The organism is Curvibacter sp. GW821-FHT09D12, assembly GCF_059416245.1.
Window position 1 is genome coordinate 1 of record NZ_JBWKOU010000016.1, and the last position, 56,823, is coordinate 56,823.

Below are 56,823 nucleotides of genomic sequence, written 5' to 3' on the forward strand. Positions count from 1 at the left end.
GCGTTGATCAGACACGCAAGCCAACTGCCCGCAGAATTGTATCGATCACTCACCTGGGACCGCGGAACCGAAATGCACGCTCATAAGCGGTTTACGGTTGCGACCGATATACAGGTTTATTTTTGCGACCCCCAAAGTCCATGGCAGCGCGGCAGTAACGAGAACGCCAATGGTCTTATCCGTCAATATCTACCAAAGGGCCTGAACATCTCCATCTATTCGCAGGCCGAACTCGACGCAATTGCCCGACAATTGAATGAAAGGCCGAGAAAGACACTGGGGTACCGGACACCGGCCGAGATGTTTCAAGAATGTGTTGCATCGACCGGTTGAATCCGCCGCCCGTTGCTGTCGTTCACACATCGGCTGCAGATGTCTGCTTTGCCAGCGGGAGCCGTCTCCTGGCTGCGGTTCACCAACGTCCACTTTCGCGGGCATAGCGGGCCACGGCACCAGGCGCCAACCGCCTGTGGCCCACAGAACGATCAACCCACTCGTCATTTCGTCAAATTTGTCAGTTAAGTTGCAGGTCAATGCATCAAAATGATGAATCTACTTATTGAAGCGGCCTGTGCGACAGGATACGCTTGGAACCAGATGAGGGCAGTGCCAATACCCTCCAGACGAAGAGGCAAGGGGCTTTCAGGCAATGCGAAACACCGTCCAGTTCCTGTTTTGGATTCGGACTTCCAGAGTTCGACTGACCCTATTGTTTGGGGGCATGTCGCTGGTAATCGCACTTATCGTTGCGACCTACTTAGACCATGATCGCACTGAGGAACTCACGCGCCTCAACTCTGATGTCTTGGTCATGGCCGGCAAACCAATTGCGATGGCGTTGGCAGAAGGACTACGGGAGAGAGAGCGCGAGATTGTGTTGTTGAGCCACCACCCCATGCTCACCCAAGGCCCATTAGATTCGGCGGTGATCGAGGGGCACTTTGAAGAGATTCAACAGTCCTTTCCTGCGTACTCGTGGATAGGGATCGCCGACGTCTATGGCGAAGTTCAATCAAGCACAGGCGGGCTCCTAATTCATCAAAGTGTGGCGCAACGACCTTGGTTTGGCGCAGGACTGAAAGGTCCCTACAGTGGCGACGCCCACGAAGCGATACTGCTGGATAAGCATCTGCGCACAGATCCTGAAGCTGAGCCATTGCGTTTTCTAGACTTCGCTTCACCAGTCCGTCGAGAAGATGGCGTCATTCGCGGCGTTCTGGGAGCGCACCTCAATTGGGAGTGGGCAACTGGTGTCATTGCCAATGCATTGAAGGGATTGCCCCACGCGGAAAATTTGGAAATTCTGATAGTTAACAAAAATGGTGACTTTCTTCATCCGAAAAGCATCAGAGATGACCAGAAGCCCAAAACCCCACTTCCTGAGTACGGAACGTTCGCTAGGGTCAGCTGGGGCTCGGACAGAGAATTCTTGACGACAACTTTGGCCCTTCCAACGACGACCATCCAAAGTCTAGGTTGGACGATTGTGGTACGCCAGCCGATTGCCGCTGCACTAGCCCCTATCAAACAGATGCACGTTGAAATCGCAAAGTGGTCAGTTGGATTGACTGTCTTGCTCATGCTGATGACCTATTGGGTGGCTAGGCGCTTCAGTCTCCCAATCGAACAGCTGGCAGCAGAGGCTACGCGCCTGGATGAGACTGGACATGGAACCGATTTCAACATCAAAGCTAGCACCGTCGAGTTTGCCCGCCTTCGCAACGCACTGCGGCGGATGACGCACCATCTATTGCAAAGTAAGCGTGAGTTACTCGAAGCCAACCTGGTCCTCGAGCAAAAGGTTAGAGATCGAACCGCCGAGATCGCGCTCAGAGAACTCCAATACAAAGGCATCCTGGAGGATCAAACCGAACTCATCTGTCGCTTCAATGCAGACAACACACTGAGCTACGTGAATGACGCCTATTGCCGCATGTTCGGCTTGAAACGGGAGGATGTTCTCGGTCAGATCTGGGCTCCTGTGGTCCATCCAGATGACCTGAGCAAGGTCGAAAATGCATTGGCGACCATCACACCAGACCAGCCTACTTTGGAGATTGAAAACAGGGTCATATCGGGCTCGGGTGACGTGCGTTGGTGTCAATTTGTCAATCGTGCATACTTTGATTCGGAAGGTGCGTTGCGCGAATGGCAGACCGTGGGACGTGATGTGACCGCGAACAAGCAGCTTGAGGTCGAAGTGCAAAGGGTCTCTGATGAATTTCAGGATCTGTATAACCAAGCACCCTGTGGCTACTATTCAGTAGACGCTGACGGCGTCATCGTACGGGTCAATGATCTTGCACTGAACTGGATGGGGGCGGCGCGGACGGACGTTCTCGGCAAGGCCCGGCTGGTGGACTATCTCGATGAGGCTGGCCAGGACACTTATTGGGGCAATTTCCCCACTTTCCTTGAGCAAGGGCGAATGGGCCCAATCGAGTTCAACTTGATCGGGCGGGATGGAATTACTCGACGGGTTAGCCTTGCTGCGACGGCCCTTCGAGATGTCGATGGCCGATTCCTGATGAGCCGTTCCATCATGTATGACGTGTCCGAGTTGTACATCATGCGCTACCAGTTGCGGCAGTTGAACGCTGAGCAAGAAGCTATGCTGGATAACGACCTGCTGGGCATTGCAAAGCTGAAGGATCGCAAAATCATTTGGCGAAACAAGGCTCTCGAACGTATCTTTGGATATGAAACGGGAGAGCTTCTGGGCATCGATACTGCGTGCCTGTACGCCTCTGAAGAGGCTTATCAGGATTTCGGACTGGAGGCATACCCAGTTTTGAGCGCAGGCCAACACTTTCGCAAGCAGACAAGCATGCGCAAGAAGAATGGCGATGCCATCTGGCTCGACATCAGCGGTGTTCGTCTATCAGAGGAAACTGGCGAGAGCCTTTGGCTGCTCCAAGATATATCTGAGATGAAGCAGTACCAGGCCCAGGTAGAGCACATCGCGTTTCATGATTCATTGACAGGTCTTCCCAATCGCCTGCTTCTATCTGAGCACCTTCGGTTGTCATTGGCCCTCAATGATCGATTGGGCACATTGACTGCACTGTGCTATTTGGACCTGGATGGGTTCAAGCCAATCAATGACCAGTATGGCCATGAAGCCGGAGATGAAGTACTCAAGGAGATTGGTGGGCGTTTGCGAGCGGCTGTCCGAGCGAACGACACAGCATCCCGCTTGGGTGGAGACGAGTTCGCACTCCTTTTGACGAATTTAGGTCAGAGTGACGAAGCTGAATTGGTGATCAGGCGCGTACTGTTGGCTGTCAAGCAGCCCATCCGACTCAAAGGAGGCCAGTGGGTATCTGTCTCCACCAGCGTCGGGGTCGCTTTTTATCCGACCGATGCAACACAGCCTGCCGCACTTTTTGCCAAGGCGGATCAGGCCATGTACAAAAACAAGAAGAGGCACTCACTGCTTGGCAACGCTTCCCTGTGACAAGTGAGGTTGCGGTGGTCCAAAGCTCTTCGGCTTTTCTTCGTTGCGCGATGGTCTGTTAGGTCTGGATGCGTATTGACGGGCTAGTCCGCCAATTGAAAAACCGACACCGCTTCTACAAGCGCATCCGCTTGGTTCCGCAAGCTGGATGCCGCTGCCGCCATTTCTTCGACCAAGGCAGCATTTTGTTGGGTACTCTGGTCCATCTGAGTCACTGCTTCACCCACTTGAGCCACACCAGAGCTTTGCTCCATGCTCGCGGTGCTGATTTCTGTCACAACGTTGCTGACCCGTTGGATGGCGTCGACCACCTCCCGCATGGTACGGCCGGCCTGGTCCACTAGGCCGCTGCCACGCTCTACGCGTTCAACGCTGTCACTAATCAATGCTTTGATTTCTTTTGCGGCCTCTGCGCTGCGCTGCGCCAGGCTGCGCACCTCGCCTGCCACCACGGCAAAGCCCCGTCCCTGTTCGCCGGCGCGGGCTGCCTCGACAGCGGCATTCAGGGCCAAGATGTTGGTCTGGAAGGCGATTCCGTCAATGACCCCGATGATGTCGGCAATGCGTCGTGAGCTGTCGTTGATGCCGCGCATCGTCTCCACCACTTCGCTCACCACCTCACCGCCGCGGGTCGCCACCTGACTGGCCGTGACCGCCAGATCGCAGGCGGTGTGGGCGTGCTCGGCATTCAGTTTCACGGTGGCACCAAGTTGTTCCATAGATGCCGCTGTTTGCTCCAGGGCACTTGCCTGACTTTCGGTGCGTGAACTGAGATTCTGGTTGCCCATGGCTATTTCGGAGCTAGTGGCCGCCACACTCTCAGAGTTCTGCCGGACCACCTGGACCACGCCGGTGAGGCCCTTGCCAATCCGGTTCATGGCCCGCATCAGATGCCCGATCTCGTCGCGTCGCGACTCATCCAACTGGACCGTGAGGTCGCCGCTGGCCAGGGTTTCTGCGGCTTGGCTGACCTGCGCGATCGGCGCCACGATGTACCTGCGGATCAGCACGTACCACCCCCCCGACAGCAGCAGAACCACCACCATGCCGAGCAACTCGAAGTAGTGCAGCAGTTGCTGAACCTCGCCCAGGTACTCATCCACATAAGTACCGCCGGCCACGATCCAGTTCCAGTCCGCGTAATAGGTGTAGGCGACCAGTTTGTCACGTGGTGTTGTCTCACCCAATGGGGCATTGATCCAGGGGTATTTGATCAGGCCATTCTTGGTCTCCATGATCTCTTTGATGAAGAAGCGGCCGTCCGTATCCTTGGACTCCAGAACACTCTGCCCCTCCAGCGCGGGGTGGACGACCAAGGTGCCATAGTCTGGACCTGGCTGGGCATTGAGTACGTAGTAGTAGCCTGAAGTTCCAAGTGTGAGTTTGCGGATCGCCTCTTTTAGCGAGGCCAGATATTCAGAAAAGTCGATGCCCACGAAGGACAGGCCCACCACTTTGCCGCTGGCATCCCTCAGGGGGTCGTATTGGGTCATGTAACGCCGCCCGAAGAGGTTGGCCAGACCGACATAGGACTTGCCTGAGAGCAAGGTCTGGTACCCGGGGTGTTCATGCGACAACACAGTGCCGATGGCGCGCGCGCCCTTGTCGTTTTTCAGAGAGGTGCTGACCCGGACAAAGTCATCCCCATCGCGCACGAAGACCGTCGCGACGGCACCCGTCAAGCTCGTAAAGTGGTCTGTGATCTGGAAGTTGAGGTTGATCGGTACTCCGTCCAGTTTTAAGACCGGGGTGGCGCGCCCCGCCACATCCATGGGACCTGGATCCACTGTCAAACTGCCATGCAAGATGCTTTGCAAGGCCTTGGCCAATGCAGCAGTGCGGATGCGCAGGTCCTTGTCTGAAGAAGCGATCAAGCCAGTGAGCAGTTTTGTGCTCCCCAGTACCTCACTGCCGGCGCGGGCCTCAATGGCACGGGAGATGGAGATGGTGATGGCAAGCAGGAAGAGCGCCAACAGGGTCGCAACCAGCAAGAAGTTGCCGATGGACAGCCGTGCGCCCAAACCTAAGGATTGAAGCTTGGCAATGATGAATTTCATGTCTTGTCTCCAGCCCGGCGCACCACACTGACGTACCGTCGGCAGCCACCTAGCCTTGTTTGATTTCGAGAGCTTCAGATCGATTCATTCTGAACCGGAATCTGGTGTGCCAGGCTTGAACTTCGTTAGGCTGGGGAAAACGATAGGCGATGAGCCGGTAGAGCTGTTTGAACCGCAGCACCCATTTGATGTCTGGAACTTCAAGAACTGACCTGGTCAGCTGAATCAAGAATTTCCTCGTAGCGAAGCGCACTAACGCAACCCGCGTCATCTAAGGGTCTGTCTGCAATTTTCAGCGGAAGTTGAGAAAAGGCCCAGGCGGGGTTCCTAGCCAGCAGCGATTTCAAGCATGCGATAAGCCTTTCGGAGATTCGTTGCATCCAGTTGAGACACGGTCATTTCACCGTGCTGAAGCCGAAACACGCGTGTGGACAACAGAACCGTCTCCACCTGCCGTGTCAACGACTGGGCCGACGCAGCCAGTTGCTCCACCAGGGCCGCATTCTGCTGCGTCAATGCATCCATTTGAGTGACGGCATCGTTGATTTGGTGGATACCCAGGTGCTGTTCTTTGGCGGCATCACTGATTTCGGCAAGCATTTCGCTGACATGTCCCACCGACTCCAAAGCATCTGCTACGCGGTGTTTGGCGTCACTGACCTGGTCGCTGCCTCGGCTGACACGAGCATTGGAGTCCTGGATCTGCGTTTTAATCTCTTTGGCAGCCTGAGCGGTTCTATGGGCCAATGAGCGCACTTCTGCGGCCACCACGGCAAAGCCTCGTCCGCTCTCGCCGGCACGCGCAGCCTCCACTGCGGCATTGAGCGCCAAGATATTGGTCTGGAACGCAACACCCTCGACCACCTGAATGATTTCGTGAATGCGCTTGGACGATTCGCTGATCGCCTCCATGCTGTCCGCTGCGGCATGAACTGCTTCGTTGCTGCGCTGAGCCACCGCGGCAGTGTTGGACGCAATTTCAGTTCCTTTTTGGGCGGACTCCGCGCTGCGCTTCACGGTCTCTGTCATCTGCTCCATCGAGGCCGCCGTTTCCTGCAGATTGCTCGCTTGAGCCTCTGTGCGAGCCGACAGGTCCTGATTGCCGAGTGCAATTTCCTGTATGACGGACTTCAATGAGCCAATGTCGGTGCGTGCGTCAGCCACCACCGTGCGGATATTGATCTGCAGTTGACGCAAGGCACGTTGCAGATCTCCGGTCACCCCATTTGAATTCAGTGTGACTTGATGGGCAAGATCACCCGCACCGATGCGGCGGGCATCATCCAACAATTGGTTCAATGGACGCAGCACTCGCTTCAATGTCCAATGGCAGGTCAATATCACCACCAACGTGGATATCAGGACGCCCATCCAGGGGGTGAGGAACATACCGCACAGAATCGCCGTGATGGCCCCGCCAACCTGGAAATAGATCAACCGCCATGGCAACAGGCTTCTGTAAAGACGTCCCAACCGCCCCAGGATGGAGTTGGATGTGGGGCGGCCGCGCCGCAAGTGCAAGCTGCCACGCCCTTGCGCAGCTTGGTGATTCAGTTGTGCATAGAGCCGTTCTGCGGCTTCAATTTCCGAGCGGCTTGCGGGCGTACGAACGGACAGATACCCCGTGATGGTGTCGCCATCGCGTACAGGCGTGGCATTGGCAACCACCCAGTAATGATCGCCATTCTTGCGACGGTTCTTGACCAGTCCCACCCACGGCATGCCCCGTTGAATGGTGTCCCACATATCGCGAAACGCTTCTTCCGGCATTTCAGGATGCCGAACGATGTTGTGAGGCTGGCCCAGAAGCTCCGCGCTGCTGAAACCACTGACCTGGATGAAGGCTTCATTGCAAAATGTGATTCGCCCCTTAAGATCGGTGACGCTTATCAGGGTCTCGCAATTCTGAGGAAATTGGAATTCACGGCCTGTGACGGGGGTATTCTGTCTCATGAATGAACTTGGATAATTGGGGCTAAAAGAGCGCTTCGACTCCTGGACTCGCCTGAAAAACTGGTCGGAAGTACCAAGGGTCTTGGGATGGGTCAGTCATCGCTGTCCGATGACAATGTGGTTAGCATTTGGATGCAGGCTTCGGCCTCGGTGTGTTTGTCAAAAAAGTGGCTCCCACCTGCTTGGAAACTCGCTTTGCGCATCTCTGGATGAGTGAAATTGGTCAAGACCAGCACTTGGGCCGTACAACCTGTGGCACGAATACGCCGAATCACAGACAAGCCACTTCCCGGCTTCAGGCTCAAATCCAAAATGACGGCGTCAGGTTGGGTGCTCAAAATGAGTTGGACGGCATCGTCTTCACTGACCGCATGCCCCACAACTCGAACTGTGGGCTCGCGCCCGAGTCGGTCGATCAGTTGAGCTGCGATCAACGCTGAGTCCTCTACCAAAACGACTTTCATGCCCTCCCACTGACGAACGTGGCTCCTTGGTCCCAACTGTGCCCAGGTACAGAACAACGCAGTAGCAGGCATTGCCTCATGGGGATGGAAGGGAACACCGATTTGCCTGAGAGGGAAAACCTACACTGATCGCTCAATGCGTTCCAACTAGACTGTCGAATGACGGGGGGGGAGCACTTCTCAACAGACATAGGCCGGATCACACGCATGAGATACACCCACTCCATCTCCACCTGGCTTTGGGCTCTGGTATTGCTGCCCACGTTGCCCTTGATGGCCCTTTTCGGCTATTCGGCCTACCAGTACGCCGAGGAGCGAGAGCGTCAACTCGCAATCGCTTTGGTAGATGAAACAGAGGAATTGGCACAGACTGCCCAGATCAGTCTGGAGAGGGTGGTCAGTGCGTTGACCACCGTTGCCGTGTCCAATGCCATGCTGGCGAATGACATCGCAGGCGTCTACGCTTTGGCCCAGCGCGTGCAAGAGTTCTCGCAGGGGCTGACGGCGATCAGCTTGATCGACCGCAATGATCAGCTGGTGTTCCTGACGTTACGACCCCTCGGCACGAAATTGCCCGCCACGCAACTGGACTCGGTACACCGGGCTTTCGAGACCGGTCGCCCCAACCTGTCCAAACCCTTCAACTCGCCCATCAGAGAGCGTCAAGTGGTGGCGCTGAACGTTCCTGTCTTTCTCGATGGCCAAGTGGTCTATTGCCTTCGCGGCATCTTCGGGATCGATACATTGGCGCGGTTGATTCGAACTGAGGACATGCCCGCTCAATGGATCGCTGGGATCTTTGATCAGGATGGCATCACGGTCGCCCGTAGTCACTCACCCGAAAGGTTTGTCGGCCAACCGGCTGGATCTGATCTCCTGCGTGCCATCGCCCATCCACAAAAGGCGGCCTGGCCGGCCATGACGAAAGAGGGTATCGAGACGCTGTCGGCCTCACGTCAGATTGGTCAATGGGGCTGGACCGTCGCACTGGCTGTCCCCGTCCAGGTTCTGTCAGCCCCCTTGCGAATGGAAATGATTCAATTTGCACTCATGGCGCTGGGGACCTTAGCCGCATTGACACTGACTGTCCTATTTCTCAGTCGCCAAATCACTCAGCGTTTGGAATCTGTCGTCGATGATGCGCGACGTGCTATCGACGGAGGTCTGGAGCCTGCTCAAACCAGTGGAATCCGCGAACTAGATGACCTCCGATTCAGCTTGGCGCACGCAGATATCTTTCGGCAGGCCATCCTGAATCAGGTTCAGCAACGAACGGCTGAACTAGACTCAGCCAAGAGGCAATTGACTGAGTTTGCACAGCAGCAGGAAGACAATATCGAACAGGAGCGTCTACGCATCGCTCGAGAAGTACACGATCAGATCGGTGCGATCTTCACGGGCGTTTCCATGCTGGTCAGCGGATTGCCTTCCTCAGCCATGTCTTCCTCCCAGCGTCGCCTGCTAGAGGAGGCCCTGCACCAAGGCGTCACCACGTCACGGCGCATCACCGCTGAGCTTCGCCCCCCACTGCTCGATGATCTTGGCCTGCAGACCGCTGTCGAAGATTGGGTCAAGACCGTCCTCGGACCTGCAAAAATTGACACCCAAGTTGTCGTGCACGATGCCGACCACCTGAGCCCTCGTCAGACAATCGCGTGCTTCCGGATTGTGCAGGAAGCGGTCACCAACGTATTGCGCCACTCTAGAGCGACGACCTGTCGCATCACAGGTCAGGTCACACCAGAAGGAAACTACCTACTGATGATTGCCGACAATGGGCAAGGACTGGCGCAGAATCACGACAGTAGCGGACATTTTGGTCTATCAGGCATGCGCGAGCGAGCCCGATTGATGGATGGTGAATTGCAAGTCGAGAGCCTACCCGGACAAGGGTTCCTGGTTCAGGTTTTTCTCCCACTGACGATAGAGAATCACGAGGATGATTGAGCATTGCCTGCTGGTTGAAGATCACCCTATCGTGCAACTGGGCCTGCAACAGCTCTTGCTGGCACGATGGCCCCAAGCGTCGATTGACACGGCCCCGACTTTGGCAAGCGCACGTGATCTGGTGGTCGTAAAAAGCTTTGATATTGCCGTGGTCGACCTCAATCTACCGGACGCTTCGGGCCTTGATTCCGTAAGTACGCTGCGACGATTGGCGCCTGCCCTGCGCTTGCTAGTGCTCAGTCTCAACGACGAGGCAGCTTATGCTCAACGCGTTCTGCAATTGGGCGCCAATGGTTATCTTTCGAAAGATCGAGCGCCCACCGAATTGGTTCAGGCCATTGAGAGGATCGCGTCTGGGGGACGATACATCACGTCCAGTCAGGCCGAACGCATTGCCGAGCTAGCATTGGGGCAAGGGCGACAGGCCCCACATGAAGCGTTGTCGACACAGGAATACCGAGTACTGATTTATCTGGCTGAAGGGAAGCGCCTGACAGAGATTGGTGAACTGATGCACCTATCACCGAAAACCGTGACGACTTACCGATCACGAGTTCTGGAAAAGCTACTGGTGAGTAACAATCGAGAGTTGTTTCAGTATTGTTTGGCTCATGGCATCAGCCTCGGGTGAAATACGAAATTCCGAGTATCTGTGCTCCGAGTCACCGTTGCATGCGGATCTTTCGATAGATGGACTCGGTGACCTGCGACGATTGCAGGATGGACGCCCCGACAAAGGATTTGCCCGATCTTGAGATGCTGATGTCGCCTGTACCTCAACATCACATGAGCTGTGCAATGCCTGGTTGGTACAGGACATTGGGGCCAGGGGTATGACGAGGGACCTCTGAAATCTCATGTGTCTCCCCAGAATTTCCCGAGCGTATGTGATCGAGGTCCCAACGACCGAACTCGGCGAAAGCCGACATCCAATCCGGGAAGCCTCCGACCTCACCCAGCCTACTGCAGCAATTCGCTCGACAAGTCCAGGAGACCGCTACTGGCCGAATTCTGCCGGATACGCACATGACTCCACGCGGCAAAGTCGGCTAGCAACGAACTGCAAGGTGCCCTTCCCCAAAATCATGTTGACGCCCCTGAGGCCGCCATGCAATGACGCCTTCCGTTCGTGCGCGCACCTCAGGCGCTGCCAAACAGGTTGCGACGGCTTCATAGCCGGCAGCACCTGGATAGGGCGACACGCGAATGGGCGGGCTGTGATTCGCTGGACAAAGAATAATGGACTCTCCCTTGCCAACAGAAGCCAAATCTAGAATGACAGAGGAGCGTGTCATCAAAAAGAGTGGACGTTCCACGGACATGCGGCGACGCAAATGGGCAGACAGCGCCTGTTGAGTGGGTGTATCAAGTCCGTGCTCAACCATGTCGACGACCAGAATGGTCGGGCCTTCGACCTCAAGGCCGACCAGCAAAGCGGTTAGAGCCTCGGAGACAACTGCGCCGTCTTCAACCAGCCAATCAATCGCGCGGTTGACGCGCAGTCTTAGATCCGGGTCGGCAGCTAGGCTCCCCTTCGCATCGCCTGTCGTGACCCGCTCTAGGCCCAGGAATACCGCCGACGGTAGCGCCTGGGCTAGGCGCATGGCCAATCGCGTTTTTCCGCTTCCTAACGGACCCACGATGTAGTTCAGTGGAGGGATGTCGTTCAACTGGAAAAGCTCTCCACCCCAGGGCCAGGGGAGTTCAAATTCGACGCTCAGCCCACTGGTCGAAGGCTGCAAGCGGGTCAACTCTGAGATGGTGGGCCTCTGCCCGCTGTCCAATTTGGCTCGCAGACCACGAACGCGTTCGATGGTGTTGGCAAGTCGACGCGCGTCGCCTTCGAGCGCGGCCTGATGTAAGGCCAAGGCAGGTTCAAGTCCCTCGGACTCGCCTTCCAAGACACTTGCAACTTGCGCAATGCTCAGGCCCAGCGCACGCAGGGCCACAATTTCGCCTGCACGCTGCATCTCCGCTGGGCCGTAAGACCGCCAACCAGCCTCAGAGCGCGCCGGCGTCATCAGACCACGTTGCTCGTAGATACGCAGTGCCTTCACGGAAACGCCGAGCCGTCTGGCTGCGCTTGAAGGGCTCAGGAATCGCATTCGACTATTCACAAATCCACCTTTCTGCATTTCGAAAGATGTTTTTTATAAAGGCGGCCGCAAGGGTCGGGGCAAGCGGATTTTGAAGAAAGCTCACGAGCGTCAGCTTCTGGCGCAATTGGAGCCAGGCTTCGAATGTCCGGAGTTGGCCGATATCAGCCCTCCGCAAGCATAGCGCCAAGGTCAGCAATCGCTGTAGAGCCGACGTCTCAAGACGAAAAACAGCTCCAGGCTGGTAGCAGCTCGTCAATTCCATCCTGCGAATGCCGGTGACCTATAGATGCAGACAACGCCAAGCAACGAACTTGGATGCGAAGCCATTGAAAGATAGTCTGAGGCACACCATAGCTTTAGACCTCTCGCCAGTCACCGCCCGTTGATGAGTCACAACTTTTCTTGAATCGGCTGTGAATCTGACCAAAAACGAGGCTGATGAGTCTCAACTTCGCTTGAATTGACCGGAAATCTGGACAAAAACGAAGCCAATGGGACTCAACTTCGCTTGAATTCTCCCAAGATCTATGCAGAAAAGTATTATTTTGAGCATATATTCGGCAAAAATAGGCATTAGTCACAACTTCTCTTGCGGAATAGTCACAACTTCTCTGTTGTGAACGTCCGAACACCCCCTGCTCCAATTTTAATTTCCCCCCACTCACTTACTTGCCGATAACTGTAATTATCGCTAAGTAAAAATTATATGTAAAAGGCGAGTAGGGCGGTTTGTAACAGCCGTTGAGCGTACCTTTGCCCTCCACAAACAAAGTCCGTCGAGACTGCCAGCAAAGTCAGTCGGGCTCTTCACTCGGTCGGCGCGGCCGAGCGCTCGTGACGCTTGTCGAGTCCTCCTCGTGAGTTTTGAACTCCTGGAGCGCGTGGTGGCCTGCCGGATTGGCGTGCTTTCCGCAGAGCATGGCCAAGGCCTCGTGCATCCGTTCCTTGCGCCAGAGACAAACGCACTGCCGTTCACCAACAGCTGCAGCCCTCCGGGCTTCCAGATCTGTGAGCCCCCAGCAGGGCCACCATCCGCCAACGTCGGTATCACATTGGTCTCATTGATACCCGATGGTCCGCTGCGCCCGAGGCCTGCAGACAAGGCAAGATGCTTGCCTTACGCCAGTCCACCGTTCCGCTGCCGTTCGCCCCGAAAATCGTGATTGCACAAAATTTCAGCACTCCGGGCCAAGCAAGCTGGGGCGGCCTATCCGAGAAATCACATCAGCTTTGTCCACCGAATCTGTGGATAACTCCCCAGGCCAAGCTAGCTCATGCGCCATCTCCTCCGTTGCGAAGGACTCGTGGCGACAAACCCAAATTCAGATGTTAGGAGGGAGTCAGAGAACCCAGTATTCATGCGGGTTCAAAGAGGACGAAGCCCGGAGACCCGCAGGAATGCTCGATTCCGAATCGTCCTAAATTGCACTAGAAACAAGAGGCCCCCTACTCGCGCATGCGCCGTCCCAGCGATTCATAGTGTGGATTCTTCATGCGTGTACGGTTGTCGCGCCCGACTTCGAGTCCATCATTCGCGGCTTGCAGGACAGCAGCGAGTTCGCTTGAGTATCGCCTTCGCCTCGCCCCAAGCCAAGACTCAATGCGCCGGACTCACGGGCGTCCAGCGATGCGGAAGGAGTTCGTCAATGCGACTGGTGGAGTGCGTCGGCAGACGCTCCGTATGCGTCTGGCTGAGTCACCTTGACTGCCAATCGATGACCTTGGAGGGCATAGAAACTTCCCTTCAGGGAAAAAGAGATCCGCACGATGGCGGGCTATGGGTGAGCGGCTAGCCGCGCCACCTTGACGGCGACGATGCGCTCAGACCTGGCCCAGGGTCCAGCGATGAGGCAGCAGTTCCTCAAGCAGGCGGTTGGGCATCATCGGCCACCTCAAGAGCGATCACCTGTTGAACCGCCGTCACTTGAAGTGGCCAGAGGGCGACAGCCTGCACGCGGTGCTGTGCGCGGCGGGCTACAACCTGCGCTGGCTGCTGAGGATGATCGCCAAGAAGGGCATTGGCCTTTTTGGGCGTTTGTCGGGGATGGCTGGCTTGGCCCAATTTGTCCTGAACTGGGCGCGTGCCATCCTCTATTTACGGCCCACGATAGCGCCTCTATTTGGTGCTCAGCTTGGAGTTCGAATTTTTCAGGGACGAGCACTTATCAGCTTCTGGCCCGTGACGTCGGCCGACGCCACCAAGCCAGGAGCGCTATGAGGCCTGCCAACACAATTTGCAATTGCTCAGACAGGGTGGGAACGCTTAAGGCAAGGGCATCGCTGGCAGGAATCAAGGGGAGCACAGGGTCATTGATCACGCCAACAGTGGGATCAGAATCCCCTGCACCGTTATCGCCAATAGAGTAAGTGAAAGTCTTGCCATCAACACTTAAGGTCGTATTGGTCAAGGGAAACCATGTGAACTGAGCGGCCCCGGGTGTTGGCGGTCCGTACTTATAGAGCACAGTTCCTCGGGGCATGGCCTGAGTGTAGGTGACACTCAAATTGGCCACTGCGCCAGTGCCACAGTTGGTGGTATTGAACTGGAAGGCACTTTGCGCCACTGTATAGCCAGCCGGGAGCGTTCCCCCGACTGAGGCCGGTGTGACGAATTGAGCGGATGAGAAACCGCAGGGATTGCTCCCACTGACCGAAATGATGGCAGAGCCGGTGGCCGCCCCAATGGCGCCGGAGCCACCTGACGCCGGCACACCTGGCGTGTTGCCGGTAAAGGCACTCACCACCACCGCCAATTGGAAGTTGGCCGTCGATGTGGCACCGTTGGTGTCCGTCACGGTCACGGTGTAAGAGGATGCTGCACTGGTCGCGGTGGGTGTGCCCGTGATGGCGCCGCTGCTGCTGGACAGACTCAGGCCTGCCGGCAAGGCTGGCGACACGCTGTAGGTCAAACTGCCAGCCCCGCCAGAGCCTGTGACCGGTGTGAAGGTGGTCGCTGCTGCATTTACACCCAATGTGGTGCTGGCCACGGCCTGCGTTGCCAGCACGGCGGACGCTACAGCCAGATTGAAGTTGGCGCTGGCGCTGCTGCTGTTGGAATCCACCACACTGATTGTGTAAGCCTGCGCGCTGCTGGCAGCGGTGGGCGTGCCGGTGATTTGACCGGTGCTGGTATTCAGACTCAATCCTGCTGGTAGTACTGGGGTGATGCTGAACACCAGACTGGGTGCACCGCCACTGGCGGTCACAGGAGTGAACGCGGTGGCGGCACGGTTAGCCGTCAGCATGGTCGAGGAGATGGCTGTTGTGGCGGTGACAGTCGCATCCACCACCAGGGTGAACGTGTTACTGGCCGTGGCACTGTTCACGTCAGTGACTGTCACGGTATAAGTGGCCGAGGAGGCCGCCGAGGTCGGGGTTCCTGTAATCGCCCCTGTGCTGGTGCTTAAAGTCAGGCCTGCGGGCAGCCCTGGCGAGACACTGTAAACTAAAGAACTGGTACCACCTGAACCGGTCACCGGGGTGAAACTGGTCACGGCTTGGTTGACTGTCAGAGCCTTGGATGCCAGTGCCTGGGTGGCCGTCACCGCCGCATTGACTGTGAGGCTGAAGCTGGCGGTAGCCGTGCCATTGTTGCTGTCCGTGATGGTCACCGTGTAGGTGGTAGCTGAACTTGCAGCGGTGGGCGTCCCAGTCACCTGGCCAGTGCTGGTATTTAGGCTGAGCCCTGCTGGCAAGGCAGGAGAAACCGCATAGCTCAAGGTACTGAACCCGCCTGCGCCGGTGACCGGGGTGAAGGCGGTTATCGCGCGATTGGTTGTCAGCGACGCACTGGCTATGGCCTGGGTGGCGGTTACCGCGCTGTTCACGGTCAGGTTGAAGTTGGCCGTGGCGCTCACATTGTTGCTGTCGGTGACCGTAACGGTATAGCTGTTTGACAGGCTGGCGGCTGTGGGTGTGCCAGTGATTTGCCCGGTGCTGGTATTGAAGTTCAGTCCTGTTGGCAAGCTGCCCGACACTGCGTACGTCAGCGTTCCTGAACCGCCAGTTCCACTGACCGGTACGAAGCCCGTGACTGAAGCGTTGACCGTCAAGGTTTTACTTGCCACCGCCTGTGTGGCGATGACCGCAGGGAAGACCGTGAGGGAGAAAGTTTTGCTGGCCTGAAGGCCATAGCTGTCACTGACGGTGACCGTGTAGGTGGTGGCAGACTGGGCCGCTGTGGGGGTTCCACTGAGCTGACCCGTGCCGGTATTGAAGGTCAGGCCACTGGGTACGGCAGGTGTTACCGCGAAGCTGTAGATGCCATTGCCACCGCTCGCAGTGACTGGAATAAATGCGGTGGCCACACGGTTGCTCACCAGGGTGGCAGACGCTACGGCCTGACTGGCCACGACGGCGTCGTCGACCAGTAGTGAGAATGTTGCGGTGGCTGTGGCTCCATTGGCATCAGTCACGGTGACGGTGTAAGACCTGCTGGCGCTGGTCGCTGACGGCGTGCCCGTGATTTGCCCGCTACCATTAGAAAAACTCAGCCCTGTGGGCAATGCCGGAGAAATACTGTAGTTCAAAGATGGTACACCACCGCTGCCGCTGACAGGCACAAAGGGTGTGGCAGCGCCTGTCCCGATCGTGAAGGACGGTGCTGAGGCAGTTGCAACTGGCGCCGCGTCAATAGCCAAGGAGAAGCTCGCTGTGCCCGTCAGAAAGGTGGAAGTATCCGTGACGGTGACCGTATAAGAGGTGCCGGCGCTGGTCGTTGTTGGCGTGCCTGAAATTAGGCCTGTGGAAGAGTTCAAGCTCAGGCCGGCAGGCAAGGTTGGCGAAATGCTGTAGTCGTATGACGAACTGCCCCCCGATCCGGACACCGGCGTCCAGGATGCCGCGTGATTCTGGGTCAGTGTCTGGCTGCTGACCTGAGTTGTAGCCATTGGAGCGGAGGGCGGCAACCAATTAGAATCTACCGTCCCTGGCCCGCCGACGCCGACAGTGGCCGTGCCCGTGGCACCGGCATTACCGAGATTGAATGAAGCTCCGCCCTGGCCTGCTCCAGCGACACCAGAAAGGGTGACGGTGCTGGACTGGTAGTGCAAGGTCGCACCGCTGGAAACATAAATTGATGCTGTCGCCGCCCCTCCGTTCCCGCTCGAATTGCCCGAGCCGCCCCCTCCGCCGCCCCCCCCACCGGCGGCGAGATTGTTGGAGAAAGTGCTGTTGGCAACATTAACGGTCGCACCCGAAGCGATATGAATGCCCGCAACGGCGCTACCGCCGCTGCCTCCGCTCGCGTCGAACCCTGTACCGCCACCGCCACCACCAACAGTGACGAAACCAGCGGCTGTGCCTCCGTTGCCTCCGCCGGCGTAAAACCCTCCGCCATTGCTACCTCCCAATCCACCACCAGCGGCCGTGCCCCCATGGCCACCATAAGTGCCTTGCGCGGTGCCACCTGAACCACCTGAGCCGGATACCGGGTTGTAGGTAAACTGTCCGGTTGCAACCCCGGATGTGGCTCCACCAACGCCGTTGGCGCCACTTCCGCCACCACCGCCAAAGCCCTCGTTCAATGCCGCGCCGCCTCCGCCACCGCCACCACCAGTTGCCGCGTTCTTTGTGACGGTTACGTTGAGGAGAGTTATGCTTCCGCCACTCACATAAATGCCAGCGCCCAGCTGGCTTTGGCCTGGGCTGCCGCCGTTACCGCCATTCCCGGAAAGCAGCCCATGGGTGATGGTCAAATTGTTGAGTGTGCTCTGACCCGCGGTGACTTGGAGCACCCCACTGAGATAGCCAGCGTCGATCACAACCGTGCTGCTGCCAGCGTCGATGTTCAGGTTTTTATTGATCACCAAGGCACCGCTTGTTAAAGCGACGGTCATCGATCCATTGAAATTGATAGTGTCACCAGCGACCGCACTGGTGAGGGCTGACCGAAGCGATCCCGCCCCGCTGTCTGCTCCCGTAGTCACCACCAGAGTAGCCAGGTCCTGGTCGTAGGCTTGAAGTTGGACAGGGTCCAGCCCGCCTTGTGCCACAACCTGACCCGTGGAAATCTCGAGATCCCAATTGCCGCTGTGACCGGTGCGGTCATTGGAAGCGGCCACCACCGCGCCCGTGGCCTGTGACAAGGCCTCAATGAAGCGCTTTCCCTCCAGGCCTGAGGCCACGTCACACCCATAGAGCAACAAATCACCCTGAGGCCCAAGCGCCTGGCCTAGGGTCGCTAGGTCAGTTGCATGATGGTGCAGGCTGGTCCGATTCAGTACTTTCTGTCCCAATTGCAGTTGGCCCGGCGCCCCATGCGACAGCAGAGAGATCGAGGCAAGGCCTCGTGTTTGGCGCAATATTTGGGCCATTTGGGCCACTTCATCCTGCTCGGGGTCGAGCAGGTGCACCTGTGCTCCGGGCTTGACGGCTTTTACCAGGAGAGGCCAATTCAGCAAATGGGTATCGACAAAGACGACATCACGAGTTTCGCCCAGCGCTAGATGAATCGGATCTTCAGTGCGCAATCCTGGGGTGAACTGTGAGGGATGGGCACCCAGCGGGAGGCACATCAGCACACCACCAAAGGCCAGCATCAACGCCGAGCTGATAGGGCCAGGGCGCAAGCTCAATAAGCCGCTCTCGTCTTGATCAAATTCTTGCTTGTTGGGGGTGTTTTGATGCATGGATTTCCTCCCTGTGGATTTGGTGTTGCGCTGTGACCAGCGCTTCTTGCGAGCTCGGTCACAGGGCTTTTTTGTTCACTACCTGTGTGGTCGGGCTTACTTGACAGTAATGACACCGGCGGCTGAGCCATCTTGGTTTTTCCAGAAACTCATGTCGTTGTAGCGTTCGAACAAGTCTGGGGGCAAGACACTTCGGCGTGCCTCAAAAGATACTTTTTCGCGCACCTTGTGCATGGCGGCCACCCCGAGAGCTGCGTCGAATTCGGGCGCGTCGTAAATCACGCGATCAAACTGGTGCTCAAAGGGCTCTTCACCGAGAAATTGGTAGATCAACGGCATCACCTTGTGGGGGGCTTGGCTTAGCAACTCGTAGTCGACCAGCAGCAACGCGCTGGCTTGTTCGCTGTAGAAAGCCTCTTTGAGTGCAGTCCAGCCATATCCAACCAGGCGGTTGCGTTGGGCCAAGGTTTCAACCCGGCTGTAAACCGTGTTGCGCTCGACGTCATCATTGAAGAGGCGGGTATTTTCGAAGGGGTTCTCGCGGAACTTGCGCTCGATGCTGTCCATGACCCACGCCACATTGCGCACACAAGCAATTACTTTGGCCTGGGGGAAAAGGTCCAGCAAAGCAGGAAGCCTGGCGCACCATAGGCGGTTGGTATCGAAGATCACGCCCTTGTCCGCTTGGTCCAGGTAATAGCTATGAAACAGGCCGCGCAGCAGGTTGCGGCGTTGCTCGATGCTGACGACGGGGCCAAATTCGCTACCTGCGCTGAGGCTGCTAATGATGTTGAGAAACAGACCTCCGACCGGGCTGCTCATACCAGCATGAAAACGCGGATTCTGCCGAAGCAAAGCGGAGAGCAGAGTGGAGCCAGAACGAGGCAACCCAGAGATGAAGTGCATAGAGGGCATGGAGGGCATGACTCACATCCTAAAGTAAAGTCCATTATTTACAGTTGAAGAATTTTCGGCCGTCGATTTTTCGCAGTTCGCCCAACGCCTATGGAACCCCTCTTTTTGAAGCAACGCGCTAATCCGTGCACGGTCTGGTTGACGGGACTCAGCGGTGCGGGCAAGTCGACCCTGGCCCTGGCAATGCACCAAAGCCTTAAACAAGGCGGTTGGGCTTGTCATCGGTTGGATGGTGATGAGTTGCGCGCCGGATTGAACCAGAATCTGGGATTTTCTGACGAGGATCGGCGCGAGAACATTCGGCGCACCGCCGAGGTGGCCCGCTTGATGAACGATGCTGGCCTGATTGTGATTTGCGCGCTGATTTCACCACGGCGGGCCGACCGCGAATTGGCCCGCGACATCGTGGGTGCATCGAGGTTCCTGGAGGTCCATGTCAGCACCTCTCTCGCTGTTTGCGAGTCCAGAGATCCCAAGGGCCTTTACAGGCAGGCCAGGGCCGGCAGCCTGGCCAACTTCACAGGTATCTCGGCCCCCTATGAAACGCCGGAGCACCCTGTGGTGCGCCTAGACACTGAGGCTCTGACCCTGCCTGAGGGGATTGCCTGCTTGACGGCGTTGTTGCCTTAGCCGGCTGAAATATTCCGCGCCGCAAGGAAAGTCATGGCCCGAACTCAGCGGGCCAGCATCTTCATTTTACATCCAGACATTTCAGGGGGGATGCGGACGAAAACTTGGACTACCAAGAGGTAGTTCATGTATTCCTACGAAGACAGAATCCGAGCCGTTGAGCTCTTCATCAAGCTGGGCAGGCGAGGCAGGCCCACCATCATGCAGTTGGCCACCGCGCCGTCCTGCAGGTGTCGCGTCAGCGCCGCCCAGTGCCCCAGCGTGTAGTCGATCACCTTGGCGGTGGCGCCGCCATCCGGGACGAGGCGCCGCTCCAGGCTGAGCCACTGGTGGAGGTCCTCCCACAGCGGCTTGGTCAACCCATAAGTCGGTTCGCCGTTCCGTTGCTACTTGCCCCCCCCGGAATCGGGATTGCACAAAATTTAAGCATCCTGCGTCGGGCAAGCTGCGACGGCCTTTTCGTGAAATCGCATCCGCTTTGTCCACCGATTCTGTGGACAACTCCTGGACCAAGCTTGGTCATACCCGCGAAGAAGGCGCTGAGCACGCCCACCGTGCGGTATCTCGCCCGGACGACCGATCAGCCGGAATCGGCCTGGGTTGACCTCTGAGCCAATGGGAACGCATCGGAACATGCAAAGTCGGCTTCCTGCTCCATTGCTTCCCAGCGCCTTTTAGGCATGCTCCGCTACCTGAATCCGACGAAGCTTCTTGCGCACGTACATGGCTTTGTCAGCCAAGCTAAGCGCATGTTCGGCATCTGTTGCAGAGGGCGCGACCACTGCTAGGCCCACACTCGCTCCAGCGTAGTCCAACGTCTCACTGCCGAGTACAAAGCAGCCTTTCGTCGCCCCAAAGACGCGTGCCGAAAACCTCGCTCCCGCACCCTCAGCCTCTACCGCAGCAGAAGGCCCCAGGCCTACCACGACGAATTCGTCGCCACCGATTCGTGCCGCCAGATCCTCACCCCGCAGTCCAACCTTCAACCTACGAGCAATTTCAGTCAAGAACGCGTCACCGGCTTCGTGCCCATAGGTGTCATTGATCGCCTTGAAGCCGTCAAGATCGATGTATGCAATCAGCAGGTGAGAGCCATCACGCTTGCAATGGGCGAGCAATCTGGACAGCTCACTCAACAACGCACGGCGGTTCGGCAAGCCAGTCAAAGCGTCGGTCCTCGCATGTTGCGCCAGTTGCTCTGTCGCCAACACAAGCTGGCGCAAGAGCTGCTCTCGCTCGATGTGCTGACCGATCAAGGTGGAAAACAACGCCAGCACCCGATCGACCTCACCACTGGGCAGTCGGCTTTGGGTACTCGCGGCGCAAAGCGTTCCAAAAAGTGCTTCGTTCCCAAGGCGCACCGGGGTGCTCACATAGGTCTCGATACCCAGGGCCTTTGCAGCCTCGGAGTCGCCCCAGCAGTCCGAGACATTGGATGTGAACTGCTGCCCCTCATCCAATGCCCGCTTGCAAAGCGTATCACCCCAAGGAACGGCGAGTCCTTCAGGTATGTTCATGGTGCGGGTGTTGTGGGAAAACAGGATGCGCTGCTCATCCTTCTCAAGGTCAATCACGGTGAGATAAGCCGAGTCCAACCCACTGATAGTCTGCAACATCTCCAACAAGGGGCGTGTCAAATCCTCCAGGGACCTGGCAGATGTGACGGAGGCGACAAGCCGATCGAGAAAATCATCCATGCCGAATTATTGGCATGCCATTCCAGAAAATCTAGCAACCGACCGCAAACTGGGACCCGTCGTACGGGTTAGGCGAACGTGGCTGGCCAGGCCCAGAGATCGCAGGGTAACGAGCCACGTGCACGAGGCCTTGGTCCGTGCCTGCTACGATGACCGAGATAAGCCAGAAGCGGTCGCTAAACGTGTTTGCAGATAGCAGACATAGAGCAAGGCAGAGCGCACGCAATAACATCAGTGACTGTGTGAATGGTGGGCATCCGGCACATGGGCGTGGCTGTGCCGCGTCGGATCATGTCGATGTACGTGACTGTGCGGCCCGGTGGGCACGATTTCATGCTCGTGGTCATGGTGCCCATCGTTGTGAGTGTGTGCATGCTCATGCAATAGGGCCTCATGGTCATGTTCGTGGTGATGTGATTCCATCAGGTGAACTGCCACCCCCAACAGCATCAGTGCGCCGCCCAGGAGCATGCCCCACCCGCCCGAGCGATCTCCCAGCAGGAACGCGAGTGCAGCACCGATGAACGGAGCAAAGGCAAACACCGACCCCGTGCGAGCCGCCCCAAAGGCACGTTGCGCGAGCAGGTAGAAGCGCAGGCTCAAGCCATAGCCACTGCCTCCCACCGCCAGCAAACCCAGGATCGAAGCTGTTGATGGCTGTGGCTCTCCCATCAGCACCGCCAAAGCAAGCGTTGTGACAGTGCCAAACATTGACTTCGCCAGCACCACTTGCCCGGGATCGCGCTCGGCCAGCGCTCTCGACAAAGTGTTGTCCAGTCCCCAGGCCGCCGTAGCGCCCATGACCGCCATCAGCCCCCAGAACTGACTATGGCCGCTCTGGCCCTGCTCCAGCACCAGTGCGATACCACCAGCCAGAAGCAAGGCCACCGCGGTGGCAACTCGGCGATCCATCGTTTCCCCAAAGAGCCACCAAGCCAGCAGCGCAGTGAACAATGCCTCCACCGTCAGCATCAGGGACGCCCCGGTGCCACTCGTATGTTGCAAACCCCAAGCTAAGGCCACCGGCCCCACCGCAGCCCCAAAGAGCGCCATTGCAAGCAGGCGAGGCAGATCCGACGGCAACAGGCGGGCCTCTCGCTCCGTCGGCTGACGTGAGAAAGCGCCAACAAGGGCCGCTCCCGCATAGAGCAGTGCAGCCGTTGTAAAGGGACCGACACCCTGGCCCAGCCGCTGCACCAACGGGGTACTGATACCGAACAATGTTGCGGCCAGCAAGGCCAGCATGCCGCCTTTGAGCGCAGGCATAGATTGCATTGGGGTCGTCATAGAGCACCGATTCTGCTCTGTCGTCACCCCGCTGGAGGCCAATTGTGTGTTTCGCCTTGGCCGTGCTTGCACCAAGCATAGAGAGCGTCGTGCATCACCAAGCCATGCTGAAGCATTTCGTGGTCGTCCTGAAAGGTCTTGGACAGGCCCAGCGAGATGGCATACAAGCCCGCAGACTGCGGCGTGAGGTCAAGTCGGGAGGTGTCTGCCCCGCGCACGATCTCGGCCAGTTGAACCAGCGCTGGGTCGCGCAGGCCATACTTGGAGAGAAAGGCATCGAAGCTGCACCGTTCTCCAACATGGCTCAGCTCTACGCCAGGAATGTCGTAAGGGATGGCCCCCGTATCAGCGGCGATGGTCAGCACATCGGTTGCCGGGACATAGAGGAACTCGGCGTCGCGGTCAATGAAGCGCTTGACCAGCCACGGGCAGGCGATGCGGTCGATCTTGGGTCGTTCGCGTGTGATCCATTGCATGGCGATGCTCCTAACGTTGGGTTGGAATGATCTGAATGTCATGGACTGGATGACCTTGAAAGCCCAAGGCCAGTCCCTTGTCATCGCGGATTAACTCCCCGCAGGCGCTGGGGGCAGCACCCGCAATGATGTTGATGCAGCGGCAATGAACGTCGAAGTGCCAGCGGCCTTTTCGCGTTCGGCCCAGTTCCACAGCATCAATGGCGCCGTCGGGCTTGAGGTGGTAGCGCCAGTGGTAACCGTCGGTGATGGTTTGCCCCATCAGTAGCTTGCGCACCTCTTGAGCCGTGAGGACTTGAAGGTGCGGTGGTGAGGTTCCGGCCTGCACGATCCCGATGCCAAACGTCAGCAAGGCCCACGCAAGCCACCTTGGCAAGCAATGTGTAGACAAAGCGAGGCCCACTCAGGCTCCGTGCATCAGCGGGTACACCGCCAGCCCGATCAAAGCCGCAGCCACAACGATCACCGGTTCTGGAAGCTTCTTGAATTTCCACAGGACGGCAGCAGTGGTCGGTGCCAGCAGTGCGGTCACCCAATCGGTGATGGAACGTTCCCCGATCACGATCACAGCACCCGTGATGGCACCAATGGCTGCTGCCGTGACCCCATCCACAAAGGCAATGATGGCGGGCAGCTTGCCGTACTTCTTGAAGTAGGGGGCAGGAAGCACCGTGAACAGATAGCAGGGCAAGAAGGTGGCGAGAGCCGCCACAACGGCCCCCCAGAATCCAGAGACCAGATAGCCGATGAAACCCGTGGTGATGACCACCGGACCCGGCGTGATCATGGCCACCGCCACCGCATCCACGAATTGTCGGTCAGTCAGCCAGTGGTATTCCTGGACCACCCCGCTGTAGAGGAAGGGCACGATGGCCAGACCGCTGCCAAACACGAAGCTGCCCGCATAGGCGAAGTAACCACCCACCTGAGCCAGCTTGTGCCAGTCCAAAGCTTCAAGGGTGAAGAAGGCCGCAATGGGCGCGGCAATGGCCTGAAGGCGCCCGCGTCGTGCCCAGGAGGGAGGTGCACGCCAGAACCAGACCAGCACACCTGCGCCCAGGAACAGCCACACCACTTCAGACTTCGTGACCACTGTGACACCGGCACTGATCAGAAAGATGGCCCACAAGAGCCTGTCACGCCCGATGTTCTTGGTGGTGAGCTTGTATGCGCTCATGGCGATGATGCCGATCACCGAGGCCCCCACGCCATAGAACACCGCCTGCATCCAACCGATGCCGCCAAACGCACTGTAGGCAGCTCCCAGCGCAACGACCATCAGGAAGGAGGGCAGAACGAAGGCGAGTCCAGCCAGCGTAGCTCCCACGATGCGGAAGTGTACGTAGCCCAGGTAGATGGCTAACTGTGCAGCAAGAGGCCCTGGCATCAGTTGGGCCAGAGCCATGCCTTCTTTGTAGTCACTCTCGGAGATCCAGTGACGCTTCTCGACTAGATCCCGATACATGTACCCGACTAAGGCTACGGGGCCACCGAAGCCCCAGGCACCTAGGGCCAACATGTACCGAACAAGTTGCCAAAGTGTGTAAACCGGTCCCGATGTGGCGGGCGGAGTCGTCGAAGAAAGAGAAGATGAAGATGAAGATGTCAAGTCGAACTCCCATCTGGGCACACAGACCCATGAACAGGAGCAGCACTTGGGGCCAGAACAGCCCTTGGCGGCGGGGAGACCGCTCAAGTCCCCGCTGGTTGGATTCTAGGGCCATTCTGGACAGGCACGCCGTCCAACAAATAACACCTAAGAGTCGATTTCGGACCAGGGGACTGTCTGCAAGGTGGATTGTGATTTGTCGGCAATGGCAGCCTCAGGCACTTCGAGTCGTCATAGCAGCGCTCACGCCAGCGCGTCTGTACCAAGCTCGATGCGACTCAACGGATACACGGCGCCCCGGCTGATTTGCTACTTTTTGTGTCGGGCGTCAGCACGCCGCGAGAGGTATTCGTTGAGTTCACTACCGCCCGCTTGGGCGTTTTTGGAAAGCACGATGCCTCTTCATTCTTGCCCTCCACAGCGCCCAGTGCGCCGCTCCCAGTTGGCCGCCATGCTCTCGCCTGCAGCGCTGGCCCTGGCTTCCCTTCTGTACCAGCCTCTGGCCTGTAACGCCGCGCCGCTCGCCCTGTCTGGCAGCGGCCACTTCAAGCCACCAACAGCGGAGCAACTGGCGGCCTTGCCAGCCAACCTGCCATTCACCCGCGCTGACCTTGCCTCGGGCACCTGGTCGTTCCAGGCTCGCTACGATGACAGCGTGCCCGACTCCGATCCGGACGCCTACGTAGGCCGCTATACGGGCGCGGTGCAGGCGTTTCGCCTGGTGGTCGGCAGCACAGCCATTGATCTCCCAGTGAGCCAGAATGAGACCGTCGTCAGCGACGGCGGCCAGGGCTTCACCCAGCGTGAATCCATCCGCCTGGAGGTCAAGGCCCAGGTCGCCGCTGGGCTGCTGCGCGTGGCCTGGGTGCAACTCAACCAGCAGCCAGCCGGCACTGACCTGCGGGGCACCACTGGCGTCCTGCGCAGCGATGCGATGCCGACCGCCGCCGCAATGGCCCAGTTGAATGTTGCCAACGCGGCAGACCGATTCCTGGAACTGCGCATCGATCAGCCTGTCGCCATCAGCGCAGCACCGCTGTTCTATCTGAGCACCTCGCAGCCCAGCGTCACCTCCAGCCCGATCACTGCGCCCTGAGGAGCCCCAGATGCAGCACTCCCACACCCCCCTGTCCCGCCGTTGGCTGGCGCGCGGCGCAATAGCCCTGGTGATTACGGCCGGACTCGTCGGCTGCGGTGGCGGCGGCGAGGTCGTCGTTTCGGGCGGACCGCCTCCGGTGGATCCGCTGAACCTGGCCCTGACCCGAGTGGGTCCGCAATCGATCCAGGTGGACTGGAGCGACCACCCCGGGGTGGCCAGCTTCGATGTGCTCCGCGACGGCTACCGGCTGGCCACCGTGAATGCAACCTCCCTGATCGACAACTCGGTCTATGTCAACCAAACCTATTGCTACCAGGTGATGGGCTACGATCCACGAGGCTATCTGATCGCTGCCACCGATGCCGGATGCATCACAGTTGTGCCGTGAACAGAGTCGATTTTGAACCAGGGGACTGTCTGCAAGGCGGATCGTGATTAAGGGGCTACCCACACGGTCCGTTCCGCACTGGAGGGCAAGAGCCGGATGCACGAGGTCTTGTTGGTGACCCGATCAATAAGCCATCGGGCGGGGTCCACCCGGGCTCACGCCAGTGCGATGCCACAGACTGGCGCCTCACTGCCCAGTCACCCACAGCACTGTTCGGCGTGGAAGCAATGGCAACCCATAGGTCGATTCACCGTTCCGTTGCGACTTGAACGCCGGAATCGGGATTGCACAAAATTTAAGCATCCCACACTAGGCAAGCTGCGACAGCCTTTTTGTGGAGTCGCATCAGCTTTGTCCACCGCTTCTGTGGACAATTCCCGAACCAAGCTTGGTCATGCCCCATCCAAGCCAATGCGAGGGACTCCTGGCACCAACAGTGTGGCAGATTTGAATCGGACTCACTGGCGGATTTCATCGGAATACGCAGAAAACCATGGCTGTCTGCGTCTTCGAACGCAACGGCATTACGCCCCGAGGACGAAGCACGGCTCTCCCCTTTTGGCCATGACCACATCAACCTGCTCGGCAGGTACTCCTTCGTCGTGCTAGAAGAAGTAGCGCGGGGAGTTGAGACAATTGAGAGATCCAAGTGAAATCTAGCCGTCCGGTGACGCGGAAGGTCTGGAAATCCTTAAGTCGGTTCCCCGTTCCATTGCTACTCGAACCCCAACAACTCGCAAGAAATGACCTGCTCCACCGCTTCATCAAGGTCTATGGAGGTTGCACTCCCAAGGCCATTGCTCTGGCGGAAATCTCTGATCGGCACGCTGGTCAGGAAGTTGTTTTCTTCGGTGATTCCCTCGGCGACTTGGACGCAGCCCGAGCTACTGGCGTAGCCTTCGTGGGCGTGAGGAACGAGCGCGACAACTTCATGGGTCTTGACGTCGTGAAGCTTGATGCCTTTGACTCACCGGAGTCAGTCGAAAATGTGATGCTCGCAGCCATTCGTGTGCGAAGCAATGCTTCAACAAGAGGACGAGAACTTTGACAGTATGCGGTCACAAGCGGCCGTTGGCTGCGCCCATCAAACTCCTGTCGAAAAATGAATCCACGTCGCGTTCACGAACTACATGCGCGCTCACTTTGCAGAAGCAGGTGCAGCACGCAAGCGCTCTGCAAAGTTCGCAAAATACGGGATACATCAAAGTTAGACAACGGGTAGTCAATGTTCGATTTTCCAGCGCTGCAGACATCCCGACTCACTCTGCGTGAAATCGTGGAATCGGATGCGGAGAATATTCTTCAAATACACTGCGACGCCGAGCACATGAAATGGTTTGGATCGGATCCGATTCCAGATCTTGACGGCGCCAAGAGGTTGATCACGACGTTTGCCAGTTGGCGGAACGAGCCGGTTTCCGGTGCACGCTGGGCCATCGAGTTGAGCGACCAGCCGGGACTGATCGGTACATGTGGTTTGTTTCGCTGGAATCGAAACTGGAGGTCCTGCATCATGGGCTACGAAATCGCTCCAGCGCATCAGGGCAAGGGCTACGTGAAAGAAGCTTTAAATGCAATCATCACCTGGGGTTTCCGAGAGGTGCCGTTGAATCGAATCGAGGCTCAGGTGCATCCTGACAACGTGGCATCACTGGCTTTACTCGCGGCGCTCGGTTTCCTGCAAGAGGGGCGGCAGCGGGAAGCTGGGTACTGGGCGGGCAGGCACCACGACCTCCTGCAGTACGCTCTGCTTTATGCGCAGTGGAGTACAACAAATCCGGTCTAGTCATTTGCTACAGCGCATGGCTTCACCTACCGCTGCGCTTGCACGTTGAGAGCCTGCTTTCGGACCCGCCAGTTGACGGCAATGGGCCCTTTGCCGCTGGTCACCCGTTGGCGAAGCAGTCAGTCTCGTAATTCGGCAGTCGGCCAGAAGCAGACATTTAAGATCATGACCAAATCGGAGTTCGCAATCCTTATCCTTTGGGTCATGCTGCCGCCTTTACTGGTTGGTGGTATTTTGATGTGGAGGCTCAAGCGTGGGATTCGTCCTCAGATTGCCTTTGTGCTGCTCTCGGTGATCATGACGGTTGCTCTTTTGCTGCTCGGCCCGAATTGGCTTGGTCCCTGCATCGGATTGCGCGACGTCGAATTTCTGGAGCGTCACATGATGTGGTCTCCACTTGGTTGGGTTTGTGCGGCAACAGCTTGGCTCGTGGCTGCCCTTCTATCGCTCCACAAAAAAGGATGTCCTGATGGGTAGCCCAACACTTCTTTTGCTTGAACGCCCTGGCTGAATCCGGCCAAAAACGGACATTGCAACGATGACAAAGACCTCCACGCCAGGTTATTTGAGACTGCTCAGCTGTGTCGCCCTCGGAGTTGTGGTGGCCGCTTTAGCCGATTTTTTGCTGAGCGAATTCGCGGTCCACTACGAGATGCAGGCAACTGGGGCAACTGACAGGGCTCAGCTAAGTGATGATATGGGATTGGGTATGCTGGGCCTCTTAATTGTGTTGCCCTGTGCTTGCAGCATCGGCGTCCTAGCCACATGGCTTTCTCTGAGGCTTTCCAAGCGTCTGACTCGGAATTCATGACATCAATCGGCTACAACCGGACAATCAAGATCGAATGGACCACTCGTCATCGCTACCGATATCACAAGATGTGATTCAGAGATTCGATACCGAAGTGTCGTGGTACATCGGCCACGTGCGATCTCTCGCTATGACGCCGGAAGAGTGTTGCGCCGATCAGGGCAACTATCTTGTCGCAGACGAGTTGTTCCACTTTTTGCTCCAGCCAACATCTTTGCTTACAGATCCTTCCATGCCTCTTTCGGCGGAGCAAAAAGCCGCTATCGAAGTGCTACAGCAAAGTGTCCGATCGGTGCCCTTGGAAGCTCGAAGCGGTGGAGCAAATGCAGCGGCGTCGCTAAAGGACATGCAGCACCCGTCGTGGGAGGCTCCTCGGCAAAGCGCTGCCAAGGTACTCGCTGTGTTGGCGCCGCTGCTGGACACTCGGACAACATGGGGCATGGCCCCTTAGCTGTATCTCAAAGAAGTTTGCTTTCGCCGGTTAACACGGCTTGCTAGATGACTGCTTTGGAAAAGAGCAAATGACCGAGTTGGGTCGAGAGCGGCGCCGAGTGGCCGCTACCAGGTAGCCACATCGACTGGCCGGATTTGGCCGTATTCTGCCGTATGAGCTGTGCCAACCAGGTTCCGGACACGCAATCGCTATGGCTCCTCATAAAGCCCTAAATTGCACGTCGCACATCGCCGAGACGCACCAATTCGGACCTCCTGGTTCGCTAGCCATGGGGCCTTACAACGCGGACAGGGCCATCTTGACACCCGAAAAGCGGCCCAGCCCCATGCAATACACCACACCACCATCGCAGAGACAAACAGAAACTCACTAGAAAATCCGAAGAGGATCTTTAACACAACCATCACCCCAACAGTAGCAGGCAAGCCCAACACCAATAGAGTCGAGGCAATCCAATTGCGGTGCCGGTAGCTACGCCAAGCTGCGCTAGTGTGCGTCGTTTTTAACATCAACAGGTTGGGTGAATCGACCGCTCCTGGCCGTTGTCCGTTATGAACGACCCAGTCGTAATGCCAAATTAGGGCACGATCGAGCTTGCATTTCGTTTATCGGGGCTTTGCTAAAGTCCCGTGAAACCAACTTTCGACCAAGTCTAAGCTCAACACAATCGAGGCAAAGCATGCCATCTATCTTGTAATTGATGGACCGCCAGACACGGTACCAAAGCATATAGTACTCCTCGCTCGTGAACGTGTCTTTGCTGCAGTCCATGCAGAGCCACCGAGCCCGCCCTTGAGCTTCTTTCTCCTCGTCAGTGAGCCGAACATACGTCTTTCTCACATCTATCACCCTAAAAGAACGTTACTGTCGAACGAAGCCGAGTGTCGGCTCCTTGCCAATCTGTCGTATCGAGTGCGGCTAACCTGAATCCAAAGCGGACTGTCACTCCAGCTCTCTTTTGACAGCGTCTCTTGTACGCTTTCTTAACACGGCCCGGGTTTTCTTAATTATCATTTTGCCATCCAGCGCAGTCGTTCCGACGTCCGACTCCATTGGAGTAAGACGAAGCGCGACGTCCTTGCCTTCAAGTAGCCAGTGAAGGGCATCATCAGCGATTTGGCCGGGGAGTTTGCCGCGTTTGATTATTTTTCAAACGTTCTTTGAGTTGTTCAAAAGCTGCTCCCGATGTCCGCTCCTGGCCGATCTCGGTCATCCTACCAGGGCACATATGCCAGGCACCGGAAGCGAGCAAGACCAACGCGACAGCCGGGATACAAGTTGAGGCCAACCTATGCGTCAGTCCTGCACCCAGTCGAACAGTTCAGATCGAGGGCCGGCGCTTGTTCGGCGGTTCCTCCAGGCACACAGCAGTGCAGTCACACCCATGGCGTCAACTGGCCATCGGGATTGAAAAATACAAAACTCAGCGAGAACAATTCCCGAAAATACAAAACTGAGAGAGCACGCAGTACAAGAGTGGGTGATCGGTCACCTCCAAGTCCTTGATTTGGATGAGGTGCGAGTTCAACAGGCGGAGAGAATCGACAGCAAAGTCAGTCGGGCTCTTCACTCGGTCGGCGCGGCCGAGCGCTCGTGACGCTTGTCGAGTCCTCCTCGTAAGTTTTGAACTCTTGGAGCGCGTGGTGGACTGCCGGGTGGTGGCGCTGCTGGGGGCTCACAGATCTGGAAGCCCGGAGGGCTGCAGCAGCCGGTGAACGGCAGTGTGTTGGTCTCTGGCGCAAGGAACGGACGCACGAGGCCTTGGCCGTGCTCTGCGGCAAGCACGCTAATCCGCCAATATCGGCATCACATTGGTCTCATTGATACCCGATGGTCTGCAGGGCCCGAGGTCTGCTGACAAGGCAAGAGGCTTGCATTACGCCGGTCCACCGTTCCGCTGCTACTCGCCCCCGAAATCGGGATTGCACAAAATTTCAGCACTCCGAACCAAGCAAGCTGGGACGGCCTATTCCTGAAATCACATCAGCTTTGTCCACCGAATCTGTGGATAACTCCCCGGGTCAAGCTTGGTCATGCCCCACCTCCTCTGTTGCGAAGGACTCGTGGCGACAAACCCAAATTCAGATGTTGGGAGGGAGTCAGCGAACCCAGTATTCATGAGGGTTCAAAGAGGATGTTGCCCGGAGACCCGCGTGAATGCAGGATTCCGAAACGTCCCAAATTGCACTAAAAACACGAGGACCCCAACCCCACCCGATCGGCAGCCGGCCTGTCGTTGAGTGCGGACAACGCGCCCTCCCGGTGGTGGACCTTGTTAGAAGACCCCCTGATGACCGATGCCCACAACTACGTGCACGCAAATGCCACTCGATCCAAGAGTAAGCCCCATGTTTTGTGCGTCGAATCGAGTGCAAAATCATCATAAATTGCCAAAATGAGATCGCCCGATTTCAATCGTCTGCGTCTTCAACGAAGGGTAGCAATCAGTGATTGATACGCGACGAACACACTTCGAAAAGTATCATATTTCGCCAATAACAAGTCTATATTGCTGTTTTTATCGTTTTCAAATAGAGTACATGACATTGATTCGGCATACGTGAGAGGCACTCGCTTACGTTTGCAGGATGTTTCCAAGATTCAACTTCTAAAGGGATGATCATGCAGGCGTTGCGACAGCTCAAGATAGGTACTCGTTTGGCGACCAGCTTTGCGCTGGTACTCCTGATGCTCAGCCTGTTGGGGGGCTTTGGCATCTACCAGATGAGCCGGGCCAACTTTTATGCTACAGACCTAGGCACAAATTGGCTTCCGAGCGTAAAGGTACTTGGAGATATCCGATCCACCTTCAATGAGATCAGGCGTGCTGGTCTACGCCACATGCTGGAAGCCGGTCCCGAAGGGCGTCAAACTCAACGCCAGATCTATGAGCAGGACATTTCAGGCAAGTTACCGGGACTGTTCGCCAAGTACGAACCGATGATCGCCACCACCGAAGAGCGACAGGCCTACGAACGACTCCGCAAGGGCTGGGACGAGTTCAAGGCCATCGAAGAGAAGCAAATGAAGCTGGCAGAGGGCTCTGCTCAGGAAGTAGAAGAGGCCCGCAAGATCGCCGTCGGAGACGCTGCCAAGTTATTTTCAGAGGTGATGGAGGCCCTATCCAAGGATGTTGACATCAACATCGCCGGTGCCGATGCTGCCACTGCTGGCGCCGCAAGCAGCTACCAGCAAGCACTTGTCGTATCGATGGTAGTGATAGGCCTATCACTGCTCATTGGAGCCGTGCTGGCGGTACTAGTTACCCGATCTATCACCCAGCCCTTGAGCACCGGCGTGGCGGTGGCCGAGGCGGTGGCTCAAGGCGACCTGACCTCGAAGTTCGATATCCAGGGGCGCGACGAGCCAGCCGACCTGCTGCGCGCCCTGCAGCACATGAACGAACGTCTGGTCGATATCGTCGGTCAGGTGCGCCTGAGCAGCGACAGCATCGCCACCGGCTCGGCCGAGATTGCTACCGGCAACGCCGACCTGAGCCAGCGCACCGAGCAACAGGCCAGCAACCTCGAAGAGACTGCCGCCTCGATGGAAGAGCTCAACAGCACCGTCAAGACCAATGCCGACACGGCCCAGCAGGCCAGCCGCCTGGCCACCGACGCCACACAAGCGGCCGAACAGGGCGGCGCCGTGGTCGGCAGGGTGGTGGCCACCATGCAAGACATCTCGGCATCTTCGAAGAAGATCTCGGACATCATCGGCGTGATTGATGGCATTGCCTTTCAGACCAACATCCTGGCGTTGAACGCGGCGGTCGAAGCAGCCCGTGCCGGTGAGCAAGGCCGTGGCTTTGCCGTAGTAGCCAGCGAGGTGCGCAGCCTGGCCGGACGTTCGGCAGAAGCCGCCAAGGAAATCAAGAGCCTCATCAGCGCCAGTGTCGAAACCGTAGAGAACGGAACCGTTCTGGTGGACGAGGCCGGTCATAGCATGGAAGGCATAGTGAACCAGGTCAAGCGAGTGAGCCAGCTGATCAACGAAATCTCCAGCGCCTCGATGGAGCAAAGCAGCGGCATCAGCCAAATCGGCGACGCGGTGAACCAACTCGATCAGGTGACCCAGCAAAATGCGGCGCTGGTCGAGGAAAGCGCCGCTGCTGCCGACAGCCTGAAGAACCAATCGCAACGCCTGGCCGAGCTGGTTTCGGTTTTCAAGATCGACGGCCAGGCCAGCCGGGTGGGGCAGTCCAGCCCCGCAGCACTGCCTTCGCGCCAGTTCAGTAAGGCGCCGACCATTGCGCCTCTGCTCAAGGCTGCAGCCCCCAAGCAGCCCAGCCTGGCCAAGGCCCCCAGCCCTGCGCTGACCAGCTCGACAAAAGCTCCGGCCACCGCAACGGCCGGCGGAAACGACGACTGGGAGTCGTTCTAACTGGAGCTTATGTTGGCAAACTTTGTAGTCATGCGTGCTCGGTAGAGATTCGCGAGCGGCTGCGCCTAACCGTAGTGCACCCTTGTGTCGGTGATCTCCTTGATGCGCATCTTCAGTGCCGACTCGTCCTTCTTGACCGCTCTGTACAGGTAGGTCGAGGTCGACATCTTCACCACACGCAACGCATTGCGTTGGCTGCATCCAAAGCGCTGCATCAATTCGGGCACCAATGCGCGCCGCTGCGAAGGCCTCAAAGCTTTTTTGCAACGACTGCCTGCAACATCGCCTTGTCCAGGCTCAGATCGGCCACGATTTGCTTGAGCTTGCGGTTTTCCTCTTCGAGTTGTCGCAGTCGACGCAGCTCCGAGGGACCCACGCCTGCGTACTTCTTACGCCACACATAGAACGTCGCATCGCTGATGCCCATCTTTCGGCAGACCTCCTCAACGCTGATTCCCAACTCAGCTTGCTTGAGTGCGAACGCGATCTGATCTTCAGTGAACCTGCTCTTTTTCATGACATGCTCCTGGCCTAAAACAGGCCTTCATCATGCCGGCAGCTCTGTTACCAAACGGTACTAAAACATGGGACAGGGTCAGCCCTATGGTCGAGGATCAACACGAGTTCGGAACCTGCTTGAACACTCTCCGAACTGTGAGCGACGGGAACGATGGAATCGTGTCTGCAGTTGCGCATTCGTGTCTTCGAGGCCCCGCGATCCCAGGAACAGCAGCCGTGTGAAAGGAATCCTTGTTCAGCCCCGTCACGAACACGTCTTTTCTCGTACGAGCATTGCATTCGCAACGTGGCGTTATCCGCGCGAGAAATCACCGTCTGTGGCAAACTACAAGCATGGCTACCGAGACACCTTCCAAATCCAGAACCCGCCAGCGCCCCCGCAATGCGGCTGCGGTGGGGTTGGGGACAGTCGTCCGACGCACCCTCAAGGAACAGGGGTCTGAGTTCGTGTTTCCAACACTGACCGGAGCAGAAGCAGCTCTGCTCATGAAAGCCACCGGCATCATCACGCCGACAGGAAAACTCAAAAAGTCCTATCAGTAATGGGCCAAGTAGTTCTGGCCTACCACGGTTGCGACATCTCCATTCGCGATCGGCTGGTGCGTGGCGAAATAGAGCCCAAGATATCGAGAAATTCTTACGATTGGCTCGGAGACGGCTTCTATTTCTTTGAGGGCGACCAGCATCGGGCGCAAAAACTCGCAGAAGCCGCACACATCCGTCCCACGCATCTCCTGACCAAACAACCAATCGCCAAACCAGCAGTGGTGGGCGCTGTCTTGGAGGTAGACCGGTGGTTCGATCTGACCACGCAAATCGGTATCCTGAACTTCACCAAGGCATCGACCGCTCTCATACTCGCTCACACCGAAGAGGGAACCGCTATCCCCGTCAACAAACCAGCTTTTCCTGGGGACGAGGACTTGTTGCACAGAGCGTTCGACAAGGCAGTATGCGACATGGTGGACGAATATCGGGCCATGGTCTTCGAGAAGGCCTTGGAAAACAGTGATGCGGAATCGATCATTGCCAATGCCCCCTATCAAGCCGCGCGTGGCGCATTCGAGCAAGGCAAACTCATCGCCGATGGCAGCTCGATTCACTCAGACACTCATATTCAGATAGCGGTAAGAGACCTGCGCTGCATCAAGGGCTGGTTCCTTGTACCAGGTGACACCCTGTTGGCGGATGCTGACCTTGAAGATGCGATCCAGCGTTTAAAAAAGGCCAAAGCCGAACGAACACAAGCCAAACGGCGTCAAAGCGTCTCGCCTCCGCCAAGCGAGTGAGCACGAGCCCGGGTACGGGTGACTGCCGTCTCAGTTCACCGCCGCATACGCAGCCACCGCCGTTGCATGGGGTTCTGGTGGCGAGCGAGAGCAGTACGTAGAGGTCTCAGCTTTGCCAGGTGTGCCAAAAAAGGCGGCCCCCTGATGGGAGCCGCGTGAACTTTGCTGTGCAAAGCCTGCCTCAGGGAGGAAAGACAGGGCCTCAGAAACTGAGACGCGACGATTATCCCCGTTGTCACCCCAGAAGGCCGGGAAAGCCAGCATCCAGCCGTGATAAAGAGCACGTTGCCCTCAGACAGCGATCGGAGCGCAACACCGCGACTCACCTGCAGATCGCCACCGTCCCTGGCGGAGATCTACTGCGCAGCCAAATGATCACCAAAGGCGCCTAACAGGGCCTGGACACCCAACTGGGCCCGGTATAGCAGGATAGTTCTGCCGCGCCCGAAATCCCTCCAGAATCCAGCATGCCAAGTCGATACAAACAGACGACCATGACTCAAAGTTCCACCTCTTTTCACGCACGAGTCCGATGACCTCTCTGGATCTGCGTAGCTTCACATTTCTGGCCGCCCTGCAGTGCGTTGTCATGGGCACGGTCTTGCTGGGGATGCGCCGCAACGGCCCCGTCAGCATCCTAGGTCTCAGGTTATGGGGGGGTGCGCCTCTGCTGGCGCTGCTCTCCACGCTCTTCTACGGACTCCAGGGGATAGTCCCTGCCGTGGTCGTCGGCATCGGAGGAAACGGCCTTCTGATGGCCGCAACGCTGGCCCTGCTAGCGGGAACAACTCGCTTCCTTGATCGACCCTGGCGGTGGTGGCCATGGGCCACCCTCTTCAGCGTGTGCATGGTGGGCCTCTTGGCCTTCTTCGTCGTCTGGCCGGACTACAGACCTCGCATGCTCATCTTTGCGCTTTGCATGGCCGCAATCTGTGCCGCCCACACCCGCATACTGGCCCTGTACGGCAGAGGTTTCCCCGCCCGGTTGATGCTCGTGGCCATGGGCTGGCAAACGCTCGTGCTCCTGACCCGGGCGCTTGCCACCTATTGGATCGATGCGCCTACGACAGAGCGCTTCGACGGGGGCTCCCTCATCCACTCGGTGTACATCGGCACGTTCAGCTGCTCGATTCTGGTGGTGCTGGTGGGGGCCCAGCTCATGGTCAATGAACGCGTTCGGCAGAGGTTCGAACACCTGGCCAGCCACGACGACTTGACCGGGGCTTTCAACCGGCGAGCAATCCTCGACCTGATTGAGGAGGAGCACGAACACTGGAAGCGGTACCAACAGCCCTATGCGTTGCTGCTGGTGGACGTGGACTACTTCAAGCGCGTCAACGACACCTACGGACACCAAGCCGGAGATCGCGCTCTGAAGATGATTGCCCAGACCTTGCAAAGGGGCCTTCGGAAGGTTGATCGACTTGGCCGCTACGGGGGAGAGGAGTTCATCGTGCTGCTGCACGCCGCAGAGACCGAATCGGCCATGGCGCTGGCCGATCGCTTGCGAATTTCGGTCGAGAAGAACAACTCAGACGCGAACACCCCCAACTGCACTGTGAGCATCGGTGTTACCGTGGTCCGCCCTGGAGATGAGACGCTGGATCCGGTGGTGGGCCGAGCTGACCAAGCACTCTACGAAGCGAAAGCAGCAGGCCGCAACAGGGTGGTGCCGGCGTAAATTGCCCAAGGCCGCAAGCTCAGGACAGAGCCGATCCTTTTCGCGCCGCCTGCTGCCGCTCGTCAAACCAGCCATCACCTGCCGCAAGCGAACGTGATGCAAAGGCGCAACAAGCCAGCAGGGCGCAAGGTGGATTTGCCACACCAGTCCGGGTAGTCTTGCACCATGCAGACAAGGCAATCCAGAGACGAGGTGCCTCGCACGAGGCGCCAGATCAAACGACAGGCTCAACGCCAGGCGGCGCTGCCACCCCCGAAGGATTTCCCGGAACGGGAAGTCGATCCCTGGAAACCGCTGGGATAAGACATCCGCCCTCCCCCACCTGCGCCTCGATCGCGCGCCTGGGCCTCAACGAGTCAGCTGCGCACGCAGATCCTGAGCCTCAGCCGCCAGGTTGCGCAGCGCCTGCGCCCCCAATTCAGCCCGCCCGCGCTCCGTGTGAAATAGCCCCAGGCCCTGCCCCAGGAAGCGCTCCACAACCCCCAGACGGCCCCGCAGGAAGTCCTGCTCGGCCACGTGGCGGTACTCCTGTCGGACCTGAGCCCGGTACTGCGCGTAGCGCTCAGGCCTCGCCCCCAGGATGGCCAGATCGATGTCCACCATCAGGCGTTCGTCATCCAGCGCCGGCATGGCCGCGTGCCGTGTCACGTCGATGAGTCGGTCAATCGCACTGAGCATCTCCTCGGGCACGCCCACAGGCCCCAGCATCGACCTGGCCAGCTGAGCGCTCGCTTCCTCGTTGTCAGCACGATGGGGGTCGTAGATAGCGTCATGGAAGAACAGGGCCAGAGCCAGCGCCGAGGGCCAATTGCTGGCGCACCTGGTGCTCCCACTGCCCCCGGTGCACCAGGTGCACCAGGTGCTGAGCAGATCCAAGGCCTCCTGCAGGTGCTGGGTCGTGTGATAGGCCCGGTGGGGCTCGCGCCAGCGCTGCAGCAACTCATCGATCGCGCCCGACGAGCTGGCCGCAGCCGCTGTGGCCATGCTGCAGGCCCAGTAGAGGCGCAGCGTTTCGTGATCACCCGCAGGAGAGGCATGCGTCATCGTTGTCAGAAAGGGGGTGGCGTTGCGGCATTGTCCTCCCAATCGTTTGAAGAATCACCGTGACAGGAGAATCTAGAAATACCGAATTGAATAAACAATCTCAATTTCAAAATTCCTCCACAGCAATTCAAATAATGATTGAATATTCCAGAGAATGGGATTAATATCAAACCATTGAAATTTGAGAGGGCAACATGGACGACCTTATCACTCGCGAAGAAGCCGCATACCGACTCGATATTCCGCTTTTCAAGCTGGATGAAATGATCGAAGAGGGCACAATGCCGGTTCACATCACGTCCGGGCGCGATGTTCTCATTGATTCGTTCCAGCTTTCCACTTCACCGGGGTATCGGGCGCTGGCGCCGGATCTGAGTCATGTCCAAGAATGCCTGGCCAAGTGCGAAGAAGGACCTCCTTGAAAGCACCAGCCCAAAGCAAAAGCCACCCAAGGGTGGCTTTTTACTTTCCGAGGCTTCTGGCCATTTTTGCAAGCCGACTACTGGGCTTGCGGGGTAGAACGGGAGCCGCCACAACCGGGGTGTCGGATGCTTCCGGCAATGACTCAGCCCGAGTCACCGGAACTGCATCCACCTCTGCAATAGACTGACGCGGGGCTTCGGGCACAGTTGGGCGGGCGAATTCGGTAGTGGAATCCAAGGATGCCTGATTCGCCGGGGCGGGCGGAGAGGATGCCGAGATTGGCATTGAAACGCCCACCATCCCCCCCGCATGTACTGCAGAAGCTGCCAGCGCATTCAACCCAATCGAGGCCAATGAGCGAAGCCGTGCCGCACGGTATCGCGGGGAAATCCCTGTGAATACTCCCAGCAGTTCTGGATAAGCCTCATTGAGAATCACAACCACGCGGGCATATTCTTTGATCTCACCCAGATGAAGGCCGGATGCGCGTGAAACAAAGGCAGACATCCGCCCTTGCTCAATATGCAACCCGGTCAAAGCCAAGGTGCGAAGACGCTCAGACCGGATCTGAGAGGGCAATTCTTGCAAATGCCCCTGAAGATCCTGGAACGCCTCATTCAACTCGACTACGACCTTGAGCGTCACGCGACCGATCCCATCAGCCAGAAACCACGGGCATTAGAAAGCACCGGCTCATTCGGAGAAATCACTTTCAAGCGCGGGAAGGCATCTTGAATAGTTTCGCGGAAGAAGTCAGCACCGCCGCCCGTGAGAACAACGATGTCAGGCGACATCTGTTCGCTGCGCAGCGATTTTTGAATCGAATTCGCAATCACCGATGAGAGTTCTTGGCTGGCGCGCTTCAAATAGGGTTGGAAGTCCACGCGCTGGCCCATCAGCAAAATCGAGGTCTTACCGGCGCGCACTGCGTTTTCGAGTGCTTCAACAGTCGGTTTAGCACCGTACTCCTGCGCAATCAAAATTCCTGCCTGCTCCAGCAACACCGAGGACGCCTGCAAGCTGGTATTGCTGGATCGGCGATGGTATTCGCCATCACTGATCAGCACCCAGTCCAATGAGAAGAATCCTGGATCAACAACGAGAATGCGAGCCTCCTCGTCAATGACGGCATTATCGCCCGCTTCGTCATCTTGATTGAGCATGTCAAACAACCCGCCAATGGGCTGCGCAACCACCTTGACGGACTTGACTTCCACCGTGCGCTTGGGCGTCACTTTGTGTTTGCCCGTGAATTGGGCCTCCAGCGCCTTACGTCGTGTTTCATCTTGGAATTGGGATACAGGCAGGCCCGTGACGAGAACATCGATTTCGGTCATGCCCGTCATCAGCAGGCCTGCGTGAAAAAGCGCTTTATAGGATTCGGTGCTGGAGTAATCCGCATGCAAGGACCGCTCCCACATTTCGGCTCGGTCACTGGAAACACCCGCGATGAACGGTTGATCGTTGACCAAGACGTGCAAAAAATCATCTTGGGCTTTGCCATCAAAACGGCCACCAAATCGATCTGCAGGCGCTGCACCCGCTGGGCGAATTGCAGTTTTCATGCCCTGTTCAGCAGTGCCGTACGCAATCTTGATGTTCGAGTAGCCGATGTCTTGACCAACAATGTTCATTGCAACCTCTTTGCGATAATTGAAGATAACATTGTAATTCAATTTAATTGCAATTAAATGAATAAATGCAATTCAGTCGCCAGCCAGTGACATCGCAGTAGCTCATCAGGAACACTCCAGTGAGCGACCGGACCAAGGCCCCACGCGATGGCTCAGATCAGGCCTAGCAAGCTTATCGACAAGGCGGATTCGCTCGTCTGGCCCAGGTCGAACACCCCATCCCCAGGCCGGGGCAGGCGCATGCATCGCTCATAGACGCCTCCACGAGCACTTTGGACAAAGATCTAGAGGGTAGATCCGCCTAATCAAGGCGGATCTACCCTCTGAAGTCCATCAAAAAAGAGGACGTTTTGCCCCCCTCAAAAAGTTGTCCGCTTATAATTATGCGGAAGTACCCCCCTGTTCCACCTAAGTATAGGCGGACAACTTTTTAGCCGCTTCGGGCCTAGCGTTTCGCACGCTTCACAGAACATCGGATCGCGGTGAAATCCACATAGCGGATTTGGGGGGTACATCCGCCTACAGTAACAAGGACGATTCGGGGGGTACTATGGAATCATTTGACGCGGCAACCGAAGCGATCGAAGTCGCGATCAAAGAGCTGCACAACCAGGCCATGCGGGTCGCAGATCGGTACTACCTGCACGTCAATGCTCATGGTGCACGCAGTACGGGGCCGGAGTCCAAGAGCAAGCTTGAGTTGACCTACACCATCAAGGGCAACAGCATGGAGGCCAGGTGGCAGGCCATCAATTGGTACGGACCAAAAACCAATCGAACACGAATTCGAAAGGCAATTGCAAGAGATGCAAAGAACTTCACCTACAGTGAAGCAGCATTGAAGTCTCATGCACAACCATGGGAATGGCCAATGGTGAAATTGACAGAGACGGAATTGAAGTACATCCGAAGGCAACTCAATCACCTTATCAAAGCAGTGACATCAATGCGACATGCAAAAACTCTCAGCAAAATCACTGAGGCAAAGATCGCAGAGGCCGAAAAACTTTACGAAGAAGAGGGTTGATCGCCTTCCGGGCAAGTTGAAATGGTCTGAGGATTGGATCTGAGGTGAACCTCAACGACTAACTCATGGCGGCATCCAATAGGCGCTGGCGCGATATCCAACCATTGACTCATCGACGCCAGGGATCATGGGAACAGCAGATATGAATAGGGTTTGCGTTCCTCTTTTTGACCTTAGACGACTAGGATCGGGTCATACACCTTGTCGAATTCGTTGCGCTACAGCTACTTCGTGACGCTCGGATGCATCGCACCCATAGATCCACGATCAGAATCACAAAATGCCATCCCGGCATTGCTCATCGATAGGTCTTGACTTCATCTTTCCGCCAACCATAGATGAACCAAACAATCTAGCGAATGACTTTGCTCGGATTGTGTGTGGGTGTTCATGAATTACTAACCTCGGCGCTGCATTTCCAATCATTTCGTCGTTCAGCGATAGTCATCAAGACGGCTGGTATCCGATCGCGAAGGGCGTGTAGGGAATTTCATCCCCCGGATCGACCTCGAATTCCAGTCGAGGCGTCATGAACAGGGAAGTCATGGCCGGAGGCAGCATATGACACCGCTTGATATCCAGGCGGGGGCTTATTTCCCACGATCGATGCACTATTTCGCCATCCATACTTGAAATTCCCACGATTTCTTCGGATGTTTCTCACCCATCTCCCCGGAAATTGATCTTCAAGGTCTGCTGACTGCATTCAACAAGCACTCCAACGGCCATGACGGTCGTTCTGCATTGTCTCCGGGTGTGGTTTTCGGTAGATACAGTCCTCGCATGCTCAATTCGGCATTGACTGCATGGTGTATTTGGCTTCGGTCCTTGTCGGCGGCTGTTGCGATTTTGAATTTCGACTGTTGACTGCATTCCAAGTAGCGCAATCATCGGAAGTAGGGCTTTTCTTTCTCTTTTCGGGTCTTTGCACACGGTTGGCTGAGCGATTCCTGTGACCCAGGTGGAGCCGCATCGAATCGCGCCAGCAATTTCCCCGGTCGAATTGGATTTGCCCCCCGATTTCGACGTTTTGAACGTTCCCACGGGTCTTTGACGAACAGACACAACGTTCGAAGACTTTCACCCGTCCTGAAAAGCGATCTTCTGAAAAGCGGAGGATGCGTCACCAGGCCTTAGCGCGTGTGATTTGTCTTCTGCGCATTGGTTTTTTGATTTCAAGCGCCCTGCCCGCTCTGGGCGCGATCTCAACCCCTGAGGGGCGCCCCTTTTTGAAGTGCGAAGCACTCAAGATAGAAAAGACCCTTGGAAATTTTGAAGCCCCGGACGCCACGGTCATGTAAGCTAAGTGGCGCTACTCCAGAGGTTTTTTCAATTACCTCATCGCGTGGACCTCAATTCGCTTGCAACTGCATTTCTCAACTCTGGTATTGGTGAGTTTGTTGAGCGTTTGACATTGCCAGCGTTTGCGGCATTTCTTTGGAGTGCGTTCCGCGCGCTGAGCCTGGCGGTCGTGGTGAAACACCAAAAGCCAACGGTGAAACCATCTGCATGACGGTATTGCATTCGGCCTGAGTGAACTTTCGAGCGCCAGTATGAGACGCTGAGTGTTTGAATCCAGATCGAACATTCCAATCCGAAGCCGCCAGCTCATCCCAATGCACCTGGTCTAATAAAAACCCACGAAGCGCTCCTTATTCCCGCTTTCGCGTTCACGGTGTTGCGGCTTTCTGAGCGAGATTCGCTGCGCACCAATGCCGCCGAGTGCCGTTCGCGCCAGCGATGAATTGCAGATGCCTTGCTCCGTTCGTCAAACACCGCCCTCCCCTGCAATTTCGGCTGAGAGATCCCGGGACCGGATACTCGATCAGCACGCGACTTCGGCGCCAGCCTCCCGCGCACCCCAATCCGATAGCTTTCGCCTCCACCATTCGAGGACTCAAGAACCGACGATGAGGCCGCTCAGGCCGCCCGCAACACCACCGGCAAGGGGTAGCCCGCATCAAGCCCTTCCGGACCTTCCTGGGCCCGTCTTCGGATTGGGTTGGGCGTGATGGGCGTTGCAGCGGCCTGGATCTCCACAGCCGGGGTCCTGGCCATCTCGCACGGAGTACGCGCGGAGTGCGGTTTTCAGTACAATGGCCTCGTATTTCGCTGGTGGCTATGCCCCTCGACACACTCCGAGCTGAGGAGTCAAAACAGCAACTTTCACCGGCCCTGCCGGTTTTCATCAACCCACGCGGGGCCTATGCCCCCTGGGTACGTGGCCCCGAAATTTTTCGGAGACCACATGAATCGAATGACGCGCAGCCATCAAACGCTGCCGATGACCTCACGGCCTCTGGCTGCTCAGGGCTTGAAGAGCTACCGCTATCGACTGCCTTTCGGCTTTGTCATGATCGGTGCATTGAATGATCTCGACGCGCTGAAACAGGCGGGTCGAAGCATCGATCACACCCCGCAAGTCGCGAACCTGGAGCATTGGAATGGGCTTGCCTACATCCCTTGCGAGCAGACCAGCCTGACTTCATCGAGCTGAACACGACAGCCCGCCCAGGGCTGCAGCGCATCAGCAATTCACCCTTTCGTCACCCTCACGGGCCCTGTGCCCGCTTTGGGACCGGGCTCGCCTTCCCCCTGGAGAAAAGCCATGCCCATAGCAACCGCTCGTAAAGCGCACATCGTCCAAGGTGCCAAGCACCCCTTGGCGTTCGATGCGACCACTTCACCACCAGTCCCGTGCGACCTCAAGCTCGGCGATGTGGTGACCTTCACCAACGACTTCGGCGTGGCCTTCAGTGACCTCAAAGTCACGGGCTTCACGCCCTGTGTCGAAGGCCATGGCCGCTTCGTCTATCTGGACAAGGACAGCTGGTGGTTCCCGGTCAAGCCTGACCAGCTCCGCCTCCAGTAAGTCCGGACCCACATCAACCCCTGCGGGGCTCACGAGCCCTGCGAGGGGCCGTGACTTCGCGATTTTTAGGAGATCGACATGTCACCCAACGAAACACCCCACCCCGACCTGGCCAAGCCGGTGCGCCGACTGCTGTGCACTTACTGCGGCGCGGTCACTCGCGGCCGACAGTTCTTCAACCAAGACACTGGCTACGGCCTGGGCGACTGCTGCGTTGCCTTCGTGACCCCTCGTGTAGAGGACATGGAGCGCACCTACGGCGTCTCAGGCGTCCACTACAACGTGGCCACCACCTGACCACCCCCTGATCACCCCCTGATCACCCCCTGATCGGATCACGCGGGCCTTCTGGCCCCTTCCTTGAGACACCTGCCCTCCCCTGAGGAGCGCAGGTCTCTTTCCCAAGCGTTCAGAAGGAGCGTTTCGGAAAGTAGATTTCCTCTCTGTTGGCGTAATGCCACCAGGCTGAAACGGCAGCTGGCCGTGCCCTCCGGGCAAATCAGCAATTCACCAGGCGCCAGCCTGATTTCAACCCTGACGGGCCCCGCCCGTCCAGGGAGGTGCTCGTCTCCCTTCTTGGAGATGACATGAACCAAGTCCCAACGGACTACAACTCGAAAAACGAGGCCTTTCGCTGCGGTTACTCCGCTGCGTTCCAAGGCTTCTCTATGGAACGACCCGCCCATCTGCGCAGACGCACCGATGCGCGGGATTTCGAAGACGGCTGGCTGGCTGGCAACCAGGTGAAAACCTCGTTGCTTGCCGGCGTGCCCACCGTCCGAGTCGGGCTGCTCACCGCGATTCCGGTCGCCATCCTCCAGCAGGACGGCACCGGCCTCGTGAAGTGGCGCTCTGACTCGACGGGCAAGGACTACTCCAGCGCAGCGCTGGCCGAGATCGGGCTTCACGAGAAGCTCGGTATTCGCGCCAGCCAGAACTGGCTGTACGAAGCGCCAGCAGGGAGTGCAGCATGAGCACCCAGCTGGAACGCCTCATCGAGGCCTCGGGCTCTGCCATCACGTTGAACGCACAGATCTACCTGGTCACCAGCGTCACCGTGGAGGGCAATGTCGGTCTGGCCTCCTTCCACACGTCCAGAGCTGTGCACACCGGGATCCTGTGCCCGAATGTCACGGTCCTCGGTCGCCCCGGCGCCGAGGTCTGGATGATCGTGGGCAGCGGCCGGGGTCGAAAGATCGCGGAGTTCGCTGTGCACGAGGGCAAGGCCCACGCCTTGGTCTGCTGAGAGGAGCTGAACATCACGGCCTTGACCCACTCGGTCGGGAGCCGTACGCTGTGACGCATGCCTGAACAACGACCAGTCTTCTTCGGTAAATCAACCTCTCAAATGGCTTCTATAGCTCGCGTAGCGATGGAGGACGCCGTGGCGGATTTGGCCAAGGCAGGAATCGCTGTGTGTGGCCTCCACCAGGGCCGCATACAGCATCTCCTCCCATCTGATCCTTTGATCCAAGCGGTCATCCATCGAAGTGAGCAACGAAAGCAACAAGCCTCGGGTTCAATCTGAATTTGTGCAACGTGGCTACCGGCCTCGACCAGTCATGCTCTGCCGCAAGGCTGGATATGACTTGCAAGGCTGCTTCGATCTATTTTCACCCCCTGACGGGCCTTGTGCCCGATGGGTGCATGGTCTGTCGTTACCCCAAAAGGAAACACATCTCATGCTGACATTCTTTTCGCAAAGACCCTCCTCCTTGACCCGAAAGGGACAAGGGAGTAGCCTTTCTGGCATGCAAAGCTCCAAACCAACCATCCTTGGTATGTCCCTCAGCCGTTTTGCCGCTCGCGCAAAGCAAGCCGGGGAAAGAGCAGTCGCTGCCAACTTGCAGGCCGGTATTCCCGTCACTGGGCTTACCAATGGTCGCCTGCAGACCATCACTCCCGATGACTCTCGCGCCGTGAACCTCATTGCCAAAGCCCGCAATGTCGAAACAGCGTGAAGTAATCGAGAACAAACCCACCCTCACCGTCTTTGCAGGCCCTAACGGGTCAGGCAAAACCACGCTCGTAGAAGACTTCTCCCATGAAGCCGACTTGGGCATCGTGGTGAATGCCGATGCGATCGGGGCGAGGTTGGCTCAAAAGTCCGGTCAGCTGCAGGCCAACTCGGACCAGCAACTGCAGGCCGCGATCGAGGCCGAGGCTTACCGCTACCAGCTGATCGAACAGCGTCAGTCCTTCGTCACAGAAACTGTCATGTCCGATCAGGTGCGCTGGCGCAAGTTTTTTCAGACCGCCATCGAGCACGGTTTCGCGATTCACCTGGTGTTTGTGTCCACAAGCGACCCAGAGATTAACGTGAAGCGTGTTGGCCAGCGTGTTCTCGCAGGTGGACATGACGTGCCCCCGGCCCGTGTCCGTGAGCGCTATGAGAAGGTCCATGCGTTTTTGCCCGAGGTCATTGGACTGGCAGATGTCGCCATGGTCTTCGACAACAGCGACCCAGACAATCCCCATCAGATCCTGCTCACCAAGAGCGAGAAAGATGGAGATCTCGAACCCATGGTCACTCTCGACGCGATGCCCTCCTGGGCAACCCGCTTGATGCGCTGACCAGCCATTTCACCCACCCCATGACGGGCACCTGTTGCCCCATGGGGCCGGTGCCTGTCTTCTTTTCAACAGGAAAACAGGAAATGAACCAAACCACCCAGGCCCCTGCGGCCGAGACCTCCTCCGCCATCTGCGGCAACTGCTTGAGCCCCATCGAGAACCATCCTGAAAACGGGTGCGTCATCGGTGCGTTGTTCAAGGTGCTGCACGATCGCGGCGAGATGGAGCCCAGTGAGATCCACCGCTTGCACGCCGCGTGCGACGTGGACCGACTCTGGGACGAAATTGGCCTGCTGGTAGACGAGCTGGGCGATGGTGACTTCAGCTCTAAAGATGCGTGAGCATCGGAGTGGCAGGGACACCAGAACTGTTGCCTTGATTCGCTTTAAAGCGAATAATGTATGCAACTGATCCGCTACCAACGAGAGGACGGGAGCGTCCCGCTCTCGGACTGGCTCAAAAAGCTACCTGACAAGATGGCACATGTTGCCATCTTGAGAAGGCTTGATCGACTCGCTCAAGGCAATCCTGGCCTTACCCGTCCTCTTCGTGGCGGTGTATGCGAACTCAAGATCGATCTTGGTCCTGGTTAGCGCGTGTATTTCGCACGCCATGGCCAGACCATCGTCCTGCTGCTATGCGGTGGGAGCAAAGACACCCAGGTGGTAGACATTGCGAAAGCGATTACCTACTGGGAAGACTGGAAAGACCGCTCTCGGAGCACACCATGACTCACAAAGCATCTGTTTCACACGAAGACGCACTGATTCAGGAAATGGCCACCGACCCCGAGTTGGCGGCCGTCTACATTGATTCTGTGCTGGCCGACGGCGATCAGGCTGAGGTCATGCTGGCGATTCGTCGGGTCACTGCCGCATTCGGTGGTGTCCAGGCCGTTGCCGAGCGTGCGAAGCTCAATCCGCAATCTCTGTACCGCACCCTGTCCGCCGCTGGCAATCCGGAGCTGAAAAGCCTTCGAGCCCTGCTGGCGGCCATGGGTTTGCGTATGGCCGTCACACCGCTCTGATACATCCTCTTTAACCCTCGGAGGGCACCTATTGCCCTCGCGGGGCTGGTGCCTTCCTTTTACCGAAAAGGAATTCATCATGAACCACTCCAACGCCCTCCAGGCTTTGAAACTGCGCATCGAGGCCCTGGCCTTGCTGCAGAAAGCCGAAGCCCTCGATGGCTTGAAGCCCTACGCAGTCACGCACGAGCACCGAAGCGGTACTTCGACCTACCTCCTCTGGGCATCGCATGCCCCGAGCACTGAGGAGGCCTGCACCGTTCTGGATGCCCCGTTCGAGCCGGAACTGGATGAGACGCTCGACATCATGGGCGACTTCACCTTGGACGAACTCACAGGGGTGTCGATCGGCTCCCGACTGGACAACCTGGTCGAGTTCGATGCCTCCTCTGGCTGGAAGCCTGGCGAGTGGGGAACGCTCAACGGGCTTTCCTACATCGTGTGGCGGCGCTACTGCGACCCCGCCAAGGCCGCCGCCACGTTTGTGCCCGTCGTGCGCACCTATGCGAGCGAGGATGAACGCCGGCAGGCGTACTCCCCCTTCGTCTTGCCAAGTCACCAGGCTGTCTGCCTGCCAACACCATCTGAGGCCCAGCAGAAAAAGCAGCTTCAGTTGGCGTAGGCAGGCCTCCCGGTGGCGTCTCGTGAACCGGCCGTAAGGCCTGGGCACGCTGGCGCGTTTGTGGTCTGGGATCTACCGGCCCCGGACGGCTAGTGCATCGTCGGCGACGACATCAATGCATTGGTTACCGAGGCCCACGATCACCTGACCTGATCGCCACCCTCAACATCATCATCCACCCGATGGGAACCACCATCGGGGTGGACCCATCTCCATTTTCAGGAGAGAAAAAATGACTTATCAAACCAAGGCCCTCGCAGCCCAATACTCCATCGACCTCGATGATGTCGCGGAGTGGGTTGGCCTGCACTACGGGCGCGGCTTCTACACCGAGTCCGCTCCCAAAAAGCGGGAGTGGATCCTGCGCTACGCAGAGATGCACGGTCTCAAGAGCTGCACCGACAAGGTCGCCGAGGCCGGGGAACTGCTGATCCGCGCTCTGGCGGCATTAGGAACCCTCCCCGAGGGCACCAAGGCCGAGCACGAGCAGCTCATCAAGCACGCATCGCTGGCGCTGCACCATGCAGCCCTGAGCAGCCCCCAGGTTGCCCAGAGCTTGCGAACTCATCCGCCTGAAGGCATCGACCTTCAAGCGGTGCATCAGGTCTAAGCCTGATCACACCCAAGACCCCCGCGCCAGCAATGGCCGGGGGTTTTATTTTTGTAGACTCAATTACGTAATACGAATACCTACCAAACCTCAAAGGCAAGTGCGAAATCATTTTTAATCACAAGGAGGCATGAAATATCCTCCACCAACCGGCAACACCATCAATCTCCAGCTTTTCTTTTTGTTGTTACAACGACCCCTATAAAATGATAATCTTCATCACCCTGCAATTCATGATTTTCATCATACAAGTCATCAACATCCGGAACTATTCCGCGACGGATAGTAAAGACATCAATATCATGATGAAGCCTATTTAAAATAGGACTCCGCTCGATATACCCTTGATATCTCCCCTTGATTTTATCGATGTTCCTATTTTCTTTATTATCATTCAAAACATTTTTGTAACTATGCAACGCGATAAAGAAAGTAAACGGCAACATTGAATCGCCAGTATTTGACTTCAGCCAGAAGTATTCGGAATTTCGCTCAAGATCCTTTGTAATTAAATTTGCAGAAGGATCAAAGCCCTTCACCTCGATTGCGCAAACTGGGATATCAATGCTATTTTGATCTCTGTAAATCGCTATATCAATTCGACGACTGTCAGCTGCAGGCCTCACTTTTCGAATCACCGATTTTCTGGGTAAGCCATCAGGATCCAAAATTCGCGCCATAAGAGGAGTACAGGAGGCAGAAAATGTCTTGACATGAGCCTCTAACCGAATTTTATAAGGCGTTCCAAAGCAGGTATTTAGCTCCTGAATCGCCTTGGCAGCATTTACGGTGATTAGATACTCGGCATTGACCAACTCAGCCTCATCATCTGAAAAGTAGTGCACATCATCACACGAGGTTCTCATGGACTCTTTTAATTTACGCGCTATATCCAATTCGGAGTTCATGCCAATCCAATAAAACAAGACCTAAAAAACAGGCCAAATAAAATCAACAAGAAAATTATCCGCATTTATAGAATAAATCAATGCAAGACCCAATTGGTACAGCACACTCATGCAAGCCGCATAAAAAGTCATGCATAGTCAAAATTCAGCGGTTTTCCGATACGTCAGTTGATCGAATAATTCGATAAATCACCATCGCCCACTCAGTGGCAGCACTCGAAACTGCGGCCGAAAGTTCGCCGTCATGGCTGTGTTGAGCTTGCTCCACTCCTGATCGCATCGCTGCATGCGCTCCCGGGGCAGGCCTGCGCGTTGGGCAACGCGATACCCCGCCTCGGTGCCGGTGCCAAAGGCCCAGCAGGCCTGGTTGTAGACACGCTGCTCGTCCAGGCTGTGCTCGTTGGCCATGAAGCGTTTGCGCTCCTCCGCGCTGAGGGTGCTGACATCTCGGGTCTGCGCCAGCCGGTTCCAGAACCACACACCGGGTTCGACCACCCTCTTCTGCGCGTCTGTCACAAAGCGAACGGCAAACCACACCGCGAACTGGTCGGCCACATCCTCTTCACGTCCCGTCACGGGCACCTGGTTGATCGCAATGACGGCGTGACCCAGCTCGTGGAGGAAGACACTCCAAACGGCACCATCGACGTAGCGCGAAAACTCCTCGCGTGGCAGCTTCATGAGGTAGTAGTTGTCCTCGGCTGCAGTCTTGGCCACCAGCTGGATGAACTCCAGGCAGATCGTGATCTCGCGCGCCTGAGGGTTGAAAAAAGCATTGGCCACCTTGCAGGACCGAAAGCCGACGTGCAGGTCCGATCGCAAGGTGAGCGAGGTGTTGACCACCGCAGCCATTCGCTCAGCCAGTTGCGCGCTCTTGATGACCTCCAAAAGCGGTTGCTGTGCAGGCTCTCCGGCATCCCCATAGAACGGTGTTGCACGGGCCTGCGCCATGGCTTGGCCCGCCAACGAGCAAAGCACCAGGACGCTCGCGATGATCGCCTTCCAGTTTCCCATCCACCCTCTCCCTTGATATGGGGGAAGTCTAAGCGCTCAGGCCTGGGCCGAGTAAGGGGCACCACTGGGACTCGTGCTCGGTCAAAGGGTACGGCTTTTGGAAAACCCGTACCCCGGTGGTTTTCAGCACCCACAGCGTGACAAGAGCGGATCCATCACCACACAATCACCTCTGATGACAGATCAAATTCCGAACCAAACTACCTCGGCTCCCGTGCACGCCAGGTTGCTGGCCATCGTGGCCGTTCCGCAAACCAACCGGGTGCTCTGTCAGCAGCCTGGATGCCAGCACAGTGTTTACGCAGCCATTCACGTGGTGGACGAAGGAGGTCAATTGCTGGCGCTGGGATCGAGTTGCTTTGCGAAGCGATACGGATCTGCAAAGGCTCTGGGCCAGCCGCTGCATGCTGGCGCCTCTGGATCTGGGCGCCCCCTCTCCGACGAAGAGCGCCAGCTGCTGATTGACAACACCGCCGAGCTGATCGAGCGCTTCAAGATCGAGGCGGAGCGGGCAAGGGCCGAAGCCGCTGCCAAGCTGCAGGCGCTGCGCGCTCGTGCAGCTGCCCAGCATCAGGGCCAGCCGAAAATGACTTTCCTTGAGCGCATGGAGAAGCTATCCCAGAGCAGAGAGCAGCCCAGCCAGCCCGCAGAAAGGCCCCTGGCGGCCTCCAATCGCCCTTGGACATGGCAACACCCCAGGAACACCTCTGTGGCGGTTCTGACGGCCCCCCAAGGCCAGCACTGGGTTCGTGTCCAGCACTTTGACGGCTCACAAAAGCTGGCGCCGTGGCCAGTGTTCGATGGATGGGATGAAGCACTCCCACCCTCATGCGGTCAGCCCGACCTGGACCTGCAGGCTTATTCGGTGCCGAACATCGTGACCATCCTCACGAAATTGGCCTCGATGGGGTTCAGCGTTCCCAAAGTGGGGAACTGGTCAGAAGTCAGGCCGAAAACTTTCTGACCCTGGAGCACCAGAAATCAGCCTAGCGATTTACAGGGTTATCAAGAAAATTCAGGGAAGCTTTTCACATTTTTTCTGTTGAGCCTGCAGAACATCCCCCTTAATCCCCATTGAAGCCATATTTGTGGCCTGCCTCAAGCACATAAATTTCTCTTGCAGCGCTGTAATTCGTTCAGAAACCTGATTTTCCGAGCAGGCTTTATCGTTGAAATAACGAACAACCGCCCACAAAGGCACATCACTGTGAGATGCATCTTTGTAGAACTTGCTTACAAAGCCTACTGCCTTACCTGCCGGGATCGCCCCAAACGAAGGGTAGGTTTGACCGCAGAGTGCAGAAGGTGATTTTGCATTTATTCCTTTAAGGGTATCCCCACAATGAAGCCGCCCCAAATCTGTCCCCTGGGCACCAGAGCAAAATCCTTCAAGATAAACTTGCCTGTCATTCTCTGAGCGCAAGGTCCACTCCTCTGCGCTTGAGGCCACTCCTAAACCCGAGACAGCCTGACCATTTGAGTTCGATACAAATGAGAAAGCCAAAATCGAAGTAACCGAGAAAAACCGGATAAAGCTCATGGATCCCGTCCCACGTCCTATTTGACAATACAATACACAATATTAAGAAACTAGCATTTCTTGTTGATCATACAGTTTCCAGATTGACGGCGCCTTGCGCTCGACCTCAGCAGTGGGAGGCGTTTGCCATTCCTGCCACAGCTGAACGCACAGTGGCGGGCCTGCGCTCGAACTGGGCCACCGCCCAGGCCATGCCGGCGACCGATGACATTTGGACTGCGGTCTTCATGTCACGCGTCGGCCCTCTGACCGGGGCATGCCGTCACCCGAGCTTCATTGAGATCGTCTCCACGGCATCAAACCCAGCTGGCATCAATGTCTTGCGCGATGACCATGCTCGACTGGACCAGCTGCAAAGCGACCTTGAATACTGGAAAGGCCTGGCAAAGGCCCAGGAAAAGAGCGTGCGCAAAGAGATGGCGTTGCAGCGGCGCCAGCCAAGCTCACCGCAAATTCAGGCTCCGTACTGACCTCAGATGGTAGAGAGTCGGTAGTCTCAGCGCCGGCATGGAACAGTGTCGTGAACCGGCTGCTTTGAACGCTACCCGGGGTTACAGGCCTGCCCTTAAAGCGGCTTGGTGTCCTGAAAATCGCTTCCCAGCTCCTCGGCGAGTTGCTTCCTATGCATTCTTGCGGCTGGTGCATTCGCCGGAACAACTGAGTTGGAGCTGCAAGATGGGCAAGCCAACTTCGCCTTGCCAACGCCAAGGCGGCGCCAGATGCTGTAGAGGAGGCCAACAACGCCGAAAGTGAACAACCACAGTACAACCTCGACCAAGGTGCTTCCACGCAAGGTACCAGGTGAAGGTTTGAATTCACTTCCACATGTCATGCAATGCTGCAATGGCATTTTTTCACGAGCAAGCTCTTCGGCGGCTCGACGTTTCACAGTTCTCTTCTTGTCCGTTGCAAGCAGCAAGATCAGCGGAGACAATATCAGCAGGACAACGAATACCTTAACCAAAAGATCTACCACATTTACCCCCCTGAGTATCAATAGTTATCAAACTAAACAGAAAAACAATCTAATTGTTCAGCGCGCCTCCATCAAAAACAACCCAATTGTCTCGATAAGGCTCCAAGATCTTACAGGAAACACCGTTTCTCTTAGATGTTGCGTGGGTTGGACCAAAGAATTTCACCAAATCACCAAGCAATTCAGTCCCTGGAACAACAAAGATCTCAACTGGGTGCCCAGGCTCGTTTAGAAGGACGAAGGCATAGATATCGGCCTCCGCAACCTTCGAGGGTTCAAGGTCAAAATAATTGCGTGCACGCAGAGTCTTGACCTGGACCGTGATAGTAGTTCCAGAAGAATCATCATGAACCATAAGGTCAACAGATTTGGCGTTCCCAAGAGTCACAGCAACCTGATAGCCACGCTTCAAGAGTTCTGCAGCCACAAAAAACTCTCCAGCGAGTCCGGTTTTCTGCCTATCAATAGAGGATGCCATTGCCAAATCTCATTTCATTTATAAATTGATTATATTCGTGCCGCATGTTTAAACAATTCACAGCCGAAACAACTTGCCAGCAAAATTAACCAATATACCCCCCAGTAAAGACGCAGATATCAGTTATCAAGTTGTCACAGAGGTTCTGAGAACCAGGCCCTGATATCGTCATATTGCTGGTTCCCAAATGCAAGCAACGCCCTCACCTCATGCGCCCGGGTGTTGAGGTAGGGCACCCGAGGCGCCTCTTCGTTGGGTACCAATTGGCACAGCAAATCGTCTTCATCCAGATTCAGCAAGAGGCGACAGGCCAAAGGGCGATGCTCATAGATCTGGCACTGTCCAGCCTCCAGAAACACGCACGGCTCGCCTTTGTATTTCTGGGTCATCTCCTCGCGGGCGCGGTCGATCTCATCCCCCTCGAAATCCATCGCAAAGCCAGCTGCTGCATTGAGCTTTCGGCCGGTTTCCTTGGCGATCACTGAAGCCTCAGCTCGTGAAATGACCACGGAGATGCTGCAGCAGTGGCTACAGCCCTTACGGCAGGCCGCCAACGGGGCGACGGCATCCGTGATGGCCTGCGCACCCTTGCGCAGCCAATGCACGCGCTGGGTGGCCGTCTTGGCGTTGGCGGCTTGGGCAAGCAGCTGAGCTTCGCGCCCTCGATCCAGGCCCGCTATCTGCGCCAGCTTCGAGCTGACACGACTCTCAAGCCCATCCCATCGCAGCTCGACCAGGCGCGCATGCGCTGCCGCTGCGGATTCAACTTCATTGATCAAGGGTCAGAACTCCAACAAGGCCTGGGACGCCGGGGCATCCACTGGACGGTGCAGCCGCTCCCCCTGAGCGGCCTTGATCCCGGCTAACAGCGCGCTCGACAGGGCTCTGCTTTTGCGAGCCTTTGAGGAACGCACGGTGGACTCGTCAGCCTCACCGGCACTCTTTGCTTCGATGTATCGGTCAATCGCACGCTCGATCTCAGGCTGGTGGGCAAAGTCCTGAACCAGCTGAGAGATCTGCCAAACCCATCCCATGGCGAACTCATCGCCGAGGGCGGTGGCCTGCTTGCGTCCCCCAGGCTTTTTCTGGAGGCCCGAGCACTTTTCCTTGATCCAAGCGGCCCGTGCCTTCTGGCACTTGCGGGTCAGGACTTGTGCCGTGTACGCGGCGATTTCGACCTGGTTCTTGAGGCCGACAAAGATGTACTTGCCGACATTGAAAATGCCCTGGCTGCGCTTGGGCAGCTCGGCATCCTCCTTGGGCACCATGCTCGCGATCAGCATCCTGCAGCCGAAGGCGTTTGCGACCAATCCAGCCAGCGCCGCTTCCCACTTGGAGGGCTTGTTGCGCGCCATCGTTCGGCTGGCCGTCTGGGCCTCGCCAATGTCTGCCTGCGTGATCGCCTCTGCAGTCAACCCGTGCTTGCTCATGAGCGCGTGGGCCTGGCGCATGGCGGTGGCGGCCTCATTGGGGTTGTCAGAGGTGGCCAGGGCCAAGCACTTTTTGATCTTGGCCAGAATTTTCGGGTCGAGTTCGGAGCTGCTCACGGGGGACTTTCAAGCGGTGGGGGGCGAACGCATGGCTACAGCGGGCAACCATCAATGCGAACGGTTGCTGACTCTTGCAGGGCGTGGGTCAACTTATTCATCGAATTCGATGTCGCCAACCCCCGATACCTTGGCGTCTCGTACCTTGGGGCGGCCTTTCACATACACGTCCCCAGCGCCATGAAGCCGCACCTTCGCCTCCTCCGATGCGAAAGCCCGAATGTCACCAGACCCGTGGAGCTTGATCTTGACCTTGCCCGCCTGAAGTCGTGTCGTATCAATGTCCCCCGAACCTTGAAGGGCCAGTGTTACCGAATCAACGCGTCCTTGCGCGGTCACATCGCCGGATCCACGCAATTCAACTCGCAGGTCGGGCTGGTCGAGCCCCGTCATCCTCACGTCCCCTGAACCTGACAGTTCGACCGCACGGACGGTTGGTGCCGTGGCGGTCACCTTCAGTGGCATGTGTGTGGTGAAGCTCACACTCTGCCTGATACCCACATACAGCGTGGTGCCGGTCAATTCAGTTTCCAAAAGATCAACCAGGTTGTCCTCTCCATGGACCTCGATCGTGCACTCGTCCCCCCGAGTTACTTCAATGTCAGCAAAGCCTGACACTTCCAGGCAGTCGAACACACCATCCAATGCGCGTGACTGAATAATTTTCTTGCCACTACCCTTCAACACGGGGCCAGCGCTTGAGTTGAACGATCTTCTGCCACCGGAGCCGACATTGATGACCACATCGACAGCACCGAAAAAGTCATTTTTAAATTTCAAAATATCCCCTCTGCTGAAAGCAAGATCTAGCGTCTAGAAAGCCAGCGCACTTCAACTGGAAACGTTTACAGCTGCAAATTTCTGACTCAAAGCCTGCTCAGTGATCGAATGGATGCG

The 56,823-nt window shown here is 57.1% G+C and carries 54 protein-coding genes and 2 pseudogenes (1 of these 56 only partly in view); 30 read left to right on the plus strand and 26 right to left on the minus strand.

Annotated elements, in window-relative coordinates; genetic code table 11:
• Both AC07PT_RS21830 and AC07PT_RS21835 read left to right on the plus strand, forming a co-directional pair.
• Positions 1 to 333 (plus strand): IS30 family transposase (locus AC07PT_RS21830; protein ID WP_494658067.1); only part of this gene is annotated, 333 nt, incomplete at its 5' end.
• A 388-nt stretch (positions 334 to 721) separates the two neighbouring features.
• Positions 722 to 3,457 (plus strand): diguanylate cyclase domain-containing protein, encoded by a 2,736-nt coding sequence (locus AC07PT_RS21835; protein ID WP_494658068.1) that lies wholly within the window; start codon positions 722 to 724, stop codon positions 3,455 to 3,457.
• A gap of 83 nt (positions 3,458 to 3,540) precedes the next feature.
• Here the strand turns inward: AC07PT_RS21835 and AC07PT_RS21840 are convergent, their stop codons facing one another.
• The 3 genes from AC07PT_RS21840 to AC07PT_RS21850 form a co-directional block, all read right to left on the minus strand.
• Positions 3,541 to 5,514, minus strand: a complete 1,974-nt coding sequence (locus AC07PT_RS21840; protein ID WP_494658069.1) for a methyl-accepting chemotaxis protein — start codon at positions 5,512 to 5,514, stop codon at positions 3,541 to 3,543.
• A gap of 327 nt (positions 5,515 to 5,841) precedes the next feature.
• On the minus strand, positions 5,842 to 7,467 hold the full coding sequence (locus AC07PT_RS21845) for a methyl-accepting chemotaxis protein (RefSeq protein ID WP_494658070.1): 1,626 nt from the start codon (positions 7,465 to 7,467) through the stop codon (positions 5,842 to 5,844).
• A 92-nt stretch (positions 7,468 to 7,559) separates the two neighbouring features.
• Positions 7,560 to 7,931, minus strand: coding sequence for a response regulator (locus tag AC07PT_RS21850; RefSeq protein ID WP_494658071.1), 372 nt, complete (start codon positions 7,929 to 7,931; stop codon positions 7,560 to 7,562).
• 207 nt (positions 7,932 to 8,138) lie between these two features.
• Here AC07PT_RS21850 and AC07PT_RS21855 point away from each other — a divergent pair, with 207 nt between their 5' ends.
• Together AC07PT_RS21855 and AC07PT_RS21860 are read left to right on the plus strand one after the other, a co-directional pair.
• On the plus strand, positions 8,139 to 9,878 hold the full coding sequence (locus AC07PT_RS21855; RefSeq protein WP_494658072.1) for a sensor histidine kinase: 1,740 nt from the start codon (positions 8,139 to 8,141) through the stop codon (positions 9,876 to 9,878).
• A complete protein-coding gene (locus tag AC07PT_RS21860) occupies positions 9,871 to 10,509 on the plus strand; it encodes a response regulator (protein WP_494658073.1) in 639 nt (212 codons plus the stop codon). Before AC07PT_RS21855 ends, AC07PT_RS21860 begins: the two co-directional genes overlap by 8 nt.
• A 418-nt stretch (positions 10,510 to 10,927) precedes the next feature.
• Here AC07PT_RS21860 and AC07PT_RS21865 read toward each other — a convergent pair whose 3' ends face one another.
• Complete coding sequence (locus AC07PT_RS21865) at positions 10,928 to 11,983, minus strand: MerR family transcriptional regulator (protein WP_494658074.1); 1,056 nt, start codon at positions 11,981 to 11,983, stop codon at positions 10,928 to 10,930.
• A gap of 1,867 nt (positions 11,984 to 13,850) precedes the next feature.
• Between AC07PT_RS21865 and AC07PT_RS21870 the strand changes: the two genes are divergently transcribed.
• The gene (locus AC07PT_RS21870; protein WP_494658181.1) at positions 13,851 to 14,195 is read left to right on the plus strand and encodes a hypothetical protein; all 345 of its coding nucleotides are present in this window, start codon (positions 13,851 to 13,853) and stop codon (positions 14,193 to 14,195) included.
• Here the strand turns inward: AC07PT_RS21870 and AC07PT_RS21875 are convergent.
• Complete coding sequence (locus tag AC07PT_RS21875; protein ID WP_494658075.1) at positions 14,143 to 18,606, minus strand: putative Ig domain-containing protein; 4,464 nt, start codon at positions 18,604 to 18,606, stop codon at positions 14,143 to 14,145. The genes AC07PT_RS21870 and AC07PT_RS21875 overlap by 53 nt on opposite strands.
• 96 nt (positions 18,607 to 18,702) lie before the next feature.
• The gene (locus AC07PT_RS21880; RefSeq protein ID WP_494658076.1) at positions 18,703 to 19,530 is read right to left on the minus strand and encodes a sulfotransferase family protein; all 828 of its coding nucleotides are present in this window, start codon (positions 19,528 to 19,530) and stop codon (positions 18,703 to 18,705) included.
• An 81-nt stretch (positions 19,531 to 19,611) separates the two neighbouring features.
• Here AC07PT_RS21880 and cysC point away from each other — a divergent pair, with 81 nt between their 5' ends.
• Entirely contained in the window at positions 19,612 to 20,151 is a 540-nt protein-coding gene (gene cysC, locus AC07PT_RS21885) for an adenylyl-sulfate kinase (protein ID WP_494658077.1), read from the plus strand.
• A 224-nt stretch (positions 20,152 to 20,375) separates the two neighbouring features.
• On the opposite strand, the pseudogene AC07PT_RS21890 reads toward cysC, so the two are convergent.
• The 6 genes and pseudogenes from AC07PT_RS21890 to AC07PT_RS21915 all read right to left on the minus strand — a co-directional run.
• Positions 20,376 to 20,510, minus strand: a pseudogene (locus AC07PT_RS21890) (IS66 family transposase); the annotation flags it as partial.
• Positions 20,511 to 20,825: 315 nt separating this feature from the next.
• Positions 20,826 to 21,848, minus strand: a complete 1,023-nt coding sequence (locus tag AC07PT_RS21895) for a sensor domain-containing diguanylate cyclase (protein ID WP_494658078.1) — start codon at positions 21,846 to 21,848, stop codon at positions 20,826 to 20,828.
• Between the two features lie 231 nt (positions 21,849 to 22,079).
• Complete coding sequence (locus tag AC07PT_RS21900) at positions 22,080 to 23,135, minus strand: DMT family transporter (protein ID WP_494658079.1); 1,056 nt, start codon at positions 23,133 to 23,135, stop codon at positions 22,080 to 22,082.
• Between the two features lie 23 nt (positions 23,136 to 23,158).
• Complete coding sequence (locus AC07PT_RS21905; protein WP_494658080.1) at positions 23,159 to 23,611, minus strand: chromate resistance protein ChrB domain-containing protein; 453 nt, start codon at positions 23,609 to 23,611, stop codon at positions 23,159 to 23,161.
• Between the two features lie 10 nt (positions 23,612 to 23,621).
• A complete protein-coding gene (locus AC07PT_RS21910; RefSeq protein ID WP_494658081.1) occupies positions 23,622 to 23,963 on the minus strand; it encodes a hypothetical protein in 342 nt (113 codons plus the stop codon).
• Positions 23,964 to 24,014: 51 nt separating this feature from the next.
• The gene (locus AC07PT_RS21915) at positions 24,015 to 25,130 is read right to left on the minus strand and encodes a chromate transporter (protein WP_494658180.1); all 1,116 of its coding nucleotides are present in this window, start codon (positions 25,128 to 25,130) and stop codon (positions 24,015 to 24,017) included.
• A gap of 484 nt (positions 25,131 to 25,614) precedes the next feature.
• On the opposite strand from AC07PT_RS21915, the gene AC07PT_RS21920 reads away from it, so the two are divergent.
• The 6 genes from AC07PT_RS21920 to AC07PT_RS21945 all read left to right on the plus strand — a co-directional run bounded on the left by AC07PT_RS21920 (position 25,615) and on the right by AC07PT_RS21945 (position 34,141).
• Positions 25,615 to 26,316: a hypothetical protein gene (locus tag AC07PT_RS21920; protein WP_494658082.1), complete on the plus strand. Its 702-nt coding sequence runs from the start codon at positions 25,615 to 25,617 to the stop codon at positions 26,314 to 26,316.
• 10 nt (positions 26,317 to 26,326) lie between these two features.
• Positions 26,327 to 26,707, plus strand: coding sequence for a hypothetical protein (locus AC07PT_RS21925; RefSeq protein ID WP_494658083.1), 381 nt, complete (start codon positions 26,327 to 26,329; stop codon positions 26,705 to 26,707).
• A gap of 649 nt (positions 26,708 to 27,356) precedes the next feature.
• Positions 27,357 to 27,755 carry an HAD family hydrolase gene (locus tag AC07PT_RS21930; RefSeq protein ID WP_494658084.1) on the plus strand — a complete coding sequence of 133 codons (399 nt, stop codon included), beginning with the start codon at positions 27,357 to 27,359 and terminating at the stop codon, positions 27,753 to 27,755.
• A gap of 177 nt (positions 27,756 to 27,932) precedes the next feature.
• Positions 27,933 to 28,493 carry a GNAT family N-acetyltransferase gene (locus AC07PT_RS21935; protein ID WP_494658085.1) on the plus strand — a complete coding sequence of 187 codons (561 nt, stop codon included), beginning with the start codon at positions 27,933 to 27,935 and terminating at the stop codon, positions 28,491 to 28,493.
• Between the two features lie 165 nt (positions 28,494 to 28,658).
• The gene (locus tag AC07PT_RS21940; protein WP_494658086.1) at positions 28,659 to 28,970 is read left to right on the plus strand and encodes a hypothetical protein; all 312 of its coding nucleotides are present in this window, start codon (positions 28,659 to 28,661) and stop codon (positions 28,968 to 28,970) included.
• A 3,410-nt stretch (positions 28,971 to 32,380) separates the two neighbouring features.
• The gene (locus tag AC07PT_RS21945; protein WP_494658087.1) at positions 32,381 to 34,141 is read left to right on the plus strand and encodes a methyl-accepting chemotaxis protein; all 1,761 of its coding nucleotides are present in this window, start codon (positions 32,381 to 32,383) and stop codon (positions 34,139 to 34,141) included.
• A gap of 65 nt (positions 34,142 to 34,206) precedes the next feature.
• Here the strand turns inward: AC07PT_RS21945 and AC07PT_RS21950 are convergent, their stop codons facing one another.
• The gene (locus AC07PT_RS21950; protein ID WP_494658182.1) at positions 34,207 to 34,368 is read right to left on the minus strand and encodes a hypothetical protein; all 162 of its coding nucleotides are present in this window, start codon (positions 34,366 to 34,368) and stop codon (positions 34,207 to 34,209) included.
• Positions 34,356 to 34,658 (minus strand): annotated as a pseudogene (locus AC07PT_RS21955) (transposase); the annotation flags it as partial. The gene AC07PT_RS21950 and the pseudogene AC07PT_RS21955, both read right to left, overlap by 13 nt.
• A 335-nt stretch (positions 34,659 to 34,993) precedes the next feature.
• Between AC07PT_RS21955 and AC07PT_RS21960 the strand changes: the two are divergent.
• From AC07PT_RS21960 to AC07PT_RS21970, 3 genes are all read left to right on the plus strand, one after another.
• Positions 34,994 to 35,203: a hypothetical protein gene (locus tag AC07PT_RS21960; RefSeq protein WP_494658088.1), complete on the plus strand. Its 210-nt coding sequence runs from the start codon at positions 34,994 to 34,996 to the stop codon at positions 35,201 to 35,203.
• Positions 35,203 to 35,949: a hypothetical protein gene (locus AC07PT_RS21965; RefSeq protein WP_494658089.1), complete on the plus strand. Its 747-nt coding sequence runs from the start codon at positions 35,203 to 35,205 to the stop codon at positions 35,947 to 35,949. Before AC07PT_RS21960 ends, AC07PT_RS21965 begins: the two co-directional genes overlap by 1 nt.
• Before the next feature lie 532 nt (positions 35,950 to 36,481).
• Positions 36,482 to 37,630 (plus strand): GGDEF domain-containing protein, encoded by a 1,149-nt coding sequence (locus AC07PT_RS21970; RefSeq protein ID WP_494658090.1) that lies wholly within the window; start codon positions 36,482 to 36,484, stop codon positions 37,628 to 37,630.
• A 348-nt stretch (positions 37,631 to 37,978) separates the two neighbouring features.
• Here AC07PT_RS21970 and AC07PT_RS21975 read toward each other — a convergent pair whose 3' ends face one another.
• Entirely contained in the window at positions 37,979 to 38,674 is a 696-nt protein-coding gene (locus tag AC07PT_RS21975) for an HD domain-containing protein (protein ID WP_494658091.1), read from the minus strand.
• Between the two features lie 194 nt (positions 38,675 to 38,868).
• Here AC07PT_RS21975 and AC07PT_RS21980 point away from each other — a divergent pair, with 194 nt between their 5' ends.
• Positions 38,869 to 39,096 (plus strand): hypothetical protein, encoded by a 228-nt coding sequence (locus tag AC07PT_RS21980; protein ID WP_494658092.1) that lies wholly within the window; start codon positions 38,869 to 38,871, stop codon positions 39,094 to 39,096.
• Between the two features lie 40 nt (positions 39,097 to 39,136).
• Here the strand turns inward: AC07PT_RS21980 and AC07PT_RS21985 are convergent, their stop codons facing one another.
• Positions 39,137 to 39,742 (minus strand): hypothetical protein, encoded by a 606-nt coding sequence (locus AC07PT_RS21985; RefSeq protein WP_494658093.1) that lies wholly within the window; start codon positions 39,740 to 39,742, stop codon positions 39,137 to 39,139.
• Complete coding sequence (locus AC07PT_RS21990; RefSeq protein WP_494658094.1) at positions 39,739 to 40,773, minus strand: ParM/StbA family protein; 1,035 nt, start codon at positions 40,771 to 40,773, stop codon at positions 39,739 to 39,741. Before AC07PT_RS21990 ends, AC07PT_RS21985 begins: the two co-directional genes overlap by 4 nt.
• Before the next feature lie 508 nt (positions 40,774 to 41,281).
• On the opposite strand from AC07PT_RS21990, the gene mobI reads away from it, so the two are divergent.
• From mobI to AC07PT_RS22050, 12 genes are all read left to right on the plus strand, one after another.
• Positions 41,282 to 41,758: a conjugative transfer protein MobI(A/C) gene (gene mobI, locus AC07PT_RS21995; protein WP_494658095.1), complete on the plus strand. Its 477-nt coding sequence runs from the start codon at positions 41,282 to 41,284 to the stop codon at positions 41,756 to 41,758.
• 2,248 nt (positions 41,759 to 44,006) lie between these two features.
• Positions 44,007 to 44,255 (plus strand): hypothetical protein, encoded by a 249-nt coding sequence (locus AC07PT_RS22000; RefSeq protein WP_494658096.1) that lies wholly within the window; start codon positions 44,007 to 44,009, stop codon positions 44,253 to 44,255.
• Positions 44,256 to 44,366: 111 nt separating this feature from the next.
• Positions 44,367 to 44,630 (plus strand): hypothetical protein, encoded by a 264-nt coding sequence (locus AC07PT_RS22005; RefSeq protein ID WP_494658097.1) that lies wholly within the window; start codon positions 44,367 to 44,369, stop codon positions 44,628 to 44,630.
• A gap of 78 nt (positions 44,631 to 44,708) precedes the next feature.
• A complete protein-coding gene (locus AC07PT_RS22010; RefSeq protein WP_494658098.1) occupies positions 44,709 to 44,927 on the plus strand; it encodes a hypothetical protein in 219 nt (72 codons plus the stop codon).
• 290 nt (positions 44,928 to 45,217) lie between these two features.
• Complete coding sequence (locus tag AC07PT_RS22015) at positions 45,218 to 45,604, plus strand: hypothetical protein (protein ID WP_494658099.1); 387 nt, start codon at positions 45,218 to 45,220, stop codon at positions 45,602 to 45,604.
• Positions 45,601 to 45,876 carry a hypothetical protein gene (locus tag AC07PT_RS22020; protein WP_027476843.1) on the plus strand — a complete coding sequence of 92 codons (276 nt, stop codon included), beginning with the start codon at positions 45,601 to 45,603 and terminating at the stop codon, positions 45,874 to 45,876. Before AC07PT_RS22015 ends, AC07PT_RS22020 begins: the two co-directional genes overlap by 4 nt.
• A 436-nt stretch (positions 45,877 to 46,312) precedes the next feature.
• On the plus strand, positions 46,313 to 46,591 hold the full coding sequence (locus tag AC07PT_RS22025) for a hypothetical protein (protein WP_157462963.1): 279 nt from the start codon (positions 46,313 to 46,315) through the stop codon (positions 46,589 to 46,591).
• On the plus strand, positions 46,575 to 47,204 hold the full coding sequence (locus AC07PT_RS22030; protein ID WP_494658100.1) for an ATPase: 630 nt from the start codon (positions 46,575 to 46,577) through the stop codon (positions 47,202 to 47,204). The genes AC07PT_RS22025 and AC07PT_RS22030 overlap by 17 nt, the downstream gene beginning before the upstream one ends.
• Positions 47,205 to 47,287: 83 nt before the next feature.
• A complete protein-coding gene (locus AC07PT_RS22035; RefSeq protein WP_494658101.1) occupies positions 47,288 to 47,545 on the plus strand; it encodes a hypothetical protein in 258 nt (85 codons plus the stop codon).
• A gap of 386 nt (positions 47,546 to 47,931) precedes the next feature.
• On the plus strand, positions 47,932 to 48,231 hold the full coding sequence (locus AC07PT_RS22040) for a helix-turn-helix domain-containing transcriptional regulator (protein WP_494658102.1): 300 nt from the start codon (positions 47,932 to 47,934) through the stop codon (positions 48,229 to 48,231).
• A 79-nt stretch (positions 48,232 to 48,310) separates the two neighbouring features.
• Entirely contained in the window at positions 48,311 to 48,853 is a 543-nt protein-coding gene (locus AC07PT_RS22045) for a hypothetical protein (RefSeq protein WP_494658103.1), read from the plus strand.
• A gap of 232 nt (positions 48,854 to 49,085) precedes the next feature.
• Entirely contained in the window at positions 49,086 to 49,463 is a 378-nt protein-coding gene (locus AC07PT_RS22050; RefSeq protein ID WP_494658104.1) for a hypothetical protein, read from the plus strand.
• A 161-nt stretch (positions 49,464 to 49,624) separates the two neighbouring features.
• Here the strand turns inward: AC07PT_RS22050 and AC07PT_RS22055 are convergent, their stop codons facing one another.
• Both AC07PT_RS22055 and AC07PT_RS22060 read right to left on the minus strand, forming a co-directional pair.
• Positions 49,625 to 50,371 carry a hypothetical protein gene (locus tag AC07PT_RS22055; RefSeq protein ID WP_494658105.1) on the minus strand — a complete coding sequence of 249 codons (747 nt, stop codon included), beginning with the start codon at positions 50,369 to 50,371 and terminating at the stop codon, positions 49,625 to 49,627.
• A gap of 189 nt (positions 50,372 to 50,560) precedes the next feature.
• Entirely contained in the window at positions 50,561 to 51,385 is an 825-nt protein-coding gene (locus AC07PT_RS22060) for a DUF4344 domain-containing metallopeptidase (protein ID WP_494658106.1), read from the minus strand.
• Between the two features lie 175 nt (positions 51,386 to 51,560).
• On the opposite strand from AC07PT_RS22060, the gene AC07PT_RS22065 reads away from it, so the two are divergent.
• Positions 51,561 to 52,349: a hypothetical protein gene (locus AC07PT_RS22065; RefSeq protein ID WP_494658107.1), complete on the plus strand. Its 789-nt coding sequence runs from the start codon at positions 51,561 to 51,563 to the stop codon at positions 52,347 to 52,349.
• Positions 52,350 to 52,400: 51 nt separating this feature from the next.
• Here AC07PT_RS22065 and AC07PT_RS22070 read toward each other — a convergent pair whose 3' ends face one another.
• Complete coding sequence (locus AC07PT_RS22070) at positions 52,401 to 52,925, minus strand: hypothetical protein (protein WP_494658108.1); 525 nt, start codon at positions 52,923 to 52,925, stop codon at positions 52,401 to 52,403.
• A gap of 152 nt (positions 52,926 to 53,077) precedes the next feature.
• Here AC07PT_RS22070 and AC07PT_RS22075 point away from each other — a divergent pair, with 152 nt between their 5' ends.
• Complete coding sequence (locus tag AC07PT_RS22075) at positions 53,078 to 53,395, plus strand: hypothetical protein (protein ID WP_494658109.1); 318 nt, start codon at positions 53,078 to 53,080, stop codon at positions 53,393 to 53,395.
• 95 nt (positions 53,396 to 53,490) lie between these two features.
• Here the strand turns inward: AC07PT_RS22075 and AC07PT_RS22080 are convergent, their stop codons facing one another.
• The 6 genes from AC07PT_RS22080 to AC07PT_RS22105 form a co-directional block, all read right to left on the minus strand.
• Positions 53,491 to 53,901, minus strand: a complete 411-nt coding sequence (locus tag AC07PT_RS22080) for a hypothetical protein (RefSeq protein ID WP_494658110.1) — start codon at positions 53,899 to 53,901, stop codon at positions 53,491 to 53,493.
• Between the two features lie 49 nt (positions 53,902 to 53,950).
• The gene (locus AC07PT_RS22085) at positions 53,951 to 54,379 is read right to left on the minus strand and encodes a group I intron-associated PD-(D/E)XK endonuclease (RefSeq protein WP_494658111.1); all 429 of its coding nucleotides are present in this window, start codon (positions 54,377 to 54,379) and stop codon (positions 53,951 to 53,953) included.
• Positions 54,380 to 54,513: 134 nt separating this feature from the next.
• Entirely contained in the window at positions 54,514 to 55,158 is a 645-nt protein-coding gene (locus tag AC07PT_RS22090) for a YkgJ family cysteine cluster protein (RefSeq protein ID WP_494658112.1), read from the minus strand.
• 3 nt (positions 55,159 to 55,161) lie between these two features.
• Positions 55,162 to 55,926 (minus strand): DUF2786 domain-containing protein, encoded by a 765-nt coding sequence (locus tag AC07PT_RS22095; protein ID WP_494658113.1) that lies wholly within the window; start codon positions 55,924 to 55,926, stop codon positions 55,162 to 55,164.
• Between the two features lie 93 nt (positions 55,927 to 56,019).
• Positions 56,020 to 56,706: a head GIN domain-containing protein gene (locus AC07PT_RS22100; protein ID WP_494658114.1), complete on the minus strand. Its 687-nt coding sequence runs from the start codon at positions 56,704 to 56,706 to the stop codon at positions 56,020 to 56,022.
• Between the two features lie 86 nt (positions 56,707 to 56,792).
• Positions 56,793 to 56,823 carry the final stretch of a hypothetical protein gene (locus AC07PT_RS22105; RefSeq protein WP_494658115.1) on the minus strand. 281 nt of this gene lie beyond the right edge of the window, so 31 of the gene's 312 nt are visible here — the last part of the coding sequence; its start codon lies beyond the right edge, outside the window — the gene reads right to left on this strand; it ends in the stop codon at positions 56,793 to 56,795.

What these genes read in the sequence shown, in the direction of transcription:
- cysC (WP_494658077.1), top strand. Translation starts at nt 19,612, where the DNA reads ATGGAACCCCTCTTTTTGAAGCAACGCGCTAATCCGTGCACGGTCTGG.
- AC07PT_RS21865 (WP_494658074.1), bottom strand. Translation starts at nt 11,983, where the DNA reads ATGCGATTCCTGAGCCCTTCAAGCGCAGCCAGACGGCTCGGCGTTTCC.
- AC07PT_RS21860 (WP_494658073.1), top strand. Translation starts at nt 9,871, where the DNA reads ATGATTGAGCATTGCCTGCTGGTTGAAGATCACCCTATCGTGCAACTG.
- AC07PT_RS22065 (WP_494658107.1), top strand. Translation starts at nt 51,561, where the DNA reads ATGACAGATCAAATTCCGAACCAAACTACCTCGGCTCCCGTGCACGCC.
- AC07PT_RS21840 (WP_494658069.1), bottom strand. Translation starts at nt 5,514, where the DNA reads ATGAAATTCATCATTGCCAAGCTTCAATCCTTAGGTTTGGGCGCACGG.
- AC07PT_RS21835 (WP_494658068.1), top strand. Translation starts at nt 722, where the DNA reads ATGTCGCTGGTAATCGCACTTATCGTTGCGACCTACTTAGACCATGAT.
- AC07PT_RS21975 (WP_494658091.1), bottom strand. Translation starts at nt 38,674, where the DNA reads ATGACGCATGCCTCTCCTGCGGGTGATCACGAAACGCTGCGCCTCTAC.
- AC07PT_RS21925 (WP_494658083.1), top strand. Translation starts at nt 26,327, where the DNA reads ATGCAGCACTCCCACACCCCCCTGTCCCGCCGTTGGCTGGCGCGCGGC.
- AC07PT_RS21845 (WP_494658070.1), bottom strand. Translation starts at nt 7,467, where the DNA reads ATGAGACAGAATACCCCCGTCACAGGCCGTGAATTCCAATTTCCTCAG.
- AC07PT_RS22015 (WP_494658099.1), top strand. Translation starts at nt 45,218, where the DNA reads ATGAACCAAGTCCCAACGGACTACAACTCGAAAAACGAGGCCTTTCGC.
- AC07PT_RS21880 (WP_494658076.1), bottom strand. Translation starts at nt 19,530, where the DNA reads ATGCCCTCCATGCCCTCTATGCACTTCATCTCTGGGTTGCCTCGTTCT.
- AC07PT_RS21850 (WP_494658071.1), bottom strand. Translation starts at nt 7,931, where the DNA reads ATGAAAGTCGTTTTGGTAGAGGACTCAGCGTTGATCGCAGCTCAACTG.
- AC07PT_RS22085 (WP_494658111.1), bottom strand. Translation starts at nt 54,379, where the DNA reads ATGGCATCCTCTATTGATAGGCAGAAAACCGGACTCGCTGGAGAGTTT.
- AC07PT_RS21855 (WP_494658072.1), top strand. Translation starts at nt 8,139, where the DNA reads ATGAGATACACCCACTCCATCTCCACCTGGCTTTGGGCTCTGGTATTG.
- AC07PT_RS21905 (WP_494658080.1), bottom strand. Translation starts at nt 23,611, where the DNA reads ATGCAATGGATCACACGCGAACGACCCAAGATCGACCGCATCGCCTGC.
- AC07PT_RS22050 (WP_494658104.1), top strand. Translation starts at nt 49,086, where the DNA reads ATGACTTATCAAACCAAGGCCCTCGCAGCCCAATACTCCATCGACCTC.
- AC07PT_RS21900 (WP_494658079.1), bottom strand. Translation starts at nt 23,135, where the DNA reads ATGACGACCCCAATGCAATCTATGCCTGCGCTCAAAGGCGGCATGCTG.
- AC07PT_RS22005 (WP_494658097.1), top strand. Translation starts at nt 44,367, where the DNA reads ATGCCCATAGCAACCGCTCGTAAAGCGCACATCGTCCAAGGTGCCAAG.
- mobI (WP_494658095.1), top strand. Translation starts at nt 41,282, where the DNA reads ATGGAATCATTTGACGCGGCAACCGAAGCGATCGAAGTCGCGATCAAA.
- AC07PT_RS22040 (WP_494658102.1), top strand. Translation starts at nt 47,932, where the DNA reads ATGACTCACAAAGCATCTGTTTCACACGAAGACGCACTGATTCAGGAA.
- AC07PT_RS21875 (WP_494658075.1), bottom strand. Translation starts at nt 18,606, where the DNA reads ATGCATCAAAACACCCCCAACAAGCAAGAATTTGATCAAGACGAGAGC.
- AC07PT_RS22060 (WP_494658106.1), bottom strand. Translation starts at nt 51,385, where the DNA reads ATGGGAAACTGGAAGGCGATCATCGCGAGCGTCCTGGTGCTTTGCTCG.
- AC07PT_RS21965 (WP_494658089.1), top strand. Translation starts at nt 35,203, where the DNA reads ATGGGCCAAGTAGTTCTGGCCTACCACGGTTGCGACATCTCCATTCGC.
- AC07PT_RS21915 (WP_494658180.1), bottom strand. Translation starts at nt 25,130, where the DNA reads ATGTTGGCCCTAGGTGCCTGGGGCTTCGGTGGCCCCGTAGCCTTAGTC.
- AC07PT_RS21940 (WP_494658086.1), top strand. Translation starts at nt 28,659, where the DNA reads ATGACCAAATCGGAGTTCGCAATCCTTATCCTTTGGGTCATGCTGCCG.
- AC07PT_RS21960 (WP_494658088.1), top strand. Translation starts at nt 34,994, where the DNA reads ATGGCTACCGAGACACCTTCCAAATCCAGAACCCGCCAGCGCCCCCGC.
- AC07PT_RS22055 (WP_494658105.1), bottom strand. Translation starts at nt 50,371, where the DNA reads ATGAACTCCGAATTGGATATAGCGCGTAAATTAAAAGAGTCCATGAGA.
- AC07PT_RS22070 (WP_494658108.1), bottom strand. Translation starts at nt 52,925, where the DNA reads ATGAGCTTTATCCGGTTTTTCTCGGTTACTTCGATTTTGGCTTTCTCA.
- AC07PT_RS22000 (WP_494658096.1), top strand. Translation starts at nt 44,007, where the DNA reads ATGAATCGAATGACGCGCAGCCATCAAACGCTGCCGATGACCTCACGG.
- AC07PT_RS21920 (WP_494658082.1), top strand. Translation starts at nt 25,615, where the DNA reads ATGCCTCTTCATTCTTGCCCTCCACAGCGCCCAGTGCGCCGCTCCCAG.
- AC07PT_RS21980 (WP_494658092.1), top strand. Translation starts at nt 38,869, where the DNA reads ATGGACGACCTTATCACTCGCGAAGAAGCCGCATACCGACTCGATATT.
- AC07PT_RS22035 (WP_494658101.1), top strand. Translation starts at nt 47,288, where the DNA reads ATGAACCAAACCACCCAGGCCCCTGCGGCCGAGACCTCCTCCGCCATC.
- AC07PT_RS21970 (WP_494658090.1), top strand. Translation starts at nt 36,482, where the DNA reads ATGACCTCTCTGGATCTGCGTAGCTTCACATTTCTGGCCGCCCTGCAG.
- AC07PT_RS22025 (WP_157462963.1), top strand. Translation starts at nt 46,313, where the DNA reads ATGCTGACATTCTTTTCGCAAAGACCCTCCTCCTTGACCCGAAAGGGA.
- AC07PT_RS22010 (WP_494658098.1), top strand. Translation starts at nt 44,709, where the DNA reads ATGTCACCCAACGAAACACCCCACCCCGACCTGGCCAAGCCGGTGCGC.
- AC07PT_RS21895 (WP_494658078.1), bottom strand. Translation starts at nt 21,848, where the DNA reads ATGGATGATTTTCTCGATCGGCTTGTCGCCTCCGTCACATCTGCCAGG.
- AC07PT_RS22030 (WP_494658100.1), top strand. Translation starts at nt 46,575, where the DNA reads ATGTCGAAACAGCGTGAAGTAATCGAGAACAAACCCACCCTCACCGTC.
- AC07PT_RS22045 (WP_494658103.1), top strand. Translation starts at nt 48,311, where the DNA reads ATGAACCACTCCAACGCCCTCCAGGCTTTGAAACTGCGCATCGAGGCC.
- AC07PT_RS21935 (WP_494658085.1), top strand. Translation starts at nt 27,933, where the DNA reads ATGTTCGATTTTCCAGCGCTGCAGACATCCCGACTCACTCTGCGTGAA.
- AC07PT_RS21945 (WP_494658087.1), top strand. Translation starts at nt 32,381, where the DNA reads ATGCAGGCGTTGCGACAGCTCAAGATAGGTACTCGTTTGGCGACCAGC.
- AC07PT_RS22020 (WP_027476843.1), top strand. Translation starts at nt 45,601, where the DNA reads ATGAGCACCCAGCTGGAACGCCTCATCGAGGCCTCGGGCTCTGCCATC.